This window comes from Streptomyces sp. Z26, assembly GCF_003665095.1.
In the GTDB taxonomy this organism is placed as follows: Bacteria; Actinomycetota; Actinomycetes; order Streptomycetales; family Streptomycetaceae; genus Streptomyces; species Streptomyces phytohabitans.
The window spans coordinates 2,805,497-2,847,500 of sequence record NZ_RCHV01000002.1; the positions used below are offsets into that span (position 1 = coordinate 2,805,497).

The 42,004-nt window shown below is 71.8% G+C and carries 40 protein-coding genes and 2 rRNA genes (1 of these 42 only partly in view); 21 read left to right on the plus strand and 21 right to left on the minus strand.

Annotated features, from left to right (window positions below; all coding sequences use genetic code 11):
• The 4 genes from D7M15_RS12400 to D7M15_RS12415 form a co-directional block, all read left to right on the plus strand.
• On the plus strand, window positions 1-36 hold the final stretch of the coding sequence (locus D7M15_RS12400; protein WP_165906242.1) for an aminoglycoside phosphotransferase family protein. It extends 1,050 nt beyond the left edge of the window; only the last 36 of its 1,086 coding nucleotides appear in the window; the start codon falls outside the window, past its left edge; it ends in the stop codon at window positions 34-36.
• 149 nt (window positions 37-185) lie between these two features.
• Window positions 186-812 carry a helix-turn-helix domain-containing protein gene (locus D7M15_RS12405; RefSeq protein ID WP_121517569.1) on the plus strand — a complete coding sequence of 209 codons (627 nt, stop codon included), beginning with the start codon at window positions 186-188 and terminating at the stop codon, window positions 810-812.
• 108 nt (window positions 813-920) lie between these two features.
• Window positions 921-1,652 (plus strand): SRPBCC domain-containing protein, encoded by a 732-nt coding sequence (locus D7M15_RS12410; RefSeq protein WP_121517570.1) that lies wholly within the window; start codon window positions 921-923, stop codon window positions 1,650-1,652.
• A gap of 160 nt (window positions 1,653-1,812) precedes the next feature.
• Entirely contained in the window at window positions 1,813-2,229 is a 417-nt protein-coding gene (locus D7M15_RS12415) for an ankyrin repeat domain-containing protein (RefSeq protein WP_121517571.1), read from the plus strand.
• Between the two features lie 95 nt (window positions 2,230-2,324).
• Here D7M15_RS12415 and hemC read toward each other — a convergent pair whose 3' ends face one another.
• The 3 genes from hemC to D7M15_RS12430 form a co-directional block, all read right to left on the minus strand.
• A complete protein-coding gene (gene hemC, locus D7M15_RS12420; protein ID WP_121517572.1) occupies window positions 2,325-3,260 on the minus strand; it encodes a hydroxymethylbilane synthase in 936 nt (311 codons plus the stop codon).
• Between the two features lie 122 nt (window positions 3,261-3,382).
• Window positions 3,383-3,769 carry a hypothetical protein gene (locus D7M15_RS12425; RefSeq protein ID WP_346428798.1) on the minus strand — a complete coding sequence of 129 codons (387 nt, stop codon included), beginning with the start codon at window positions 3,767-3,769 and terminating at the stop codon, window positions 3,383-3,385.
• Window positions 3,770-3,772: 3 nt separating this feature from the next.
• Window positions 3,773-4,336, minus strand: a complete 564-nt coding sequence (locus D7M15_RS12430) for a hypothetical protein (protein WP_121517573.1) — start codon at window positions 4,334-4,336, stop codon at window positions 3,773-3,775.
• Between the two features lie 248 nt (window positions 4,337-4,584).
• Between D7M15_RS12430 and D7M15_RS12435 the strand changes: the two genes are divergently transcribed.
• Window positions 4,585-5,544: a helix-turn-helix domain-containing protein gene (locus D7M15_RS12435; protein ID WP_121517574.1), complete on the plus strand. Its 960-nt coding sequence runs from the start codon at window positions 4,585-4,587 to the stop codon at window positions 5,542-5,544.
• Window positions 5,545-5,616: 72 nt separating this feature from the next.
• Here the strand turns inward: D7M15_RS12435 and sigJ are convergent, their stop codons facing one another.
• Complete coding sequence (gene sigJ, locus D7M15_RS12440) at window positions 5,617-6,630, minus strand: RNA polymerase sigma factor SigJ (RefSeq protein ID WP_121520676.1); 1,014 nt, start codon at window positions 6,628-6,630, stop codon at window positions 5,617-5,619.
• Between the two features lie 177 nt (window positions 6,631-6,807).
• The gene (locus D7M15_RS12445) at window positions 6,808-7,635 is read right to left on the minus strand and encodes an amidohydrolase family protein (RefSeq protein ID WP_240649628.1); all 828 of its coding nucleotides are present in this window, start codon (window positions 7,633-7,635) and stop codon (window positions 6,808-6,810) included.
• Between the two features lie 358 nt (window positions 7,636-7,993).
• Here D7M15_RS12445 and D7M15_RS12450 point away from each other — a divergent pair, with 358 nt between their 5' ends.
• The 3 genes from D7M15_RS12450 to D7M15_RS12460 all read left to right on the plus strand — a co-directional run bounded on the left by D7M15_RS12450 (window position 7,994) and on the right by D7M15_RS12460 (window position 9,815).
• Window positions 7,994-8,563, plus strand: coding sequence for a helix-turn-helix transcriptional regulator (locus tag D7M15_RS12450; RefSeq protein ID WP_121517575.1), 570 nt, complete (start codon window positions 7,994-7,996; stop codon window positions 8,561-8,563).
• Window positions 8,564-8,669: 106 nt separating this feature from the next.
• Window positions 8,670-9,338, plus strand: coding sequence for a hypothetical protein (locus D7M15_RS12455; RefSeq protein WP_121517576.1), 669 nt, complete (start codon window positions 8,670-8,672; stop codon window positions 9,336-9,338).
• Between the two features lie 132 nt (window positions 9,339-9,470).
• Complete coding sequence (locus tag D7M15_RS12460; RefSeq protein ID WP_121520680.1) at window positions 9,471-9,815, plus strand: DUF2516 family protein; 345 nt, start codon at window positions 9,471-9,473, stop codon at window positions 9,813-9,815.
• Between the two features lie 55 nt (window positions 9,816-9,870).
• Here D7M15_RS12460 and D7M15_RS12465 read toward each other — a convergent pair whose 3' ends face one another.
• The gene (locus D7M15_RS12465; protein WP_121517577.1) at window positions 9,871-11,235 is read right to left on the minus strand and encodes a PP2C family protein-serine/threonine phosphatase; all 1,365 of its coding nucleotides are present in this window, start codon (window positions 11,233-11,235) and stop codon (window positions 9,871-9,873) included.
• A gap of 241 nt (window positions 11,236-11,476) precedes the next feature.
• On the minus strand, window positions 11,477-12,538 hold the full coding sequence (locus D7M15_RS12470; RefSeq protein WP_240649282.1) for a C40 family peptidase: 1,062 nt from the start codon (window positions 12,536-12,538) through the stop codon (window positions 11,477-11,479).
• Between the two features lie 451 nt (window positions 12,539-12,989).
• Here D7M15_RS12470 and pstS point away from each other — a divergent pair, with 451 nt between their 5' ends.
• The 4 genes from pstS to pstB all read left to right on the plus strand — a co-directional run bounded on the left by pstS (window position 12,990) and on the right by pstB (window position 17,252).
• Entirely contained in the window at window positions 12,990-14,114 is a 1,125-nt protein-coding gene (pstS, locus tag D7M15_RS12475; protein ID WP_121517579.1) for a phosphate ABC transporter substrate-binding protein PstS, read from the plus strand.
• A 219-nt stretch (window positions 14,115-14,333) separates the two neighbouring features.
• Window positions 14,334-15,335, plus strand: a complete 1,002-nt coding sequence (gene pstC, locus D7M15_RS12480) for a phosphate ABC transporter permease subunit PstC (protein ID WP_121517580.1) — start codon at window positions 14,334-14,336, stop codon at window positions 15,333-15,335.
• Window positions 15,332-16,414 (plus strand): phosphate ABC transporter permease PstA, encoded by a 1,083-nt coding sequence (gene pstA / locus D7M15_RS12485; protein WP_121517581.1) that lies wholly within the window; start codon window positions 15,332-15,334, stop codon window positions 16,412-16,414. The genes pstC and pstA overlap by 4 nt, the downstream gene beginning before the upstream one ends.
• A gap of 61 nt (window positions 16,415-16,475) precedes the next feature.
• Complete coding sequence (pstB, locus tag D7M15_RS12490; protein ID WP_121517582.1) at window positions 16,476-17,252, plus strand: phosphate ABC transporter ATP-binding protein PstB; 777 nt, start codon at window positions 16,476-16,478, stop codon at window positions 17,250-17,252.
• 188 nt (window positions 17,253-17,440) lie between these two features.
• Here the strand turns inward: pstB and D7M15_RS12495 are convergent, their stop codons facing one another.
• Together D7M15_RS12495 and D7M15_RS12500 are read right to left on the minus strand one after the other, a co-directional pair.
• A complete protein-coding gene (locus D7M15_RS12495; protein ID WP_121517583.1) occupies window positions 17,441-18,436 on the minus strand; it encodes an inorganic phosphate transporter in 996 nt (331 codons plus the stop codon).
• Between the two features lie 6 nt (window positions 18,437-18,442).
• Window positions 18,443-19,063: a DUF47 family protein gene (locus tag D7M15_RS12500; RefSeq protein WP_121517584.1), complete on the minus strand. Its 621-nt coding sequence runs from the start codon at window positions 19,061-19,063 to the stop codon at window positions 18,443-18,445.
• 215 nt (window positions 19,064-19,278) lie between these two features.
• Here D7M15_RS12500 and D7M15_RS12505 point away from each other — a divergent pair, with 215 nt between their 5' ends.
• Window positions 19,279-19,647: a metal-sensitive transcriptional regulator gene (locus tag D7M15_RS12505; protein WP_121517585.1), complete on the plus strand. Its 369-nt coding sequence runs from the start codon at window positions 19,279-19,281 to the stop codon at window positions 19,645-19,647.
• 50 nt (window positions 19,648-19,697) lie between these two features.
• Here D7M15_RS12505 and D7M15_RS28435 read toward each other — a convergent pair whose 3' ends face one another.
• From D7M15_RS28435 to D7M15_RS12535, 5 genes are all read right to left on the minus strand, one after another.
• Window positions 19,698-19,874 (minus strand): hypothetical protein, encoded by a 177-nt coding sequence (locus D7M15_RS28435; RefSeq protein ID WP_165906168.1) that lies wholly within the window; start codon window positions 19,872-19,874, stop codon window positions 19,698-19,700.
• A gap of 194 nt (window positions 19,875-20,068) precedes the next feature.
• A complete protein-coding gene (locus tag D7M15_RS12515) occupies window positions 20,069-21,061 on the minus strand; it encodes a hypothetical protein (protein WP_240649283.1) in 993 nt (330 codons plus the stop codon).
• Window positions 21,062-21,594: 533 nt separating this feature from the next.
• The gene (locus tag D7M15_RS12525; RefSeq protein WP_240649629.1) at window positions 21,595-22,521 is read right to left on the minus strand and encodes an alpha/beta fold hydrolase; all 927 of its coding nucleotides are present in this window, start codon (window positions 22,519-22,521) and stop codon (window positions 21,595-21,597) included.
• A gap of 261 nt (window positions 22,522-22,782) precedes the next feature.
• On the minus strand, window positions 22,783-23,493 hold the full coding sequence (locus tag D7M15_RS12530) for a phosphatase PAP2 family protein (protein ID WP_121517590.1): 711 nt from the start codon (window positions 23,491-23,493) through the stop codon (window positions 22,783-22,785).
• A 308-nt stretch (window positions 23,494-23,801) separates the two neighbouring features.
• Window positions 23,802-24,761, minus strand: a complete 960-nt coding sequence (locus D7M15_RS12535) for a bifunctional lytic transglycosylase/C40 family peptidase (protein WP_121517591.1) — start codon at window positions 24,759-24,761, stop codon at window positions 23,802-23,804.
• Between the two features lie 164 nt (window positions 24,762-24,925).
• On the opposite strand from D7M15_RS12535, the gene D7M15_RS12540 reads away from it, so the two are divergent.
• On the plus strand, window positions 24,926-25,234 hold the full coding sequence (locus D7M15_RS12540) for a hypothetical protein (protein WP_121517592.1): 309 nt from the start codon (window positions 24,926-24,928) through the stop codon (window positions 25,232-25,234).
• 152 nt (window positions 25,235-25,386) lie between these two features.
• On the opposite strand, the gene D7M15_RS12545 is transcribed toward D7M15_RS12540, so the two are convergent.
• Entirely contained in the window at window positions 25,387-26,283 is an 897-nt protein-coding gene (locus D7M15_RS12545) for a winged helix-turn-helix domain-containing protein (RefSeq protein ID WP_121517593.1), read from the minus strand.
• Between the two features lie 293 nt (window positions 26,284-26,576).
• On the opposite strand from D7M15_RS12545, the gene D7M15_RS12550 reads away from it, so the two are divergent.
• Entirely contained in the window at window positions 26,577-26,786 is a 210-nt protein-coding gene (locus D7M15_RS12550; protein WP_121517594.1) for a hypothetical protein, read from the plus strand.
• A gap of 80 nt (window positions 26,787-26,866) precedes the next feature.
• On the opposite strand, the gene D7M15_RS12555 is transcribed toward D7M15_RS12550, so the two are convergent.
• Window positions 26,867-27,766, minus strand: coding sequence for a GntR family transcriptional regulator (locus D7M15_RS12555; RefSeq protein ID WP_165906244.1), 900 nt, complete (start codon window positions 27,764-27,766; stop codon window positions 26,867-26,869).
• Between the two features lie 167 nt (window positions 27,767-27,933).
• Between D7M15_RS12555 and D7M15_RS12560 the strand changes: the two genes are divergently transcribed.
• Window positions 27,934-28,818 (plus strand): maleylpyruvate isomerase family mycothiol-dependent enzyme, encoded by an 885-nt coding sequence (locus D7M15_RS12560; protein WP_121517596.1) that lies wholly within the window; start codon window positions 27,934-27,936, stop codon window positions 28,816-28,818.
• A gap of 85 nt (window positions 28,819-28,903) precedes the next feature.
• On the opposite strand, the gene D7M15_RS12565 is transcribed toward D7M15_RS12560, so the two are convergent.
• On the minus strand, window positions 28,904-29,827 hold the full coding sequence (locus tag D7M15_RS12565) for a PhzF family phenazine biosynthesis protein (RefSeq protein ID WP_121517597.1): 924 nt from the start codon (window positions 29,825-29,827) through the stop codon (window positions 28,904-28,906).
• Between the two features lie 130 nt (window positions 29,828-29,957).
• Window positions 29,958-30,362 (minus strand): VOC family protein, encoded by a 405-nt coding sequence (locus D7M15_RS12570; RefSeq protein ID WP_121517598.1) that lies wholly within the window; start codon window positions 30,360-30,362, stop codon window positions 29,958-29,960.
• Between the two features lie 461 nt (window positions 30,363-30,823).
• Here D7M15_RS12570 and D7M15_RS12575 point away from each other — a divergent pair, with 461 nt between their 5' ends.
• The 5 genes from D7M15_RS12575 to D7M15_RS12595 all read left to right on the plus strand — a co-directional run bounded on the left by D7M15_RS12575 (window position 30,824) and on the right by D7M15_RS12595 (window position 37,927).
• Window positions 30,824-31,726 carry a hypothetical protein gene (locus D7M15_RS12575; protein WP_121517599.1) on the plus strand — a complete coding sequence of 301 codons (903 nt, stop codon included), beginning with the start codon at window positions 30,824-30,826 and terminating at the stop codon, window positions 31,724-31,726.
• Entirely contained in the window at window positions 31,716-33,062 is a 1,347-nt protein-coding gene (locus tag D7M15_RS12580) for a hypothetical protein (RefSeq protein ID WP_121517600.1), read from the plus strand. Before D7M15_RS12575 ends, D7M15_RS12580 begins: the two co-directional genes overlap by 11 nt.
• On the plus strand, window positions 33,059-34,636 hold the full coding sequence (locus D7M15_RS12585; RefSeq protein ID WP_121517601.1) for an SCO6880 family protein: 1,578 nt from the start codon (window positions 33,059-33,061) through the stop codon (window positions 34,634-34,636). The genes D7M15_RS12580 and D7M15_RS12585 overlap by 4 nt, the downstream gene beginning before the upstream one ends.
• A 16-nt stretch (window positions 34,637-34,652) precedes the next feature.
• Window positions 34,653-36,137, plus strand: a complete 1,485-nt coding sequence (locus tag D7M15_RS12590; RefSeq protein WP_121517602.1) for an ATP-binding protein — start codon at window positions 34,653-34,655, stop codon at window positions 36,135-36,137.
• A gap of 203 nt (window positions 36,138-36,340) precedes the next feature.
• Window positions 36,341-37,927 (plus strand): type VI secretion protein, encoded by a 1,587-nt coding sequence (locus tag D7M15_RS12595; RefSeq protein WP_121517603.1) that lies wholly within the window; start codon window positions 36,341-36,343, stop codon window positions 37,925-37,927.
• 57 nt (window positions 37,928-37,984) lie between these two features.
• On the opposite strand, the gene D7M15_RS12600 is transcribed toward D7M15_RS12595, so the two are convergent.
• From D7M15_RS12600 to D7M15_RS12610, 3 genes are all read right to left on the minus strand, one after another.
• Complete coding sequence (locus D7M15_RS12600; protein ID WP_121517604.1) at window positions 37,985-38,566, minus strand: GNAT family N-acetyltransferase; 582 nt, start codon at window positions 38,564-38,566, stop codon at window positions 37,985-37,987.
• Window positions 38,567-38,673: 107 nt separating this feature from the next.
• Window positions 38,674-38,790 (minus strand): 5S ribosomal RNA (gene rrf / locus D7M15_RS12605).
• A 66-nt stretch (window positions 38,791-38,856) separates the two neighbouring features.
• Window positions 38,857-41,985, minus strand: a 23S ribosomal RNA gene (locus D7M15_RS12610).
• Window positions 41,986-42,004 lie beyond the last annotated feature (19 nt).

The window sequence follows — 42,004 nt, forward strand, 5'->3', positions numbered from 1 at the left end:
TACGACGCGCTGCCGTCGGCCGCCCCCCACGCCTGAGCCCGGACCCGAGCGTCACCCGGCACCACCCCGACCGGGGCCTTCGCGCGCCCGCCGACACCCGTTCGTCCGCACGCGCTCCCCGACGCCCGTTCACCGAAAGAAAAGTATTCCTGGACAAAAATAGTTGTCGGTGAGAGCCTGGCCGCATGAGGGAAGTGACGGTGATCGAGGACCCGGCCGCGGCGGAGGTCTCGCTGGCCCCGATACGCGCCCGGCTCCTCGCCGAGCTGGCCGAACCCGCCTCGGCGGCGATGCTGGCGCCCCGCGTCGGACTGCCGCGACAGAAGATCAACTACCATCTGCGGGCCCTGGAGCGGCACGGCCTAGTCGAGCTGTACGGCGAACGCCGCAAGGGCAACGTGACGGAGCGCCTGCTGCGCGCCACCGCCGCCTCGTACGTCATCTCGCCGCTCGCGCTGCCCGACGTCCAGCCCGACCCCGCGCGCGGCCGCGACCAGCTGTCCGCGCGCTGGCTGCTGGCGCTGGCCGCGCGGCTCGTACGGGACGTGGGCACGCTCGTCACGCGCGCGGCGCGGGCGCGGAAGCCGGTGGCGACGTTCGCGCTGGACGGGGAGGTGCGGTTCGCCTCGGCGGCCGAACGCGCCGCGTTCGTACGGGAGTTGGCGGAGGCCACCCGAGGGCTGGTGGAGAAGTACCACGACGGCGACGCGGCGGGCGGCCGGGCGCACCGGATCGTGCTCGCCGTCCACCCCGAGGTGACGAAGACGGCCGAGGACGCCGTGCGCGAGGAGGAGGCGGCGGCGCGGGGCTGATCCGCGCGGGCCACGTACGGGACCGGAACGACGACGAGGTACCGGACGGCAACGCGCCGGACGGCGAGGGCCGGACGGCGAGGGACCAGGAGTCAGGGAGCAGCGGTCATGGACAAGGAATTCGAGGTCGCCCGCGAGTTCGAGGCGGACGCGACACCGCAGCAGGTGTGGGAAGCGGTCACGACCGGGACGGCGGGCTGGCTGTGGCCGCTGGAGTACGAGCCGGGTGTGGGCGGCGCGGGCCCGTTCGGCGGCACGGTCACCGCCTGGGACCCGCCGCGGCGGCTGACGACACGTACGGAGGACGTGCCCGGCATCGACACCCAGAGCGTCAACCAGCTCGACTACGAGATCGCGCCGCGCGACGCGGGCCGCCGCGCCTGGGTGCGCTACGTGCACAGCGGGATCTTCACCGACGACTGGGACAACCAGTACGACGGCGCCGACCGGCACACGGACTTCTACCTGCACACGCTGCGCCAGTACGTGGCGCACTTCCCCGGCCGTACGGCCACGTACGTCGCGGTCGACGGCCCGGCCGACTCCGCCCACTCCGGCGCCACGGCGGTGCTGGAACGCGGCCTCGGGCTGCCGCGCGACGCGGCCGTGGGCGACGAGGTGCGCGTCACGCCGTCCGGGCTGGCGCCCGTGACGGCCGTACTGGACTACCGGAACGCGCACTTCGTCGGCCTCCGCGCGGACGACGCGCTGTACCGCTTCTTCTGCCGCCAGGCGTGGGGCGGGCCCGTACAGGCCGTCGTACACCACATGGCGCCGGACGTGGACGCCACCGCCGTGGAGCGGGCCTGGCACGACTGGCTGCACGGGCTGTTCCACTGACCGTACGGGCCGGGGCGCGCGGGCCGGGGCGCGCGGGGCGGGGCTCGCCGGGCGGACGGACGGATGCGCTTGCGGGCGGCGGGCAGGAGAGGAAACGTACGAACGGCGGGCCGCACCGCCACGGCCCCGCCGCACGCACGACGGAGAGAGGACGGACGCGATGACCCACGCCCCGATGCCCGAGAGCGACGAACCTCCGCACGACCCCGAGGTGTTCATGCTGGCCGCGAAGATCTTCGATCTCGCCCGGCACGGGGACACCGACACCGTCGCCGCCTACGTCGACGCGGGCGTCCCGGTCAACCTCACCAACGACAAGGGCGACTCGCTGCTCATGCTCGCCGCGTACCACGGCCACCCGGACGTCGTACGGACGCTGCTGACGCGCGGCGCCGACCCCGACCGTCCGAACGACAAGGGGCAGACACCGCTCGCCGCGGCCGTGTTCAAGGGCGGGGACGAGGTGATCGAGGCGCTGCTGGACAGCGGCGCGGACCCGCGCGCGGGGCAGCCGTCGGCGGTCGACACGGCGCGGATGTTCGAGAAGGCGGAGCTGGTGGCGCGCTTCGGCGGCTGACGGCGGCGACCCCGCGACCCACCCGGGCCCGGGTGGGTCGCGGGGTCGGCGCGGACGCGTCGCGCGGCCCGTACGGGTACGGCTCGGCTACGGGGTCAGTGCGGGATCGAGTCGATCAGGTCGCGCGCGCCCTGCCGCAGCAGCGCCACCGCCACCGACGTGCCGAGCGTCGCGGGGTCCAGCGGACCGGCCCACTCGTGCGCGTCCAGGACGACCTTGCCCTCCGGGTCGAAGACGCGGGCGCGCAGCGAGAGCCGCCCGTCGCGCTCGGCCTTGGCGTAACCGGCGATGGGCGAGTTGCAGTGACCCTGGAGGACGTGCAGGAACATCCGTTCCGCCGTCGTCTCCCGCCAGGCCGCCGGGTCGCCGAGGGCCGACACCGTGTTGATCGTCGCCTCGTCGTCCTCGCGGCACTGGAGCCCGAGGAGCCCGGCGCCGATCGGCGGGCACATCGTCTCAACGGACAGGACCTCGCTGATGCGGTCCTCCCGCCCGATCCGCTCCAGCCCGGAGACGGCGAGCAGCAGCGCGTCGGCCTCGCCCTCCGTCATCTTCTCCATGCGCCGGTTGGCGTTGCCGCGCATCGGCACGCACTCCAGGTCCGGCCGGATCATGGCGAGTTGGGCGATCCGCCGGACCGACGAGGTGCCGATCCGGGTGCCCGGCGGCAGCTCGTCCAGGGTGAGCCCGTCCGGGTGCAGCAGGGCGTCGCGGATGTCGTCCCGTTCGAGGTACGCCGCGAACAGCGTGCCCGCGGGCAGCGGCCGGTCCGCCGGGACGTCCTTCATGCAGTGCACCGCCAGGTCGGCCTCGCCCGCGAGGAGCGCGGCGTCGACCTCCTTGGTGAACGCGCCCTTCCCGCCGAGCGCCGACAGGGCCCCCATCCACCGGTCGCCGGAGGTGGTGACGGGCACCACCTCGGTACGGATACCGGGGTGCAGCCGGGCCAGCTCGGCACGTACCCGCTCGACCTGGGCCAGGGCCATCGGCGAGGCCCGGGACACGATGCGGATCAGCTCAGGGGTGGACATGGCACCACGATAGGCCGTACGGGACACGCCCCGCGCACGTGCCCCCGGCCCCACCGGCCGGGCCCGCGGTCCCCGCAGGTCACCGGTGTCGCGGGGGTCCCGGGCTTCACACGTGAGACCGGTCACAGCGGCGGCGGCGCCTGGCGAGGGGCGGGGCGGGACGTGCGGCGCCCCGTGAGGTGGTGCGTGAGGTGGTGCGTGAGGTGGCGGCGGCTCAGCAGGCCGCCGACGCCGGGTACGAGGGCGAGCGCGGCGGCCCTCGTACGGGCGCCGCCCCCGGCGCGTACGGCGGCGCCGCACACGAACACGTACGCGCAGCCGTGCGTGGGGCCCAGCAGCGAGGAGACGGCCGGGGCGTGGACGGTCGCGAGGTTCGCCAAAAGGGCGAGCAGCGAGGCGAGTTCGACGTGCGCGGCGACGAGGAGCGCGTCGGGGCGGGGCCGGGGCGCGGGCGGTTCCACGGGCGCGGGCGGGTGCCCGGCGGTGGAGGGGTCGGTGGGGGAGGCCATCCGTCACGCCCCCGTGGTGGAGCCGGGGCGGACGATCATGAGGACCGTCACGACCGACCAGAGCAGGTTGAAGACGCCGGTGTACATGCCGAGCCGGGCGGCCGTACGCGCCACCGCCGCCGGTTCCGTCCGCACGGCCGCCTCGCCGCCCGTACCCGCGCTCGCACCCGCCGCCGTAGCCGTACCCGTACCGGTGTCGCCCGCCAGCCCGGCCAGCGCGTCCTCCTGCCCCGGCAGCACCAGCACCACGAGCACGCCCGCCGCGCACGCCGTCAGCACGATCGACGTGACGAGCCAGGCGTCACCGAGCACCCCGAGGCTGTTCGCCGTGGCCAGCCCGAAGACGGGGACGACGACGCCCACGCCCGCGTAGACGCGGCAGATGCGGTGCAGGACGCGGACGACGGCCGGGGTGCCCGGGTCCGGGCCGTCCCCGGGCCCGTCCTCCGGCGCGGACGTCGCCGCCGCGCGACGTACGGCGGCGGGGAACATGCTGGCCGCCACGGCGACCGGCCCGATGGCGAGGATGGCGGCGAGGACGTGGACGGCGAGGAGGAACTTGGTCACGGAACGGGCTTCCCTCGGTCTGTGCCGCCCGGCTCGGCCGACGGGCGCGTCGGCACCTCACGGTAGGCAGCGGCGGGCGGGCCGGGGAGTGGCACGGGTGCCAGGTGTCAACGGGTTCCCGCCAGCGCCGCGCCGCCCAGTCCCTCCCCCGTCCCCGCCGTACGGCACCGGGCCCCGTACGGTCCCGCGCAGCCGTACGCCCCCCACCGCCCGTTGGCGGGAAACCGGCGACCGCCTACCGTACGGCCATGCACACCGTCGCCGTACTCGCCCTCGACGGGGTCGTCCCCTTCGACATGTCGACGCCGATCGACACCTTCGCCCGCACCGCGCTCCCCGACGGGCGCGACGCGTACCGCGTGCGCGTCTGCGCCCCCACCGAGGAGGTGGAGGCCGACGGCGGCGCGTTCACGCTGCGGGCGCCGTGGGGGCTGGAGGCGCTGGCGGACGCGGACACCGTCGTCGTACCGGGCGCGCCGCACCCCACCGCCACGCTGCCGCCGGAGGTGGCGGAGGGGCTGCGGGCGGCGGCGCGGGCCGGTACGCGGATCGCGTCGGTGTGCGTCGGCGCGTTCGTCCTCGCGGAGACCGGGCTGCTGGACGGGCTGCGCGCGACGACGCACTGGGCGGCCACCGCCGAACTCGCCCGCGCCTACCCGCGGATCGAGGTCGACCCCGACGTCCTCTACGTCGACAACGGCCAGATCCTCACCTCCGCGGGCGCCGCCGCCGGGCTCGACCTGTGCCTGCACATGATCCGCCGCGACTACGGCTCGGCGGTCGCCGCGGACGCCGCCCGACGTTCCGTGATGCCGCTCGAACGGGACGGCGGGCAGGCCCAGTTCATCGTGCACGAGCCGCCCGCGCCGGACGGCGCGACGCTGGAACCGCTGCTGCGCTGGATGACGGAGAACTCCCGCCACGAGCTGACCCTCGACGCCCTCGCCGCCCGCGCCGGGCTGAGCACCCGCACGCTGAACCGCCGGTTCCGCGAGCAGACCGGCACCACTCCCCTCCAGTGGCTGCTGCGCACGCGGATACGGCACGCGCAGCACCTGTTGGAGACGACGGCGCACTCCGTCGAACGGGTCGCCGCACAGACCGGGTTCGGCTCCCCCACCTCCTTCCGGGATCGTTTCCGGCAACAGGTGGGCACGAGTCCGTACGCCTACCGGCGCGCGTTCCGCTCCGCGCGCGCGGAGCCGTGACCGGAGCCGTGAGCGGGGCCGTGATCCCGGCCGCAGCCGGAGCCGTACCGACGTCCGCGGCCGACGGGCGCCTCAGTCCGTGCCGTCCGCCCACAGCTCGCCCTCCCACGCCGCCTCCGGGAGGAGGTCGAGGCGGAGGGCGGTGAGCTTCTCCGGGTTGCGTACGACGTCCACCGCCGTGACGCGGCCCGCGTCGACCGTGAGGGCGATCACCGTGAGCACCCCGGTGGCGTCGACCAGCACCACGCCCGGTTCCCCGTTGACGTCGGCGGGGTGGACGGCGCGCGGCGGACGGCGGTGGTAGGCGACGAGCACGCGGGCCACCGCGTCGGCGCCGGTGAGGACGCGGGGCAGGGCGGACACGTTGCCGCCGCCGTCGCCGCGGAACACGGCGTCCGGGTCGAGGAGTTCCAGCAGCCGCCGCAGCTCGCCCCGGCGGCAGGCGACCAGGAACGCCCGTACCAGCTCCGCCTGTTCCGCCCGCGTCGGCGGCTGCCGCGGGCTGTGCCCGTCGACCTGCCGCCGCGCGCGCGAGGCGAGCTGGCGTACGGCGGCGGGCGAGCGGCCGACGACCTCGGCCACCTCCTCGAACGACAGCCGGAACACGTCGTGCAGCAGGAACGCCGTCCGCTGGGCCGGTGACAGCCGTTCCAGTACGACGAGCAGCGCCATGCTCACCGACTCGTCCAGCGTCACCCGGTCCGCCGGGTCGCCCGCCCGACCCGCGCGTTCCACCAGCGGCTCCGGCAGCCACGTACCGACGTACCGCTCGCGCCGGGCGCGCGCCGTGCCCAGCGCGTCCAGGGCGAGCCGCCCCACGACGGTGGTCAGCCAGGCGCCGAGGTCGCGGATCTCCCCCGGTTCGGGGAGGCGGCGCAGGCGCAGCCACGCCTCCTGCACGCAGTCCTCGGCCTCGGCGAGGGAGCCGAGGGTGGCGTACGCGACGCGCAGCAGGCGTGGCCGTTCCGCCTCGAAGGCGCGGGCGAGCCCGGCCTCACCCGCTCCCCGTGCGGCCGCGCCCTCCGCGCCCGATCCCGTTCCTGATCCCGTTCCGGTGTGCGTTCCCCCGGCGGCGTCGTGTCCCATGCCCGGAGGACGGAACGGGCGCCGCGTGTGTGACATGCCCACCCTTCCGCGACGTTCTCGCCCGCCGCGTGCGCGGGCACCCACACTGGTGCGTACGGACGTGCCCCACGCGTGCGGAGGGAGACCCACACCCGTGCGGAGGGGCACCCCCGTGTGTGCGGAGGGAGACCCGCGCGGTCACAGGCCGAACAGCCGCGCCGCGTTGTCGTGGCACACGGCCCGCAGCCACTCCGTACCGAGGTCCGCGCGCTCCAGCCCGCGCAGCGCCTCGGCGTACGCGTACGGGATGTTGGGGAAGTCCGTGCCCAGCAGCACCCGGTCCCCCAGGTCGGCCAGGCGCGGCAGCGCGCGCCGCGGGAACGGCGCGTCCTCCTCCACGAAGCCCGTGAACGCCATGGTCGTGTCCAGCGTCACGCGCGGATACCGTTCGGCCAGCCGCAGGAAGTCCTCGTACTCCGGCATCCCCAGGTGCGCGATCGTCAGCGGCAGCCGCGGATGGCGCGCCAGCAGCGCCGCCACCGGCCCCGGCCCGGTGAACGGGCCGGGTACCGGACCCGAGCCGCAGTGCGTCACGACGGGCACGCCCGCGTCGGCCAGCTGTCCCCAGACGCCGTCCAGCAGCGGGTCGTTGGGGTCGTACGCGCCGACCTGGAGGTGGCACTTGAAGACGCGCGCGCCCTGCTCCAGCGCCCGCGCCACGTCGGCGGCGGCGGACGGCTCGGCGTGGAACGTCGCCGTGTGCAGGCAGTCGGGCGTACGGGCGGCGAAGTCGGCGGCCCAGTCGTTGAGCGCGCGCGCCATGCCGGGCTTGTGCGGGTACAGCATCGACGTGAACGCCCGTACGCCGAAGCCGCGCAGGGTCGCCAGCCGCCGTTCCTCGTCGTGGCGGTAGCGGATCGGCCAGGGGCGGGCGACGAGCGGACCTGCCGCGTCGAAGTACGCCCACACCTTGGCGAGCAGGCGCGGGGGCATGAAGTGGGTGTGCACGTCGACGAGCGCGGGCAGCCCGAGGGAGCGGCGGAAGGCGGTGACCTCGGCGCGTTCGGCGTGCGCGTCGGCCGCCGCGTCGGCGGCCGTCTCCGGCCGCGGTTCGGACCCCGTCACCCGCGTCTCCTCCCGTACACCCGTCCGCACGGTGCGGTACGGCGCGCGGACGGTCGTACGGGCCAGGGTGGCACGTACGCGCGGGAGGGCCGACCGGTCGGGCGCCCCGCAGCAGCCTCGCGGCCATGGACGCACTCGTGCCGTACCTGGTCCCGGCGGGCACCCTCACCGCCGTCCTCCTCGCCACTGGGGCGTGACGGGGGACACTCTTGCAAGCAGTCCGCTTGCAAAAGTTAGCAGGGGCGTGCACGGTGGAGTCATGGCTTCCCTGAACGTCGACGGGCTCGGTGAGTTCCTGCGGGAACAGCGCCGGGGCGCGCAGTTGTCCCTGCGTCAACTCGCCGACGCCGCCGGGGTGTCCAACCCGTACCTCAGTCAGATCGAACGCGGCCTGCGCAAGCCCAGCGCGGAGATCCTCCAGCAGCTCGCCAAGGCGCTGCGGATCTCCGCCGAGACGCTGTACGTGCAGGCCGGGATACTCGACGAGCCGCAGCGCGACCGGAACGACCTGGGCGTGGCCGCGGCGCTGGCGGCCGACCCGTCGATCAACGAGCAGCAGAAGCAGGTACTGCTCCAGATCTACGAGTCGTTCCGCAAGGAGAACGGGCACCCGGCGACGGCGCCGGAGCCCGCGCGGGAGGACGGGCCGCAGGCCGGTACGGACGGCGCGCACGGTACGGACGGCGCGCACGAACCGGCGGACGGCGCGCGGACCGGCGCGGAGAGCGGCACGACCGCGCCCGCCGGGACGCCCGCGCCGGTGGCACCGGTACGGGCGGCGGGGAAGGCCGGGCGGACGGGACGGTCGGCGACGGAGCCGAAGCCGTGAGCACGAGCACCGTGGCACCCCACCTGAGCACCTGAGCACCTGAGCACCTGAGCACCACACCGTGAGCACAGCAGCAGACGCGCACAGCACCAGAAGGGAACCGGCAATGCCCATCGCCGAAGACATCCGCAAGACCCTCACCGACCCGACCCCGCTGTACTTCGCCGCCGGCGTCGTGGACAAGATCCGCGAGGAGACCCCCGAGCGCATCGCGGCCGTACGCGCCACGGACCCCAAGGAGGTCCAGGACAAGGTCGCCACGCAGGCCAAGGAGACGCAGGCCAAGGTGTCGGAGGCGCTCGGCCAGATCGACACCGACGTGCGGAAGCTGCGCGAGCAGGCGCAGACGCTGGCGCTCCAGAGCGTGGGCGTGGCCGTGGAGTACGCGGTGAAGGCCCGCGAGACGTACGACGAGCTGGCCGAGCGCGGCCGCGGCGCCGTGCAGACCTGGCGGGGCGACGAGGACGAGGCGCCGCGGGTGACGGTGGAGCGCGCGCCCGTACGCGTCGCGGAGCCGCCCGTCGCGGAGCCCCCGGCCACCGCCGCGAAGGCCACCACCGCGAAGGCGGCGCCGACCAAGGCCGCCCCGGCCAAGGGGTCGGCGGCGAAGTCCGCGGAAGCCAAGTCCGCGGAAGCCAAGTCCTCGGAGGCGAAGCCCGCGGGGCAGAAGGGCGCCGCCAAGGCCACCCCGGCGACCGCCGCGAAGAAGACCGCTTCGGCGGGCAAGCCGCGCGCGGCGGCGAAGAAGGCGGCCACCCCCGAGTCGGACAGCTGACCGCGCGGGCCGGGCACGCGAGGCGTGCCCGGCCCGTTGTACGGGTAGCGTGGGCGCTACGGCCCCGCGCCGCGCGAGCACGACGGACGGAGCGGTCGACGACCGCCGACGGCGAACTGAGGTGTGTGCATCATGTTGGTGCAGGGATTCACGGCATCGGTCTGGCTGCTGATCGGCGTCGTTCTGCTCGCGATGGCCGTCTTCGCGTTCGTCGACGCGGCGCTCCGCAGGCAGGACGCGTTCCCGGCGGCGGACAAGCAGAACAAGCAGTTCTGGCTGATCATCCTGGGCATCACGGTGGCAGTGAACATGCTGGTGCCGATGTTGTTCCTCCAGATCGTCGGCCTCATCGCGACGATCGTCTACATCGTGGACGTCCGCCCCGCCCTCAAGCAGGTCACCGGCGGCGGCAACGGCTGGCGCAGCGGCGGCAGCAGCAGCGACGGTCCGTACGGGCCGTACAACGGCGGTCGCTGACCCGCACGGAGCACCGGCCCGGGACCCGTACGACTCCCGTACGGCACCGGTCCGTTCAGCCGCGTTCCAGCAGCAGGACCGCCACGTCGTCCGTCAACTCCCCGCCGTTGAGACCGCGTACCTCCGCCATCGTCGACTCCAGCAGCGCCTCGCCGCCGCGCCCCTCCGCCAGGAAGCGCGTGACGATGTCGACCATGCCCTCCTGGCCCAGCCGCTGCCCGCTCGCGCCGTCGCGGCCCTCGATCAGCCCGTCCGTGTACATCATCAGCGACCAGGCGCGGCCCAGCGCCACCTGGTGGCGCGGCCAGCGCGCCGACGGCAGCACGCCGAGCGCCGGGCCGCCCTCGTCGTACGGCAGCAGCCGCGGGGCGGGGCAGCGGGGGCCCGCGACGAGGGGCGCCGGGTGTCCGGCCAGGCACACGCCCGCGCTGCGGCCGTCGGGCGCGATGTCCACGGTGCAGAGCGTGGCGAACACCTCGTCCGAGGGCCGCTCGTGCTCCAGCACCTTCTGGAGGGTGCCCAGCAGTTCGTCCCCGCACAGCCCGGCGAACGTCAACGCGCGCCAGGCGATGCGCAGTTCGACGCCGAGCGCCGCCTCGTCGGGGCCGTGCCCGCACACGTCGCCGATCATCGCGTGCACGGTGCCGTCGGCGGTGCGGACCGTGTCGTAGAAGTCGCCGCCGAGCAGCGCGCGCGAGCGTCCCGGCCGGTAGCGGGCGGCGAACCGCAGGTCGCTGCCGTGCAGCAACGGGGTGGGGAGCAGGCCGCGTTCCAGCCGAGCGTTCTCCTGCGCGCGCACCCGGGACTCGGCGAGTTGGCGCTGGGCGAGGTCGGCGCGCTTGCGCTCGACGGCGTAGCGGACGGCGCGGCCGAGGAGGCGGCCGTCGAGTTCGTCGCGGAAGAGGTAGTCCTGGGCGCCGACGCGTACGGCGGCGGCGGCCCGTTCCGCGTTCGCGCCGTCGGTGAGGACGAGTACGGCGTGCCGGGGCGCGAGTCGGAGTACCCGGCGGAGCATGTCCAACTCGTCCTGGTCGTCCGGGACTTCGGCGGCCCCGGTCGTCTCGGCGGGCCCGCCGCCCGCCCCCTCCTCGGCCGTGCCCGGCCGCTCGGTGAGGGCCAGGTCGAGCAGGATGCAGTGCACGCCGTCGGTGAGCAGCCGCTCGGCCTCGGTGAGGTTGCGGGCGGTACGGGTCCGTACGGGTACGTCGGGCCCGCCCAGCAGCGCCGGAACGCTCACGGCACCCGTCGGGTCGTCCTCGATCACGAGCAGCGTCAGCTGCGCGCCCCCGGCCTCCCCCGCGCGCGGCGCCTCGTCGCACGGCGCCTCCTCGTCGCACTCGGCCTCGTGCGGCTCCGCCTGGTGCGGGAGAGCGGTGAGCGGCGCGGCCGACGTGCGGTGCCGAGGCACGGGTACGGGCATGACTGGGTTTCCTCTTCCCTCCCCCCGAGGGCACGGCACCCGTGGAACGAGGGCACCGTCCGCGACAGTAGCGCCCGGGCACACCCGTAAGGAATGCCCCAGGGCAACATGCTCGCGTCATATGCCAAACGTCACGTCGCACGCCGTACGGACGCGATCACGCGCGTACGCCCGTCGTGCGCCCGCGCCCGCTCCCGTACGCCCGCGACCCGTACGCCCGTCGTGCGCCCGGCTCCCGCGCTCAGCCCCCGTCGGGCCGTACGACGCCCAGGATCGGCATCGACCCGGCGCCCTCCACCACGATCTGCCGCCCCGTGCGCGGCGCGTGGACCATGTCGCCGCCGCCGACGTACATGCCGACGTGGCTGGCGTCCTTCTTGTAGATGATGAGGTCGCCCGGCCGCATCTTCGCGATCGGCACCCGGGGCAGGGACTTCCACTGCTCCTGCGACGTACGCGGCAGGTTCCGGCCCGCCGCCTGCCAGGCGCGCATGGTGAGCCCGGAGCAGTCGAACGTACGCGGGCCCTCGGCGCCCCACTCGTACTCCTTGCCGAGCTGGTCCGTCGCGTACGCCAGCGCGCGCCTGCCCGCCGGGGACGCCTCGCCGCGGATCTCGTCGAGGACGCCGCTCTCCAGCCAGCGGGCCTGGTTCGCCTCGGCGGCGCGCGTCTCCAGCGCGGCCAGCTCCTCGCGCTCGTCGTCCTCCAGCTGCGCGCGCAGGTCCTCGGCCTGCTTCAGCCGCTTCTCGACGGTCTTCTTCGCCGCGGCCTTCTTCTTGCGGTTGCTCTCCAGCCGCTGCCAGCGGTCGGCGGCCTCCGCCACGTACCCGTCGAGCCGGTCGCCGGTGGACGTGAGCCTGCCGAGCAGGCCGCTGGTGGCGCGCTGGCCGTTGCGTACGAGGCCCGCGTCGCGGAAGAACTCGGCCGGGTCGCGGGCCAGTACGAGTCGGGCCTCGTCCGGCAGGCCACCGCCGCGGTACTGGGCGCGGGCCATCGCACCGGCGCGGTCCCGGAGGGCGTCCATCCGGTTCTGGTTGGCGGTGATCCGGCGGTTGAGCGAGGCGACGCCCCGGCGCTGCTCGGCGGCCTTCTCCTCCGCCGCGTTGTACGCCTCGGCGGCGGACTCGGCCTGGCCGTGCAGGTCCTCGATCCGCTGCCGCACCTGGTCGAGGCTCATGCCCCCGGCGGCGTCCGGCGCGTCCGCGCCCGCCACCGGGTCCGTGCCCGCGTCCGGCTCCGGCGGGTCCGCGTACGCGCTCCCCGCCGCGAGCGGCCCGGCCAGCACCCCCAGGACGCACGCCACGGCCGCCACCACCCGGCGTCCGAGCCCGCGCCGCCCCCTCCGCTGCCGCGTCACCGACGGCCCCCCCTCACGTTCCGGCCACCGCGCACCCCGCCCGGGACCGACTGGAGTGGATGTTTTCACGCGGTCGCGGAATGCGACAGGGCGCCACAGCGGCGGGCGGGGAGCGGACGCGGCGGCTCCGTTCCGGGGCCGCCCGGGGAGGCCACCGGCACGGAACGAGCCAGGTCTCGGTGAGGTCACGGCGGCTACCGCACTGACCGCCGAGGTTCACTTCGCGTTCACTCTCGGCCATGGGCCGCTTCACTTGTTCTGCCTAATTTCAGCCTTACAGCCCGCGTGCCGCGCCGACAGTCGCAGGCCGCGCGCCCTAGTGGACACACAGCCACGCACTCCCGACATCTTCGCGCGCCGACCCCACCGGCGGGCCCCAGGAAGGAACTGAACGAAAGTGAAGCTTCAGCGCACGAACAGGCTTCGCGCCCTCGCCGCCGGCGCTCTCGCGGTCTCCGGTGCCCTGGTCCTCACCGCCTGCGGCTCCGACGACAACTCGGGCGACGGGGACGGCGGGTCGAGCAAGGCCGCCAGCAACATCAAGTGCGAGGGCAAGGGCAACCTGCTCGCCTCCGGCTCCAGCGCGCAGAAGAACGCGATGGACGTCTGGGTGAAGAACTACCAGGCCGCCTGTCCCGACACCCAGATCAACTACAAGCCGACCGGCTCGGGCGCGGGCATCCAGGAGTTCCTCCAGGGCAAGACCGCCTTCGCCGGTTCCGACTCGGCCCTGGAGGCCGAGGAGGTCACCCAGTCGAAGAAGGTCTGCAAGGGCGGCCAGGGCGTCGACCTGCCGCTCGTCGGCGGCCCGATCGCGGTGACGTACAACGTCTCCGGCGTCGAGGACCTGGTGCTGGACGCCGAGACCCTCGCCAAGATCTTCGACTCGAAGATCACCAAGTGGGACGACGCGGCCATCAAGAAGCTGAACCCGGACGCGAAGCTGCCGTCGACGAAGATCCAGGCGTTCCACCGCTCGGACGACTCCGGCACCACCGACAACTTCACCAAGTACCTCAACACCGCGGCGCCCGACGCCTGGAAGTACGAGCCCGCGAAGAAGTGGGCCGCCGAGGGCGGCCAGTCCGCCGACGGCTCCTCCGGCATCGCGACGAACGTGAAGCAGAACGACGGCGCCATCGGCTACGCCGAGCTGTCCTACGCCACGGGCAACGACATCCCCACCGTGAAGCTGGACACGGGCGCCGACGCCCCCGTCGAGGCCACCACGGAGAACGCCTCCAAGGCCATCTCCGAGGGCGAGATCGTCGGCAAGGGCTCGGACCTGGCGCTGGAGCTGGACTACAAGACGACGGCCGCGGGCGCGTACCCGATGGTCCTCGTGACGTACGAGGTCGCCTGCGACAAGGGCAACGACGCGGCCACCCTCGACGCCACGAAGTCCTTCCTGAAGTACGCCGCCAGCGAGGACGGCCAGAAGGCCCTCGCCGACATCGACTACGCGCCGATGCCCGACGAGATCATCACGAAGGTCCGCCAGACCGTCGACGCCCTCGCCTGACCCACCCTCCGACCGGCGGTCGCCGACCGAGGCTGACACCAGCCCGTCGACGGCCGCCGGTGGCCCAGTGGCCCCCGAGTTCGGCAGTACCGACCACTGAGCCGTCGGCCCCGCGACGCCGCCCCACGCGCCGTACGCCGCGGAGTCGACGTGAACCATCCGGTGCACCGCCGCCCGGGACCCGCGTGACGAGCGGGCTCCCTCCAGACCGGAGAAACCATGAGTATTGATTCCGCACCCGACACGGCCGCGCCGCCACCCGCGCCCGCGGGCAAGGCCGCCACGAAGCAGAACCTCCGCCCCGGGGACCGCGTCTTCCTCGGGCTCGCCCGGGGGTCCGGCATCACGCTGCTGGTCATCATGGCCGCCATCGCGGTCTTCCTCACCTGGCAGGCGACGAAGGCCCTCACGGAGAACGAGGGCAACTTCCTCACCACCTTCGAGTGGGACCCGAACGCCGAGCCGCCCGTCTTCGGCATCGCGGTGCTCGCCTTCGGCACCGTGGTCAGCTCGGTCATCGCGATGGTGCTCGCCGTGCCGATCTCCATCGGCATCGCCCTGTTCATCTCGCACTACGCCCCGCGCCGCGTCGCGACCCCGATGGCGTACGTCGTCGACCTGCTGGCGGCAGTCCCCTCCATCGTGTACGGCCTCTGGGGCGCGCTGTTCCTCGTACCGCACCTGACCGGCCTGTACGAGTGGATGGACGCGTACCTGGGCTGGACCGGCGTCTTCGAGTACAACGGCGGCGCCGCGCGCTCCCTCTTCACCGCGGGCATCCTGCTGGCGATCATGATCCTGCCGGTCGTCACCAACGTCTCCCGCGAGGTCTTCAAGCAGTCCCCGAAGATGCACGAGGAGGCCGCGCTCGCGCTCGGCGCCACCCGCTGGGAGGTCATCCGGATCTCGGTGCTGCCCTTCGGCCGTTCCGGCGTCATCAGCGCCTCCATGCTCGGCCTCGGCCGCGCGCTGGGCGAGACCATGGCCGTCGCCACGGTGCTGTCGCCGAGCTTCATGATCGAGACGAGCCTGCTCGACCCGGGCGGCGGCACGTTCGCCCAGAACATCGCGGCCTCCTTCAAGGAGGCCTCCCCGGCGGGCATCGGGCGTGAGGCGCTCATCGCCTCCGGCCTGGTCCTGTTCGTCATCACGCTGCTGGTCAACGGCCTCGCCCGGCTGATCATCGCGCGCCGCAAGGAGTACTCGGGGGCCAACGCATGACCGACGTCACCCTGGACAAGTCGCCCGTGGACGAGGCGCCCGTGCCGACCACCGGCCCGCTCCGCCAGCCGCGGCTGCCGAACTGGGCGCCGTACGGCATCGGTGCCCTCTCCGTCGCCCTGGGCTGCGGCATCGGCCTGGTCGCCGGGTTGGAGAGCCGCATCCAGTGGGGGCTGATCGCGGCCGCCCTGTACGTCGTCGTCACGTTCGCCCTCACGACCACCGTCGAGGGCTCCCGCCAGGCGCGCGACCGGCTCGCGACGAGCCTCGTGTGGGTCTCGTTCCTGCTCGCGGTGGTGCCGCTGTTCTCCCTCATCTGGGAGACGGTCGCGCGCGGTTCGAAGGTGCTGGACGGCACGTTCGTCTCGCACTCGATGAACGGCGTGATCACCCTCCAGCCGGGCGGCGGCGCGTACCACGCGCTGGTCGGCACCCTGGAGCAGATCGGCCTCGCCAGCCTCATCGCCGCGCCGATCGGCCTGCTCACCGCGATCTACCTGGTCGAGTACGGCACCGGCAAGCTCTCGAAGGCCATCACCTTCTTCGTGGACGTCATGACGGGCATCCCGTCGATCGTCGCGGGCCTCTTCGTGCTGGCGTTCTGGATCATCTACCTCGACATGGGCTACTCCGGCTTCGCCGGTGCCATGTCGCTGGCGATCCTGATGATGCCGATCGTCGTGCGGTCCACCGAGGAGATGCTCAAGCTGGTGCCGAACGAGCTGCGGGAGGCGTCCCTCGCTCTCGGCGTGCCGAAGTGGCGGACGATCCTCAAGGTCGTGCTGCCCACCGCGATCGGCGGCATCACGACCGGCGTCATGCTGGCCGTCGCCCGTATCGCCGGTGAGACCGCGCCCATCCTGCTGCTGGTGTTCGGCTCCGCGTCGATCAACACCAACCCGTTCGACGGCGCCCAGTCCTCGCTCCCGTACTACGTCTACGAGCAGTGGAAGCTCGGCAACGAGGCGTCGTACGACCGGGCCTGGGGCGGTGCGCTGCTGCTGATCGCGTTCGTCATGGCGCTCAACCTGCTGGCGCGCGGCATCGCCGCGTGGAAGGCACCCAAGTCCGGCCGCTGAGGCCCCCGAAGACCACTGTCTGCTGGGGCCCATCCCCAGACCCGAGGAGTTGATCCCCACCATGGCCAAGCGCATCGACGTCAGCGGCCTAGCGGCCTACTACGGCACGCACCTCGCCATCGACGACATCTCGATGAGCATCGAGCCCCGCTCCGTGACGGCCTTCATCGGCCCGTCCGGCTGCGGCAAGTCCACCTTCCTGCGCACCCTCAACCGCATGCACGAGGTCACGCCCGGCGGCCGGGTCGAGGGCAAGGTGCTGCTGGACGACGAGGACCTGTACGGGCCCGGCGTGGACCCCGTGTCCGTACGCCGCACCATCGGCATGGTCTTCCAGCGGCCCAACCCGTTCCCGACGATGTCCATCTACGACAACGTGGCGGCCGGGCTCAAGCTCAACGGCAACTTCAAGAAGGCCGAGCTGGACGGCATCGTCGAGAAGTCGCTGAAGGGCGCGAACCTCTGGAACGAGGTCAAGGACCGCCTGAACAAGCCCGGTTCCGGCCTCTCCGGCGGCCAGCAGCAGCGGCTGTGCATCGCCCGCGCCATCGCGGTGGAGCCGCAGGTGCTGCTGATGGACGAGCCCTGCTCGGCCCTCGACCCGATCTCCACGCTGGCGATCGAGGACCTGATCGGCGAGCTGAAGTCGCAGTACACGATCGTGATCGTCACGCACAACATGCAGCAGGCGGCGCGCGTCTCCGACCGTACGGCGTTCTTCAACCTGGCCGCGGTCGGCCAGCCCGGCAAGCTCATCGAGATCGACGACACCGAGCGGATCTTCTCCAACCCGACGGTGCAGGCGACGGAGGACTACATCTCCGGCCGCTTCGGCTGACGGCCACCGCGCCGGGCCGTCGCCCAGGGCCGCCTCGCGGTGCTGCATGGCGGTGCCACCGCGAGGCACGGGCCCGCCCCTGGCTCCCGGGGGCGGGCCCACTCACGTGCGCGTACGAGCGCGGGCGGGCGTACGTACGGGGTCGTGCGGGCTGGGCGTACGTACGGGTGCGGGCGTACGGGCGCCGGTCAGCCCGCGGCCAGGTGCACCACGGCGTAGCAGAGCGCCGCGACACCGCCCGCCGCCGGCATGGTGATGAACCAGCCCGCCACGATGTTCTTCGCCACGCCCCACCTCACCGCGGAGATCCGTTTCGTCGCGCCGACGCCCATGATCCCCGAGGTGATCACGTGCGTGGTCGAGATCGGCGCGTGGAAGAGGAACGACGCCGTGTACATCACGGACGCCGCCGTCGTCTCCGCGGCGAAGCCCTGCGGCGGGTCCAGCTCGATGATCCGGCGGCCCAGCGTCCGCATGATGCGCCAGCCGCCCGCGTACGTGCCGAGGGACAGCATCAGCGCACAGGTGATCTTGACCCAGGCCGGGATGCCGTTGTGGTCCTGGACATCCGCGATCGTCAGGGCCATCACCACGATGCCCATCGTCTTCTGCGCGTCCTGGATGCCGTGCCCCAGCGCCATGCCCGCCGCGGAGACGGTCTGCGCGATCCGGAAACCGCGCTTGGCGCGGTGCGGGTTGGCGCCGCGGAAGGCCCACATGATGCCGACCATCACCAGGTAGCCGAGGAGCAGCCCGACGATCGGGGACAGGATCATGGGGAGCACGATCTTCTCGATCACGCCCGACCAGTAGACCTTGATGCCGCCCGCGAGCGCGGCGCCCACCATCCCGCCGAACAGCGCGTGGCTGGAGGACGACGGCAGCCCGTAGTACCAGGTGATCAGGTTCCACGCGATGGCGCCGACGAGCGCCGAGAAGAGGATCGTCATGCCGCCCGACCCGTGCGGCGTCTCGATGAGCCCCTCGCTGACGGTCTTCGCGACGCCACTGCCGAGGAACGCGCCCGCGAGGTTCATCACGGCCGCCATCAGCAGGGCGGCGCGCGGGGTGAGGGCGCGGGTGGAGACGGAGGTGGCGATCGCGTTCGCCGAGTCGTGGAAGCCGTTGGTGTACGTGAAGAAGAGCGCGACCCCGATGGTCACGACCAGAGCGAACGTGTCCACGAGCGGTCAGGACTCCTTGACCGCGATGGTCTCGACGGTGTTGGCCACGTGCTCGAAGGCGTCCGCGGCCTCCTCCAGCGAGTCGACGACCTGCTTCAGCTTCATGACCTCTATCGCGTCGAACTTGCCGTTGAAGAGGTGCGCGAGCAGCTTGCGGTGGATCTGGTCGGCCTGGTTCTCCAGGCGGTTGACCTCGATCCAGTACTCCGTGAGGTTGTCCATCGTCCGCAGGTTGGGCATGGCCTCGGCGGTCAGCTCCGCGGCCCGCGACAGCACCTCGATCTGCTGCTCGACGCCCTTGGGCAGTTCCTCGATCTGGTAGAGGACGACGAGGTCGACGGCCTCCTCCATGAAGTCCATGATGTCGTCGAGCGACGAGGCCAGCTTGTAGATGTCCTCGCGGTCGAACGGCGTGATGAACGAGGAGTTCAGCTGGTGGAAGATCGCGTGCGTCGCGTCGTCACCGGCGTGCTCGGCGGCACGCATGCGTTCGGCGATCTCGGCGCGCCCGGAGGAGTTCGCCCCGAGCAGTTCCATCAGCAGCTTGGAGCCGGTCACGATGTTGTCCGCCGAGGCGGCGAACATGTCGTAGAAACTCGTCTCCCTGGGGGTCAGACGAAAGCGCACGGGGGGTCCTCAGGGGGCGTCGGTTGTCCGGGGGTCAGGTCTCGTTGATGCTAGGTGCATCATCCGGCCACTGCGAACCGGCGTTCAACAGTCTCACCCATGGGCTGTCGAACGCCGCACAGGGCTGTGGAAACTGCGATAGCATATACCCAGTGGGGGTATATGACCCGCTCTGTTACCGCCTTCTCCTCTCTCCATCCCTTCGGGAGGGTCCCATGACCACGGCCGAGAACACTCCCGTCGCGCCTTCCGGAGCCGACGCGGACACGGCCGAATGTTGCTCTGCTCACGCCGCGACCGGCGAGCACGGCTACACCAAGGACAAGGACGCCCACCTCAAGCGCCTGCGCCGGATCGAGGGACAGGTCCGCGGTCTCCAGCGGATGGTCGACGAGGACGTGTACTGCATCGACATACTCACCCAGGTCTCCGCCTCGACCAAGGCCCTCCAGTCGTTCGCGCTCCAACTCCTGGAGGAGCACCTGCGGCACTGCGTCGCCCACGCGGCGATCGACGGCGGCAGCGAGATGGACGCGAAGGTCGAGGAGGCCACGGCGGCGATCGCGCGGCTGCTGCGTACGTGACGCGGACGCGGCGTACGCGGTGGCCCCCCGGGCCACCGGGGCCGTCGGGGTCAGCACCGCGCGCGCGAGGGGTGCGCGGGGTCGTCGCGGCCGGGCTCGCCCACGCGCAGCACCTCGTCGATACGGGCCGTGCTGAGCCGTTCCTCGCCCGCGAGTTCGGCAGCGGCGGCGGCGATCATCAGGTCGCCGCACATCTCGATCTCGGCGAGCGCGATCTGGTCCTGCACCGCGCTGCTCCGTGGCCCGCGGGAGCTGCCGCCGGACCGGGAGCCGCCGGGCCGCGAACCTGGCACCGGTACGGGCACGCGCGCCACCTCCTCGTTCTCCGAGGCGCCGGAACGCCGGATTCCCAGAGTAGGTAGGGGCGCACCCTCCGCGCATGGCACTTCCGAACCATTTCGGAACGCCTCCGCGGGTGGCTCTACGGTGTCGCGATCCGCCCGGTGTAGATGTGCTCCGCCGAAGGCAGGGCGACGTCCACGGGAGCGCCGAAGCCGAACATCTCGGTGGTCGACGTGACCGTTGCGTCCGCCCCGGGCCCACCCGCGCCACCGCCGCCACCGGCGCCGCCGCGACCGCTGTCATCCGTTCCACTGCTGCCGCCCTCGGTACCGGCGTCGGCGCCGGTACCGAACGTGAACCGGTGCTGCACCTTCCTGGGACGCGCCTGCCCATCGATGAACACGTCAAACGAGACGGCGTCCCCGGCGAATCCGCGCGCCGCGGCGGCCAGTTGCGCGCGCGCCGGGCCCTTCGCCGTACGGGCCGCCGCGTCCAGGTCGGCGGTCCCCCGGTAGTGCCGTACGGCCGTGCCGTGCAGGCTCTCCGCCCCCACGTAGCGCAACTCGTCGGTGCCGCGCAGCAGTTCGGCGGCGGTCAGCGGGTCGGTGGCGCCGCTGGTGACCAGGTTCCCGTCGGGCAGCGCGGCCGCTTCCACGCGTACCCACTTGTCGGCGGGCACCCCGGCGCCCCGGTTCTTCATGTAGAGCGCGCCCCGGCGGAAGACCTGCGTGAGCGGTTCGCCCGCCTCGGCGCCGGACGGGCCGCGCGGCAGCGTCACCTCGATACGGCCGGTGCGGCGGGCGTAGTCGAAACCGCCCGCGCCGCGCACCGTGACGCGCGTACCGCCGCTGGCCATGCGCACGGAGGTGCGCGTACGGGAGGTGCCCGCGCGTTCCAGGGCGTCGGCGGCGCGGCGTACGGCCGTGAGCGCGTCCCCGTCCGCCGTCCGCTCCCCGCCCCTGCCACCGCCCGCGCCCGGCCCGGCGGTGGGGTCCGCCGAGTCCGCGACGTCCGGGCCCCCGGCGCCGTCCGACCCGCGGGAGGCCCCGGCCGGGCCCGTCGGGGAGCAGCCGGTGACGGCGACCGTGCAGACCAGGGCGGCACCCACCCCGGCCGCGGTGGCCGCGGCCACACCCCTGTGCCTGCGCCTGTGCCGTCGTCCCCCGACCATCTGCCCGCCGACCCCGCAACCCGTTCTCGCGCCCGTACCCGTACGCGGACCGGGCCCCGTACGGGCGACCCGTTCCGCTTGCGCTAACGAGCCGCCACGGCCCGCCGTCACGCCCTCCTCCCGGGCCCGCGCGACGGCAGTACGGTGGACGGGTGCGCCCCCACAAGAGCACGAGCGGCACGGCGTTCCGGTCCGGGACCGGTCACGCCGCGCGGACGGAACCCCCGGCCCGTACGGGCCCCCCGGAGCAACCCGCACGACCGGCACGACCGGACGGCGGGACCCCCCACGAGGCCACCACCGTGGAGCGCGGCGCGTTCTCGCACGCGAGCTGCGCGTGCGGCTGGCGGGGCCCGGCCCGGCGTTCCCGGGACCGCGCGCGGGCGGACGCGACGGCGCACGGGGGCACGGCGTAGCACGGCGGCGTACGGGAGCACGGCCACGTACGGGCGCGCGACGGCGTACGGACACGGCGAACCGCCGTACGGGTGCGGCTACTTCGACTCGACGCGCCCGAACGCGCCCGGCCCGGCGGTCAGTTCGTCGCACGCCTCGCGCCAGGCGGGGTCACCGGCGTGGAGCGTGCTGCGCAGCCAGGCCGCGGTGAGGCGCCGGACGGCGGCGACCCGCGCCGGGTTCTCGTCGGTGGTCTCGGCCACGTCGTAGCCGGATATCCCGCCGAGCCCGTGCTCCGCCCCGTACAGCGTGAGCAGGGTCTTCGGCCCCGGCGCCAGCGCGTACGGGTCGGCGTGCCACTCCGGACCGGCCACCGACAGGTGCGCCGAGTCGTCCGCGTCACCGGCGACGACGAGCGTGGGCGCGGCCATCCGCGAGAAGTCCGTGGTGCGGAAGAAGGGCCACTCCGTGGCGGTGAACTCGCTGAGCGCGTCACCGCCGCGTCCCGGCGCGGCCAGCAGCACGCCCGCCTTGATCCGGGGTTCGGTGAGGTCGACCTCCGTGCCGTCGTCGGGGTCGGTGAGGCGCGCGCCCAGCAGCAGGGCGGCGGTGTGCCCGCCCATGGAGTGCCCGGCGACGGCGACCCGGTCGCGGTCGAGCCGTCCCCGCAGCTGGGGTACGGCGTCCTCGATCTCGTCGAGCCGGTCGAGCACGCGCGTCATGTCCTCCGCCCGCGACCGCCAGTGCAGCGGCCCGCCGGGCACGTCCGGGCCCAGGTCCAGGGTGCGTGAACTCAGGTGCGTGGGCTGGATGACGGCGAAGCCGTGCGCGGCCCAGTGGTCGACGAGGGGCGCGTAGCCGTGCAGGGAGGACAGGTGGTGGGACATGCCCTGGCCGTGCGAGAGGAGGAGTACGGGCAGCCGGTCGCCGGTCACGGGCGCGGAGACGCGCAACCGCAGGTCCACGGCCCGGTCGGGCGTGGGCAGTTCGACGGGGCTGACGGAGAGGACCGGGACGGGGCCCAGGGGCGGGGCGTCGGCGGTGGCGGGTGCGGTGAGGGGGGCGTTCTGTGCGGGCACGGGGATTCCCTTCGGAGGCGTGACTGGATGCGGAGCAACGTTCCGCATACGTTACGGAGCAGCGTTCCGCTTTGTCAACGCGTACCCCGCCGACCCCGCGCGGGCACACGGAACAGGGCCCGGGACAACCGTCCCGGGCCCTGCCCCACACCTGCTCGACCGTCGTACGCGCAACCGCCGCCGGAGCCGTACGGCCCCGGGGCGCCGCTACGCCGCCAGGTCCCCGTCGTACCGCCGACCCGCGTCCAGCCGGTCGCCCTCCGCGCCCGGCAGCCGCGCGCCCGCCGCCACGGGCCCGCCCACGGGGGCCCACACGAGGCCGCCGACCCGCGCCGAGCGCGCGACCGTACGGACCAGAGGGGTCAGCAGCCAGAGCGCCACGGGCGCCAGGAGGAGCGCGACGGCCGTGCCGAGGGCGAGACCGCCGATGACGTCCGTCGGGTAGTGGACGCCCATGAAGACGCGGCAGAAGCCCTCGAAGAGGGCCAGTGCGAGACCCACCAGCCCGAACCGGCGGTGCACCATGAACAGCCCGACGGCGAGCGCCATCACGAGCGTCGAGTGGTCACTGACGAACGAGTAGTCCGTCTTCCCGTCGACCAGCACCTCCAGGCCCTTGTGGTCGACGAACGGCCGCGGACGCTCGACCAGTCCGCGGATCGGGATGTTGACGAGGACCGCGACACCCGCGGCGAGCGGCCCCCAGAGGAGCGCGGCCATCGACGCGACGGCCGTCTCGCGGTCCGCGCTGCGCCGCCGCACGGACCACCAGGCCCAGCAGCCGACGAGGACGAGCCCGAGGAGGATGCCGTACTCCCCGATGTGGCCCATGACGCGGTCGACCCACGCGGGAGTGTCCTCGGTGAGCCCGTTGATGTCGTAGAGGAGGTCGACGTCGGGGTTGTCCCATCCAGCCATCGCGGTACGGCCCCTTCACTTCTCGTGTGTTGCTCTGCCGATCCCCGTACCCCCGCGATCTTCACGCCCCCGCGTCCCCGCCGCACGCCCGGCACGGAACACCCGTACCGCACCTGACGACGTCCGGCACGGGGCCGGACGTTCCAGAGTCCACCGAAAGATCACCCTCACGGTATCGAAAGGAGACCCGTTCGCGCAGCTCAGGGCCTACGCATCACGGAGAGTTCATATTCCGCTGCCGCTCCCGTCCCTCGCGTATCAGCCCGACCGGCCGTCCCCGCGCACCCGCGTCGGCGGGTCGCCGCAGCTCAGGCCGTCGGGCGGGTCGCCCCGAAGTAGTCCGGGGAGTCGATCGGATCGAAACGGATCTCCGCCCCCGTGTACGGGGCGTCGATCATCTGGCCGTCACCGACGTAGATGCCGACGTGGTGGATCGAGACCGGGTCGTCCAGGTCGTTCGCGAAGAACACCAGGTCTCCCGGGAGGAGTTCGTCACGTTTCGGGTGCGGCCCGGTGTTCCACTGCGCGCTCGCGAGGCGCGGCAGTTCGATGCCGACGGACTTGTACGCCGCCTTGGACAGCCCCGAGCAGTCGAACCGCCCGCCGTCCTCCGGCGTGCCGTCACCGCCCCACAGGTAGGGCGTACCGAGCTTCTGCTGCGCGTAGTTGATCGCTCCGGCCGCCTGCCGGGACGGGTCGACGCGGCCCTTGTTCGCGGCGAAGCTCTTCTCCAGCTTCGTGATCACCTGCACGTAGTTCTGCGTCTCCTGGTACGGCGGGACGCCCTGGTACTGGATCACGCGGTACGCGCCCGCGTTGTACGCCGCCAGCATGTTCTCCGTCGGGTCGCCGGGCACGTCCCCGACGTAGTCGGCCAGTTCGCAGTCGTACGAGGCCGCCGAGGGGATCGCGTCCTTCGGGTCCCAGACGTCCCGGTCGCCGTCCCGGTCGCCGTCGATGCCGTGCGTCGCCCAGGTGCCCGGGATGAACTGCGCGATGCCCTGCGCCTCCGCCGCGCTCTGCGCGTCGGGGCGCCAGCCGCTCTCCTGGTAGAGCTGCGCGGCCAGCAGCGCCGGGCTGATCTCCGGGCACAACTGCCCCCACTTGCGCACCAGATCCTGGTACGCCGCCGGGACCGTGCCCTCCGCCAGCCCCGTCGGACGGCCGCCGCCCATGCCCCCCCCGAGGGACGACGCGGCGACGAACGTACCGACGACGAGCAGGGCCATCAGCCCCGACAACGCGGCGGCCCCGGCCCCGACACCCATCCATACCTTCCGCACGCCCCAACCATCCCCCAGATAGGCCGTGATGTCACAGGACAGCGGTAGAGTCATAAGGGTCGCAGGGAAGCGTGGTGCGACCGCGGCGTGCCGTCACCGGCGACACGTCACCACAACACCAACATTCCGAGCAGGGCGGTGAGTTACGCATGATCCTGGCAGCCGAGAAGGGTGACATCACCACCATCATCGGTGGAATCGCCCCCGACTGGGGGCCGTTCGGGTCACTGGGCAACGAAGCACGGGTGATGATCGAGGTCGTGATGGCGGTCGCCATTCTCCTCTGCCTCGGCATCGCGGTCTGGGGTGCCGCGAAGCAGCGCATCGGTGCGACGGCGCTCCGGGACACGTTCAGTGCCGAGCAGGGCAAGGGGCTGATCGTCGCGGGGCTGACGGGCGTCTTCATCATCGGATCGCTCGGCACCCTCTTCACGATCGTCTACGGCATGGCGGTGTAGCGCCGCTCCCCCGCCTCGTGCCGTGCGCCCCCGGCGCACGGCTGAGCCGAGGGGTCCTGGACACGGCCGGGCGGACGCACCGCCACCGCCCGCCGTCGTTCAGCGCTGCCCCACGGGCGCCCCGACGTGGGGGCCGCCTCGGGTCGCTTCTCTCAGTCGCTCAGCGGCAGCGGCGTGGCCACCTGCTCCCAGCGGGTGTCGAACCACTGCGTGACCTGCGCGAAGCGCGCGTCGTCCAGCGCCGAACCGCCCGGCGCCCTACGGGCGGACGGGAACAGGCTGCCGTCGCTGTGCAGTTCGAGCACGTCGAGGGTCGCGCCGTCCGGGTTGTTGTACATGGTGGCGCGGCGGATGCTGTAGAAGCCGGTGAGCGCCTCGGTGCCGTTGATGATGTAGCGCTTCTCGCCGGGGATCGTCGGTATCCCCCGGACCTCCACCCGTACGTCCGGCACCAGCCGGTCCTCCGCGAGCGCCGTCAACGAGTGCTCCAGCGCCCCCGCGTACGTACGGATCAGATGCCGCAGCCGCTGGAGCGGGCGCGGGTCGGCGGGGTCCCCGACGCAGCGCGGGTACGGGTGCGGGGCCTCCAGGTCGGGTAGCAGCACGCGTACGGCGATGGACTCCGGGCGCTGCTCCCCGTTGCGGATCTCCGTCGCCTGGTTCTGCACCGCCTTGCTGAGCGTCTCCACCGTCAGCGACCACACGTCCAGCGACACGTGCCGCGCCGTGAACGCGCGGGCGATGTGGTGGGCGAGCGGCTGGAGTTGGCCGTCCTGGTGTGCCACCCGGGCGGCGCGGCCGGGCACGCCCTGCTCGATCAGGCCCTCGTCGCGCAGGAGTTGCAGCGCGCTCTGCACGGTGCTGCGACCCACCCCGTAACGCCGTTGCAGCTGTTGCTGCTTGGGCAGCGGGCGGCCCTGGTCGATGCGGCCGTCCAGGATCATGGCTCTCAACTCGTCGGCCACCAGCCGGTACCGGGGAGTGCCGGTTCCGCCGTCGTCCCCCGTGCCCTCCGGGTCCCCGCCGTTGCCCGCAGTCGTCGACGCCACTCACCGAGGCTACAACTGCCGTGCGTGGCAGGACAGATGGCCGTGACTTCCGGTCATCTTCCGGTCATCCGGCGGGTTGCCCCGGCAATGCCCGTGGCATGCCCGCAACGGGGCGGCGGGTCTCGGGCAGGCTGGTCCGGTTGTCAGGAGTTGGTCGCGGTTGGTCGCGGGTAGAAGTCGTTCCTACGAAGAAAGCGACCAATGGCACCGTCTCAACGAAGAGTTGCTGCCAACTGGGATACCAACCGCAGGTATTCCATCCGGAAGGACGTGATCCGCAGGAGGTGAGGACCATGGTGGCACTGGTCCGGACGCATCTGTTCATGGAACTGCTCACCCAGGTCGCGGTCGACCTGGTGCTGACGATCGGCTGGCACGGGGCCCTCGTGGCCACACTGATGACCGTGCTGGCACGGGGACTCCGGCGCGAGCCGATGCCCGAGAACCTGGTCTGCGTGACCAGCATCCTGCTCGTGATCATGCTGATCGCGGGCCGCCGGTGAGGCGGTGACCCCGCCCCGCCCGACCCGGTGGTACGGCGCTCGCCGCGCCACCGGCCCAGGAGACACCCGGACGCGCCGCCTCATGGCTCCATGGGGCGGGCGATGGTGTCCCACAGCGAGTCGAACCAGAGCTTCGTCTGCTCCACGTACGCCTCCGTCACCTGGTCGCCCGGCACCGCCGTGTGCCGGAAGAGGATGCCGTCGAGGCCGAGCATGTCGTAGATCTCCATCGGGTCGCGGCTCAGCTCCACGCGGCGGGGCAGCACCTGGTAGTGCCCGGTGAGGACCTCCTCGCCGTTCAGGACGAACACCCGCTGGGTCGGCGTGATCGACACCTTCCGCGCCTCGACCCGTACCTCCGGCACCAGCTCCCGTACCTCCAGCATCCGCAGCGAGTGCCGCAGCGAACCCCAGATGTGCTCCGTCACCTCGCGCAGCCGCGCGCGCGGCCTGCTGTCCTGCGGGTCACCGACGACCTGCGGCAGGGCCAGCGCGTTGTCCGGGTCCGGCAGCAGGATGCGGACGCGCAGCGACAGGGGCCGCTGCTCGCCCGCCGTCACCGCGACGACCGGCCCGGCGAGCGCGGAGGCGAGCGTCTCGCCGCTCGCGCAGTACGCGTCGATACGGACGTGGGGGCTCCGGAACGCCCGCGCGACCCGGTCGGTCAACTCCAGTCCGGCCGTACGGGGTTGGTGCCTGCGGCCGACGGACGCGTCACCCGCGTCCGCGTCGGGGTCCGGGTGGTCGGGCACGCGCTGTACGACCTCGGCGGGCGTGCCCTGCCGGGCGCGCTTGATCAGACCCTCGTTCTCCAGGAGTTCGAGCGCGCGCCGGACCGCGCCGCGCGGCGCCGAGAACTGCTCACCCAACTCCGCCTGTGTGGGGATCTGCTGGCCGACCCGCAGCTCGCCCTGGGCGATGCGGCGGCGCAGCCCGTCCGCGACGACATCCCTGGCGGTGCCTCGTCCCTCTGCTGCCATGCTGTCACCGGACACGGCCATTAGCCTACAACAGCCTGCCAATGAACAGGAGTTGTACGGGAGGTTCGACGACCCCCACACCGTACGGCCATCCCTCCGGCCATCCGGCTGCCAACATCCGGGAAAACGGCGTGGCGGCAGCCGTGCGCCGTACGTAACCTGCCGCCATGGCGTCGACCCCGCCGCGTCACGCGCGGTACTGCACCGAGATCACCGAGCAGACACGAATGTTCCGCGAGACCCTCGCCGGAGCCGACCTGTCCGCACGGGTCCCCAGCTGCCCGGACTGGACCCTCCGCGAACTGGCCCTGCACCTGGGCCGCGCGCACCGCTGGGTGCACGAGACGGTCCGCACCCGCGCGCGGGACATGGTCCCGGAGGACACGGTGCCGGGCAGCGCGGGACCGGCCGGCGCGGGGACGGACACCGGTGGCGCGGCGGACGCGGGGGGCGGTGCGTACGCGGAGGCCCTCGACCGGTGGCTCGCGGAGGGCGCCGAACTCCTCGTGGCCGCCCTGCGGGACGCGGGACCCGACACGGACGTGTGGACGTGGGCCGACGACCGGAGCACCGGCTTCTGGGCCCGCCGCATGACGCACGAGACGGTCGTCCACCGCACGGACGCCTGCCTCGCGACCGGGCGTCCGTACGAGGTCGCGCCCGACGTCGCCGCCGACTGCGTGGACGAGTGGCTGGACATCGTCGCCAGTCCGCAGGCGCAGGAGTACGACGAGGGGCTGCGCCAGCTGCGCGAACGCGCCGGGGAGAGCCTCCACCTGCACGCCACCGACCAGCCCGGCGGCACGGCCTCCGGCGGCGACCTCGACACGGGCCTCGACACCGGCCCCGCCGAGTGGCTGATCGAGCTGGGCGCGGACGGCCCGCGCTGGCGCCGTACGCACGCCAGGGCGACGACCGCCCTGCGCGGGCCCCTCACCGACGTGCTCCTGGTCTTCTACCGCAGGCTGCCGCTGGAGGACTCCCGCGTCGAGCTGTCGGGCGACCGGGGGCTGTGGGAGTTCTGGTCCGCCCGCACGTCCTTCGGCGGCTGACCCGCGGGCCCCGGCGCGTACGCGGGCGCGCGTACGGACGTTCCCACCCGCACGTTCCCGCCCGCACGCGCTCCGGGGCCCGCCCTCACACGTACAGCGTGCCGTCCAGCACCGTCACGGCGCTCCCCGTCAGCCGCACCCGGTCACCCCTTACCTCCGTGCGCACCAGCCCCGAACGCGCCGACGCCTGGAGGCCGGTGAGCGCGTCCCGGCCGAGGCGCGCCGCCCAGTACGGCGCGAGGGCCGTGTGCGCGCTGCCCGTCACCGGGTCCTCGGGGATGCCCGCGCCGGGGGCGAAGAAGCGGGAGACGAAGTCGTGGCCGAGCCCGGACGTACGGGCGGGCGCCGTGACGGTGACGCCCCGCAGGTCCGCGCCCCCGGCGCCGCCGCCGCGCAGCACGGCGGCCACGGCGGCCTGGTCGGGGCGCACGGCGCGGACGGCGTCCTCGTCGGCCAGCACGGTCAGCAGGTCGCCCAACGCGCCCGTGTGGTACGTCGCTTCGGGCTCGGCCCCCAGTGCCGCCGCCAGCCCGTCGGGCACGAGCGTCGCCGTGTGCGGCGCCGCCGGGAAGTCGAGGGTGAGGTCACCCCCGGGCCCCGCCTCGGCGGACAGGACGCCGCTGAAGCGGCTGTGGAACCGTACGGTGCCGGTGGCACCCCGCGCCGTACGCAGCACGTGCGCGGTCGCGAGCGTGGCGTGCCCGCACAGGCCGACCTCCTTGACGGGGGTGAACCAGCGCAACTCCCAGTCGGCGGCGGGCTCCCCGGGCGCGGACTCCGTGGCGGCGGGCTCCCCGCCGCCCTCACCCGCCGGGAGCGGCCGGGCGAAGGCCGTCTCCGAGTGGTTCATCTCGGCGGCCACCCGCTGCAACCAGCCGTCGTCCGGCCACTCCGCGCCGGGCAGCAGGCACACACCCGCAGGATTCCCGGCGAACGGCCGGTCGGTGAACGCGTCGACGACGTGGATACGGAGGACGGGAGCCCCGGCGGGGCGGGCGGAGGAAGACATACGGGCAAACTAGCCGCGCCCCGCGTACGTCCGACAGCCCGTCCGGGCCGTACGGACGTACGCGGGGCGCACCGGGCACGAGGGCCCCTGGATCAGACGGGACGGACCGTACGGCGGCCCGCCCGGCGGGCTACGGGGCCGACGCCCCGCTGCCACCCGCCCCGTACGGGCGGGTGATCGCCTCCATGCCGTGCCCCGAGGGGTCCTTGAAGTACACGCCCCGGCCGCCGTCGTTGCGGTTGATCTCGCCGGGCCGCTTCCAGTGCGGATCGGCGGCGTAGTCGACGCCCCCGTCCTTGATCCGCTGGAAGATCCCGTCGAACTCCTCCTCGGAGACGAGGAAGGCGTAGTGCTGCATGACGATCAGCGAGGGATCGAGGGTCGCGAAGTCGAGCGTGACCCCGTTGCTCGTGGCGACCGGGACGAACGGGCCCCACTCGGACCCGACCTCCAAGTCGAGGATGTGCGCGAGGAACTGCGCGGAAGCCCGGTTGTCACGGGAGTGGACGATGGTGTGGTTCAGTTCGACCGACACGGTGGAATGCCTCCAACAGGCATCTCACGGGCACCTCCACGCCTCACCCGGCCGGTGACCGACGCGCGATGCCGTACCGACGATCGTAGATCGGCACCACGCCCCGTGTCACACGCGATACGTACCGCGCCCGTCGATCCGTACGCCCCCGTACCGACCCGCGCCCCGGCCGTACGGCTCCCACACCGGCCGTACGGGCTCACACACCGGCGCAACGGCGCACTCCCGCCGGAGCACGGGGCCGAAGGGTACGGGCGTGCGACCCGTGTGCCCCGGCGAACCGCCGGGACGGCCGTCCCTCCGTCCACAGGACCCCCACGCGGCCGGTACCCCCGCTAACGTCGTGTGAGGGGACAATGCACTGACGGCGGTTGACGGCGGTCGACAGCCGGGAATTGCTGAGAGTTGGGCCGAGAGGTGAGGGGCACGTCCGGCATGAGCGTTGAGGGAGCACGTCCGGCATGAGCATCGGCGGCGACGGGTACGACGAGCGTGGTCGTACGGGCGGCGAGGCGGGCCCGGCGAGACGGCGCGGCGCGACCGGCGGCTCCACGTACGGCACGGGCACGCGCACACGACTGCCGGGCGAGGACGGCGACGTGTACGGCGTCGGCCGACGCCCCGGCGGACGCCCCGGCCGCAGCCTGATCACCGTCGTGGGCGTGGTCGTGCTGCTCGTCGCGGCCATCGCGTTCGCCAACCGCGGCGGCGGAGGCGGCGGTTCGGGCCCCGACGGCGACAGTGGCAAGGGCGGCCGCGACGCGGCGCGGCCCACGGCCCCGACGGGCGAGAAGCCGGTCGACGGCAAGGACACGACGACGGGCATCCCCTCCGGCTTCGCGCGCTCGGAGCAGGGCGCGCAGAGCGCGGCGGCGAACTACATGGTCGCCCTCGGAGGCACCGGCATGTTCGACGACACGGCCAGAAGCCGGATCGTCGACGCCGTCTACGCCCCGGACCTCGCCGCCAAGCGCCGGGCCGCGCTCGACAAGGTCTACGAGAACCCCGCGTTCCTCAAGCGCATCGGGCTCGACGAGAACGGAGCGACCCCCTCGGGGCTCGACTTCATCTCGCGTGTCATCCCGGTGGGCACGCGGATCGTGGACTACGGCGGAAGCAGCGCGAAGGTCAGCGTCTGGTACTCGTCGTTGTTCGGACTCGCTGGCGACGACTCCAAGAACCCGGTCACGGAGAGCTGGTTCACCACCACCTTCGACCTGAAACAGACCGGCGGCGACTGGAAGGTGGTCGACTTCGAGCAGAAGGATGGGCCGACACCGGTCGGCAGGGACCAACAAGCCTCTCGTGCCGAGGAGATGACTGAGGCCGTGGAAGGGTTCGGAGGTTTCACCTATGCCCGTTGACACACGCCGGTTCCTGTCCGCCGCCTCCCTCGTGGCCGGCGCCCAGGCCGCCGCGGTGGTGCTGGCCACGCGCGCCGTGGCGGCGCCGTCGCCCGAGCCGGAGGACGACCCGTGCGACGAGGTCCGCGGACCGGCACGGGAGTTCTGCGACAGCGACGGCGGGGGCGGCGGTGGAGGCGGCCAGCAGCCCGAGCCCGAGTATCTGGTCGACCCCCTCAACTCCCTCGCCAAGGGCTTCGCCGAAGCCGCCGCCTGGACCATCCGCAAGCTCTCCGACCTGGTCAACGAGACGTCCACGGTCGACTTCACCAACACCGCGTTCCTCCGCCAGTACGCCATCGTGTTCGCCGCCTCGACGATCCTCACGCTCGTCCTGTGGCTGCTCGCGGTGGCCAAACGGGCCGTGCGCGGCGTGCCGTTCGTCGAGGCGTTCACCGAGGCGATCGGCTTCCTCTGGCTGGTCGTGCTGGCCTCCGCGTTCACGCCGCTCGTGCTCTACACCGTGGTCACCGCGACCGACTCGGTGACCACCGCCGTCTCCTCGGGCACGGACGGCGACACCGACGCGTTCTTCGGCACGTTCGCCAAGTCCCTGGAGAAGGGCACGGGCATCGGCGGCGGCCCGATCATGCTGATCCTCGTCTCCCTCATCTCCGTCATCGCCGCCGGCGTCCTCTACCTGGAGCTGGTCCTGCGGGCGACGCTGCTGTACGTGGGCGCGCTGCTCGGCACGGCGGTGTACGCGGGCCTGGTCGACAAGAACCTGTGGGGCAAGGTCCGCCGCTGGGCGGGCATCATGATCGCGGTCATCCTGGTCAAACCGGTGATCATGATCGTGCTCAGCCTGGCCAGCGCGCTGACGACGTCCGAGGGGGACAACTCGGTCTCGGCCATCGTGTCCGGCCTCGCCATCATCCTCCTCGCCATCTTCGCCTCCGCGATGATCTACCGCTTCGTGCCCGGCTTCGGCGACGAGATCGTCAACTACCGCAACGCCAGCCAGGACGCGGCCTCCCGCAACGCCGCCGCGATCGTCGCGTCCCCCGCGACGACCCTCCGGCAGGGCATCAACACCCACGGCGCGCGCGGCGGTGGCGGTGGCGCCGTCGTCGCGGGCGGCGGCGGTGGTGGTGACGGCGGCGGCTCGGCCCGCCCGTCCAGCCCCGTGTCGGGCGGCGTCGCCGCGCACAGCAAGCGCGCGGGCGAGGGCGGCGGCGGGGCGGCCGCCGCGAAGCCGACGCCCGCGCCCCGGCGCCCCGCCGACCGCGCCACGACCAACACCCCGCACGCCCACCGCAATCCCCGCAGCAACCGACCCGGAGGTGATCGCGGGTGACCACCTCTTCCCACAGCGTCGCGCCGCGCCGCACGTACATGATCGGCCGCGCCCGGCCAAACGCCATCGTCGGAAAGAACCGGGAGACCGGCGAGATCGCGATGATCATCACCGGCGCCTTCCTGGGCATGATGAGCGGCCTGCTCGTGCCGGTGCTCTCCGTGCGCATCCCCGCCCTGGTCGGCTTCCCGATGCTGGCGCTGGCGATGGTGTACGTGCCGTACCGCGGCCGGACGCTCTACAAGTGGTTCGAGATCGACCGGAGTTTCCGCCGGATGACCCGCAGCGGCGGTACGTACCGCTCCGGTTCCCCCGAGGCGGGCACCCGGCTGGACGGCCGCGAGGTGGAGGTCGGCCCGCCGCCCGGCGTCGGCCGCATCACGTGGCTGTCGGCGCCGTTCGGGCCGGACGAGATCGCCGTGCTGCTGCACGCGGACCGGCGTACGGTCACCGCGGCGATCGAGATCGAGGGGCCGGGCGTCGGACTGCGCGACAGCGAGGACCAGGAGGCCCTGGTCGACCGCTTCGGCACGCTCCTGAAGCACGTCGCGAACGGCGACGGCTTCGTCACCCGCCTCCAGATCCTCGCCCGTACGCTCCCCGCCGACCCCGACGCGCACGCCAAGGACATCGCCCAGCGGGGCGACGACCGCGCGGCGCCGTGGCTCCAGGAGTCGTACGAGCAGCTCCAGTCGATGGTCTCCACCTCCAGCGAGCAGCACCGCGCGTACCTGGTCGCCTGCATGCACTACGGCCGCGAGCTGGCCGCCGAGGGCGCGGCCGTCGCGAAGGCGGCCCGCGTCCCCTCCGGCGGCCCGGGTGGTCGGCGCAACCGCCCGCAGCGGATGACCAAGGACGAGGGCCTGGCGGTCGTCATGGCCCGCGAGTTGACCGACATCTGCGCGCGCCTGGCGGAGGCCGACATCCGGGTACGCCAGCCGCTGGGGCAGGCCCGCATGGGATCGCTGATCCACTCCATGTACGACCCGGACCACCCCATCGACCACATCCAGGCGATGACGAAGCGGAACGCCTGGCCCGCGGAGCTGGACGCGCTGGAGCCCACCTACCTCCGGGCGAAGACCCGGGAGTCGGTGACCCGCGCCCCCTGGTGCCACTCCACGGCCTGGGTGAAGGAGTGGCCGATGACCCCGGTGGGCGTCAACTTCCTCGCCCCGCTGCTCGTCCACACCCCCGACGTGATCCGCACGGTCGCGGTGGTGATGGACCTGGAGCCCACGGAGCTGGCCATCGAGCGGATGCTGACCGAGAAGACCAACGACGAGGCGGAAGCGAGCCGTCAGGCGAAGATGAACCGTACGGTCGACCCCCGCGACGTCGCCGCCCACGGCCGCGTCGACCAGCGCGGCGAGGACCTGGCGAGCGGCGCGGCCGGGGTCAACCTCGTCGGGTACATCACGGTCTCCTCGCGCACCCCGGAGGCCCTGGCCCGGGACAAGCGGACGATCCGCGCGTCGGCCGGCAAGTCGTACCTGAAGCTGGAGTGGTGCGACCGCGAGCACCACCGCGCGTTCGTGAACACCCTGCCGTTCGCCACCGGCATCCGGCGCTGAGAGGAGGAGGACGGGCATGTCAGCCGTACGAGATCCACTGACCGCGATCACCGAGGCGTTCACCAGCTTCCTCTTCGGCAAGACCGAGACGACGCGCCTCCCGGTGCGCACGTCCACGGGCCAGGCCCAGGCGGTGTACCTGCCGACGGCCGCTCCCGGGCTCGGTGACTCCGGCGTGATCATCGGCCGCGAGGTCTACAGCGGGAAGGGGTACATCTACGACCCGTTCCAGCTGTACGGCCAGCAACTCCCCGCCCCCCACTGGCTGGTGCTGGGCGAGTCCGGCAACGGCAAGTCGGCGCTGGAGAAGACGTACGTGCTGCGCCAGCTCCGCTTCCGCGACCGGCAGGTCGTGGTGCTGGACGCGCAGGGCGAGGACGGCGTCGGCGAGTGGAACCTGATCGCCGAGGAGATGGGCATCACGCCCATCCGCCTCGACCCCACCGCCGCGCTCGACCAGGGCATACGTCTCAACCCGTTGGACCCGGCGATCACCACCACCGGGCAGCTGGCGCTGCTCCGCACGATCATCGAGGTGGCGATGGGGCACGGCCTGGACGAGCGTTCCGGTTTCGCCCTGAAGGTGGCCCACTCGTACGTCAACGCGACGAGCGGCGACCGGCAGCCCGTCCTCACCGACATCGTGGAGCAACTCCGCCACCCCGAGCCGGAGTCGGCGCAGGCGATGAACGTCGCGCTGGAGGACGTACGCGCCTGGGGCCTCGACGTGGCGCTCGTCCTGGACCGGCTGGTCGACGGCGACCTGCGCGGCATGTTCGACGGCCCGACGACCGTGGGCATCGACCTGGACGCCCCGCTGATCGTCTTCGACCTCTCGCACATCGACCGGAACTCGATCGCGATGCCCATCCTGATGGCCATCGTGGGCGTCTGGCTGGAGCACACCTGGATCAGGCCCGACCGCCGGAAGCGCATCTTCCTGGTGGAGGAGGCGTGGCACATCATCAACAGCCCGTTCGTGGCGCAGCTGTTCCAGCGGCTGCTGAAGTTCGGGCGTCGGCTGGGCCTGTCGTTCGTGGCGGTGGTGCACCACCTGTCGGACGTGGTCGACGGGGCGGCGGCGCGCGAGGCCGCCGCCATCCTCAAGATGGCCTCGACGCGCACGATCTACGCCCAGAAGGCGGACGAGGCGAGAGCCACCGGCAAGGTGCTCGGGCTGCCGCGCTGGGCCGTCGAGATCATCCCGACGCTGTCGCCGGGCATCGCCGTCTGGGACGTCAACGGCAACGTGCAGGTCGTCAAGCACCTGATCACCGAGGCCGAACGGCCGCTCGTCTTCACCGACCGCGCCATGACGGAGTCGTCGGTCGCGCACGCGTTGGCGGCGGGCCCCTCGGGACGACCGGCCGGGCCCTCGCTGGACGAGGCGTTGGAGGCGGAGGCGGAGGCACGCGCGATGGCCATGGAGCACATGTCGGGTCCGGGTGGCCCGGGACCGCACGGGAGAGCTGACGGCTCCTCCGAGTCGACGGTGGCCTGACCGTGCCGCCGTACGAACAGCGGGGCGGACGGGGACGCGGCGGTCCGCGACGCGGTGGCCTGAGGCACGGGAGTCAGGGGCGCGGGCCGGGCGGGGCGGGACGCCCACCCCGGTCGTACCCGCCACCGGCCCCGCGTACGGCACCGCCAGCGGGCCCGTCGACGACGGGCGGGCGCGGCATACCGGACGGGCTGCTGATCGGCGTGCTCGCGTTCGTCCTCGGGATGGCCGTGCTGACCTGGACCGCGACGGGCCTCGCCGGGCTGTTCGCCCACGGCTCCTGGCCGGACGGCGTGAGCTTCGCGCGCACGCCGACGGCCATCAGCGCACTCCTCCACGAGCCGCACGACATGGCCGCCGCCTGGCCGGAGACCCCGGCCCGCCAGCTGTCGGGGTACGGGCTGTTCTGGGGCATCCTCATCAGCCAGCTGATGGTGCTGATCGTGCTCACCGTGTTCGTCCTGGGCACGCTGGCGCGCTGGCGCGCCGTGCGCCAGGCCGCGCGGGAGGAGGCGGAGGACGAGAGCTTCCCGCCGAGCCCCGAGGGCCACGCGTACGGGTACGGGTACGAGCGGCACCCCGGTCACGGACCGGGCCCTTATGGCGGAACGGCGGCGTACGGGCAGCAGGGGCCGCCACCGCCCGCCCCCGACGCGTACCCGGACCCGTACCCGGACGTGGCCCACCCGGCGGCCCCCACGGCGCCGTACACGCCCCCGCGGGCTCCCCGTACGGCACCGGCCGCCGCGGAGGCCGTACCCGCTCCGACTCCCGCCCCCGAGGCCGTGCCGGACGACGCCCCGGACGCCGAACAGGACGGCGGCGCCCCCACAGCCGTCCTGCCCACCGTGACCGCTCCACGGCCCGCCGCCCCCGACGGCCTGCTCGTCGCACCCCCGGCGGAGGCGGCCGTGCGGGCCGTGTGCGAGGCGGAGGGCGCCGTGCTGGTCGTCACCGGCGACCCCGCCCTGTACGAGGACACCGTCGGCTCCCGCACCGGGATCGGCCCGGCGCACGTCTTCGACCCGGCCCAACTCACCACCGCCGCCACCCGGTTGCGCTGGGCCCCGCACCGCGACTGCGAGGACATGCCCACGGCCCGTACGCGCGCCGCGGCACTCCTCGCCCCCGTACGCAGCCCGGCCCGCGCCGACGCCGCCGTCCACGACGCCGCGGAGACGCTGCTGCGCTGCTGGCTGCACGCGGCCGCGGTGGCGGGCGAGCCGTTCCGGCAGGTGCACCGGTGGGCGCTCAGCGGCTCGTCGAAGGACGCCGTCCGGATACTGCGTACGAAGACCGGCGCCACCTCCGGGTCCGCGGGCGAGCTGGAGGCGACCCTCACCGCCCACGCGGAACGCCGCGAGGCCGCCACCGACCTCGTACGCCTCGCCCTCAACTCCCTCTCCCAGCTGCACATCCGCAACGCCTGCACGCCCTCACGCGCGGACCGGATCGCCTGGGATTCGTTCATCGCCGAAACGGGCACGCTGTACGTGGTGGGTGAGCCTCTCGAGGCGCCGCACCGCGGTGATCCGGCCGCGATGCCCCTCGTCACCGCACTCGCCTCAGCCGTGGTCGAGCACGGCCGCCGCACGGCCGAACGGTCGCCCGCCGGTCGGCTCGACCCACCACTCACCGTGGTCCTGGACCACCCGGCGACGGTCGCGCCCCTCCCCGAGCTGACGTCGCTCCTCGCGGACGGCGCGGCCTCCGGGGTACGCACGGTGGCCCTGGTCCGCTCCGAGGAGCAACTCCGCACCTGGTGGCCGGAGATCCTGCGCGGCCGCTGAACGCCGGTCCGACGTACGGTCCGACGCGCGATCCCACGTACGGTTCCCGCTGCCGGATCAGCGGCCGGGAGTCGCGGGGCGGCGCTCCAACGCGTAGACGTGGCAGCGCCCGTACGGCGGACGGGTGTGCGGCTCGGACTCGCCGGTGGGCGTGAAGCCGAGACGTGTGTAGAAGGCGCGTGCGCGGTCGTTCCGTTCGTGCACGTCGAGTTGGAGCCGTACGACGTCGTCGCGGGCGAAGGCCCACCGCTCCGCGGCGGCGAACAGCGCGGCGGCGATGCCCGAACCGCGGTGCTCCGCGCGGAGATAGACACCGACGACGGACGCGGTGTCGTCCCGCGCGAGGACGGTCACCATCCCCGCCCACGACGGCGTCTCCGCCGGAGCCGTCACGGGGGTCGGTGCGGTCGTCTCGGCGACGAACGTCGTGACGCGGCGCCCGTCCCCGCCCTGCCCCTCCGTGCCGTACCCCTGCGCCGCCCGCTGCCGCCAGAAGCTGTCGGGTCGACCGGCAGCCACCTCGTACCGTTCGCTGAACGCCACGGGCGCCACGGGGTCCGCCAGCGCCGCCAACCGCAGCTCCTTGAGCCGTCGCCAGTCCTCCCCGCGCACCTGCCTGATCCGGAAGCCGTCTGCCATCCGCCCATCCTGGCCGCTCCGGCATCACCACGCCCCCGATTAAACGTGGGCACGCGAAAAGGGGTCTTGTCGGACAATGCCCGACAAGACCCCTTCTCTCAATGATTGTTCGGCGGTGTCCTACTCTCCCACGAGGTCCCCCTCGCAGTACCATCGGCGCAGAAAGGCTTAGCTTCCGGGTTCGAAATGTAACCGGGCGTTTCCCTCACGCTATAACCACCGAAACCCAACCCAACACGCCGTATATGGCGGTTGTGGTCTCAGAAACCACACAGTGGACGCGAACATCTAAGGACAAGCCCTCGGCCTATTAGTACCGGTCAACTCCACCCATTACTAGGCTTCCATATCCGGCCTATCAACCCGGTCATCTCCCGGGAGCCTTAACCCCACCAAGGGGGTGGGAGCCCTCATCTCGAAGCAGGCTTCCCGCTTAGATGCTTTCAGCGGTTATCCTTCCCGAACGTAGCCAACCAGCCATGCCCTTGGCAGAACAACTGGCACACCAGAGGTCCGTCCGTCCCGGTCCTCTCGTACTAGGGACAGCCCTTCTCAAGACTCCTACGCGCGCAGCGGATAGGGACCGAACTGTCTCACGACGTTCTAAACCCAGCTCGCGTACCGCTTTAATGGGCGAACAGCCCAACCCTTGGGACCGACTCCAGCCCCAGGATGCGACGAGCCGACATCGAGGTGCCAAACCATCCCGTCGATATGGACTCTTGGGGAAGATCAGCCTGTTATCCCCGGGGTACCTTTTATCCGTTGAGCGACGGCGCTTCCACAAGCCACCGCCGGATCACTAGTCCCGACTTTCGTCCCTGCTCGACCCGTCAGTCTCACAGTCAAGCTCCCTTGTGCACTTACACTCACCACCTGATGACCAACCAGGCTGAGGGAACCTTTGGGCGCCTCCGTTACTCTTTAGGAGGCAACCGCCCCAGTTAAACTACCCACCAGACACTGTCCCCGATCCGGATCACGGACCCAGGTTAGACATCCAGCACGACCAGAGTGGTATTTCAACAACGACTCCACAACCGCTGGCGCGGCCACTTCACAGTCTCCCACCTATCCTACACAAGCCGAACCGAACACCAATATCAAGCTATAGTAAAGGTCCCGGGGTCTTTCCGTCCTGCTGCGCGAAACGAGCATCTTTACTCGTACTGCAATTTCACCGGGCCTATGGTTGAGACAGTCAAGAAGTCGTTACGCCATTCGTGCAGGTCGGAACTTACCCGACAAGGAATTTCGCTACCTTAGGATGGTTATAGTTACCACCGCCGTTTACTGGCGCTTAAGTTCTCAGCTTCACCAGAACGAATACTGATTAACCGGTCCCCTTAACGTTCCAGCACCGGGCAGGCGTCAGTCCGTATACATCGCCTTACGGCTTCGCACGGACCTGTGTTTTTAGTAAACAGTCGCTTCTCGCTGGTCTCTGCGGCCACACCCAGCTCACCAAGAAAATTGGATCACCAGACGTGGCCCCCCTTCTCCCGAAGTTACGGGGGCATTTTGCCGAGTTCCTTAACCATAGTTCACCCGAACGCCTCGGTATTCTCTACCAGACCACCTGAGTCGGTTTAGGGTACGGGCCGCCGTACGACATCGCTAGAGGCTTTTCTCGACAGCATAGGATCATCCACTTCACCACAATCGGCTCGGCATCAGGTCTCACCCACAAGTTGCACGGATTTACCTGCACAACGGGCTACACCCTTACCCCGGGACAACCACCGCCCGGGCTGGACTACCTTCCTGCGTCACCCCATCACTCACCTACTACAGACTTGGACCGTCGGCTCCACCACACCCCAACACCCCGAAGGGAGCTGGAGCGGCTTCACGGACTTAGCATCACCTGATTCAGCGTTGGTCGCCACACAGCGGGTACCGGAATATCAACCGGTTATCCATCGACTACGCCTGTCGGCCTCGCCTTAGGTCCCGACTTACCCTGGGCAGATCAGCTTGACCCAGGAACCCTTAGTCAATCGGCGCGCACGTTTCCCACGTGCGTATCGCTACTCATGCCTGCATTCTCACTCGTGAACCGTCCACAACTCGCTTCCACGGCTGCTTCACCCGGCACACGACGCTCCCCTACCCATCCGAGCCCCCGTTAGAGGTTAATGCTCGAATGACATGACTTCGGCGGTGTGCTTGAGCCCCGCTACATTGTCGGCGCAGAATCACTTGACCAGTGAGCTATTACGCACTCTTTCAAGGATGGCTGCTTCTAAGCCAACCTCCTGGTTGTCTCTGCGACTCCACATCCTTTCCCACTTAGCACACGCTTAGGGGCCTTAGTCGATGCTCTGGGCTGTTTCCCTCTCGACCATGGAGCTTATCCCCCACAGTCTCACTGCCGTGCTCTCACTTACCGGCATTCGGAGTTTGGCTAAGGTCAGTAACCCGGTAAGGCCCATCGCCTATCCAGTGCTCTACCTCCGGCAAGAAACACACGACGCTGCACCTAAATGCATTTCGGGGAGAACCAGCTATCACGGAGTTTGATTGGCCTTTCACCCCTAACCACAGGTCATCCCCCAGGTTTTCAACCCTGGTGGGTTCGGGCCTCCACGACCTCTTACAGCCGCTTCACCCTGCCCATGGCTAGATCACTCCGCTTCGGGTCTTGAACACGCTACTCAGACGCCCTCTTCGGACTCGCTTTCGCTACGGCTCCCCCACAACGGGTTAACCTCGCAACATGCCGCAAACTCGCAGGCTCATTCTTCAAAAGGCACGCAGTCACCACACCGAATGCAAGCACTCGATGCTAGGCTCCCACGGCTTGTAGGCACACGGTTTCAGGTACTCTTTCACTCCCCTCCCGGGGTACTTTTCACCATTCCCTCACGGTACTATCCGCTATCGGTCATCAGGGAATATTTAGGCTTAACGGGTGGTCCCGCCAGATTCACACAGGATTTCTCGGGCCCCATGCTACTTGGGTGGCCATCAAAGTGAGTCATGAATGTTTCAGCTACGGGGGTCTTACCCTCTACGCCGGGCCTTTCGCATGCCCTTCGCCTACACCCACAATTTTTTACTCACCGACCGTCCGGCAGAACGATCAAGACAACTCCCACAACCCCGCATGCGCAACCCCTGCCGGGTATCACACACATACGGTTTAGCCTCATCCGGTTTCGCTCGCCACTACTCCCGGAATCACTGTTGTTTTCTCTTCCTGCGGGTACTGAGATGTTTCACTTCCCCGCGTTCCCTCCACACACCCTATACATTCAGGTGCGGGTGACAGCCCATGACGACTGCCGGGTTTCCCCATTCGGACATCCCCGGATCAAAGCTCGGTTGACAGCTCCCCGGGGCCTATCGCGGCCTCCCACGTCCTTCATCGGTTCCTGATGCCAAGGCATCCACCGTGCGCCCTTAAAAACTTGGCCACAGATGCTCGCGTCCACT

Bases quoted from the DNA above. Each gene is read 5' to 3' on its own strand.
- D7M15_RS12555 (WP_165906244.1), bottom strand. From the start codon at position 27,766: ATGGCAGCAGAGGGACGAGGCACCGCCAGGGATGTCGTCGCGGACGGG.
- pstB (WP_121517582.1), top strand. From the start codon at position 16,476: ATGGCCAAGCGCATCGACGTCAGCGGCCTAGCGGCCTACTACGGCACG.
- D7M15_RS12455 (WP_121517576.1), top strand. From the start codon at position 8,670: ATGCCCATCGCCGAAGACATCCGCAAGACCCTCACCGACCCGACCCCG.
- D7M15_RS12460 (WP_121520680.1), top strand. From the start codon at position 9,471: ATGTTGGTGCAGGGATTCACGGCATCGGTCTGGCTGCTGATCGGCGTC.
- D7M15_RS12505 (WP_121517585.1), top strand. From the start codon at position 19,279: ATGACCACGGCCGAGAACACTCCCGTCGCGCCTTCCGGAGCCGACGCG.
- sigJ (WP_121520676.1), bottom strand. From the start codon at position 6,630: ATGGGACACGACGCCGCCGGGGGAACGCACACCGGAACGGGATCAGGA.
- D7M15_RS12425 (WP_346428798.1), bottom strand. From the start codon at position 3,769: ATGGCCTCCCCCACCGACCCCTCCACCGCCGGGCACCCGCCCGCGCCC.
- D7M15_RS12575 (WP_121517599.1), top strand. From the start codon at position 30,824: ATGAGCATCGGCGGCGACGGGTACGACGAGCGTGGTCGTACGGGCGGC.
- D7M15_RS12535 (WP_121517591.1), bottom strand. From the start codon at position 24,761: ATGGGTGTCGGGGCCGGGGCCGCCGCGTTGTCGGGGCTGATGGCCCTG.
- D7M15_RS12560 (WP_121517596.1), top strand. From the start codon at position 27,934: ATGGCGTCGACCCCGCCGCGTCACGCGCGGTACTGCACCGAGATCACC.
- D7M15_RS12590 (WP_121517602.1), top strand. From the start codon at position 34,653: ATGTCAGCCGTACGAGATCCACTGACCGCGATCACCGAGGCGTTCACC.
- D7M15_RS12450 (WP_121517575.1), top strand. From the start codon at position 7,994: ATGGCTTCCCTGAACGTCGACGGGCTCGGTGAGTTCCTGCGGGAACAG.
- D7M15_RS12540 (WP_121517592.1), top strand. From the start codon at position 24,926: ATGATCCTGGCAGCCGAGAAGGGTGACATCACCACCATCATCGGTGGA.
- D7M15_RS12580 (WP_121517600.1), top strand. From the start codon at position 31,716: ATGCCCGTTGACACACGCCGGTTCCTGTCCGCCGCCTCCCTCGTGGCC.
- pstA (WP_121517581.1), top strand. From the start codon at position 15,332: ATGACCGACGTCACCCTGGACAAGTCGCCCGTGGACGAGGCGCCCGTG.
- hemC (WP_121517572.1), bottom strand. From the start codon at position 3,260: ATGTCCACCCCTGAGCTGATCCGCATCGTGTCCCGGGCCTCGCCGATG.
- D7M15_RS12550 (WP_121517594.1), top strand. From the start codon at position 26,577: ATGGTGGCACTGGTCCGGACGCATCTGTTCATGGAACTGCTCACCCAG.
- D7M15_RS12405 (WP_121517569.1), top strand. From the start codon at position 186: ATGAGGGAAGTGACGGTGATCGAGGACCCGGCCGCGGCGGAGGTCTCG.
- D7M15_RS12530 (WP_121517590.1), bottom strand. From the start codon at position 23,493: ATGGCTGGATGGGACAACCCCGACGTCGACCTCCTCTACGACATCAAC.
- D7M15_RS12415 (WP_121517571.1), top strand. From the start codon at position 1,813: ATGACCCACGCCCCGATGCCCGAGAGCGACGAACCTCCGCACGACCCC.
- D7M15_RS12465 (WP_121517577.1), bottom strand. From the start codon at position 11,235: ATGCCCGTACCCGTGCCTCGGCACCGCACGTCGGCCGCGCCGCTCACC.
- D7M15_RS12435 (WP_121517574.1), top strand. From the start codon at position 4,585: ATGCACACCGTCGCCGTACTCGCCCTCGACGGGGTCGTCCCCTTCGAC.
- D7M15_RS12565 (WP_121517597.1), bottom strand. From the start codon at position 29,827: ATGTCTTCCTCCGCCCGCCCCGCCGGGGCTCCCGTCCTCCGTATCCAC.
- D7M15_RS12410 (WP_121517570.1), top strand. From the start codon at position 921: ATGGACAAGGAATTCGAGGTCGCCCGCGAGTTCGAGGCGGACGCGACA.
- pstC (WP_121517580.1), top strand. From the start codon at position 14,334: ATGAGTATTGATTCCGCACCCGACACGGCCGCGCCGCCACCCGCGCCC.
- D7M15_RS12600 (WP_121517604.1), bottom strand. From the start codon at position 38,566: ATGGCAGACGGCTTCCGGATCAGGCAGGTGCGCGGGGAGGACTGGCGA.